At 36.5% G+C, this 57,671-nt stretch carries 50 protein-coding genes (1 of these 50 running past the window's edge); 27 read left to right on the top strand and 23 right to left on the bottom strand.

Annotated features, from left to right (window positions below):
- Positions 1 to 56: 56 nt before the first annotated feature.
- The 7 genes from clpB to AC3FI7_RS19280 all read left to right on the top strand — a co-directional run bounded on the left by clpB (position 57) and on the right by AC3FI7_RS19280 (position 9,661).
- On the top strand, positions 57 to 2,651 hold the full coding sequence (gene clpB / locus AC3FI7_RS19310) for an ATP-dependent chaperone ClpB (protein WP_142726134.1): 2,595 nt from the start codon (positions 57 to 59) through the stop codon (positions 2,649 to 2,651).
- 233 nt (positions 2,652 to 2,884) lie between these two features.
- On the top strand, positions 2,885 to 3,418 hold the full coding sequence (locus AC3FI7_RS19305; RefSeq protein ID WP_142726135.1) for a hypothetical protein: 534 nt from the start codon (positions 2,885 to 2,887) through the stop codon (positions 3,416 to 3,418).
- A gap of 710 nt (positions 3,419 to 4,128) precedes the next feature.
- A complete protein-coding gene (locus AC3FI7_RS19300) occupies positions 4,129 to 4,860 on the top strand; it encodes a sensor histidine kinase (protein WP_491462102.1) in 732 nt (243 codons plus the stop codon).
- Complete coding sequence (locus tag AC3FI7_RS19295) at positions 4,857 to 5,498, top strand: response regulator transcription factor (RefSeq protein WP_142726138.1); 642 nt, start codon at positions 4,857 to 4,859, stop codon at positions 5,496 to 5,498. Before AC3FI7_RS19300 ends, AC3FI7_RS19295 begins: the two co-directional genes overlap by 4 nt.
- 246 nt (positions 5,499 to 5,744) lie before the next feature.
- On the top strand, positions 5,745 to 6,749 hold the full coding sequence (locus AC3FI7_RS19290; RefSeq protein WP_291905235.1) for a zinc metalloprotease: 1,005 nt from the start codon (positions 5,745 to 5,747) through the stop codon (positions 6,747 to 6,749).
- Positions 6,750 to 7,126: 377 nt separating this feature from the next.
- The gene (locus tag AC3FI7_RS19285; RefSeq protein WP_142726140.1) at positions 7,127 to 8,140 is read left to right on the top strand and encodes a zinc metalloprotease; all 1,014 of its coding nucleotides are present in this window, start codon (positions 7,127 to 7,129) and stop codon (positions 8,138 to 8,140) included.
- Between the two features lie 108 nt (positions 8,141 to 8,248).
- The gene (locus tag AC3FI7_RS19280; RefSeq protein ID WP_491460714.1) at positions 8,249 to 9,661 is read left to right on the top strand and encodes a phosphatase PAP2 family protein; all 1,413 of its coding nucleotides are present in this window, start codon (positions 8,249 to 8,251) and stop codon (positions 9,659 to 9,661) included.
- A gap of 38 nt (positions 9,662 to 9,699) precedes the next feature.
- Here the strand turns inward: AC3FI7_RS19280 and AC3FI7_RS19275 are convergent, their stop codons facing one another.
- The 3 genes from AC3FI7_RS19275 to AC3FI7_RS19265 all read right to left on the bottom strand — a co-directional run bounded on the left by AC3FI7_RS19275 (position 9,700) and on the right by AC3FI7_RS19265 (position 15,049).
- The gene (locus tag AC3FI7_RS19275; RefSeq protein ID WP_142726142.1) at positions 9,700 to 11,565 is read right to left on the bottom strand and encodes a M1 family metallopeptidase; all 1,866 of its coding nucleotides are present in this window, start codon (positions 11,563 to 11,565) and stop codon (positions 9,700 to 9,702) included.
- 107 nt (positions 11,566 to 11,672) lie between these two features.
- Positions 11,673 to 14,042 (bottom strand): outer membrane beta-barrel protein, encoded by a 2,370-nt coding sequence (locus AC3FI7_RS19270; protein ID WP_491460713.1) that lies wholly within the window; start codon positions 14,040 to 14,042, stop codon positions 11,673 to 11,675.
- Positions 14,043 to 14,215: 173 nt separating this feature from the next.
- Entirely contained in the window at positions 14,216 to 15,049 is an 834-nt protein-coding gene (locus AC3FI7_RS19265; RefSeq protein WP_491460712.1) for a GLPGLI family protein, read from the bottom strand.
- A gap of 115 nt (positions 15,050 to 15,164) precedes the next feature.
- Between AC3FI7_RS19265 and AC3FI7_RS19260 the strand changes: the two genes are divergently transcribed.
- Complete coding sequence (locus AC3FI7_RS19260) at positions 15,165 to 16,478, top strand: sensor histidine kinase (protein WP_491460711.1); 1,314 nt, start codon at positions 15,165 to 15,167, stop codon at positions 16,476 to 16,478.
- Positions 16,468 to 17,154: a response regulator transcription factor gene (locus tag AC3FI7_RS19255; protein ID WP_142726145.1), complete on the top strand. Its 687-nt coding sequence runs from the start codon at positions 16,468 to 16,470 to the stop codon at positions 17,152 to 17,154. Before AC3FI7_RS19260 ends, AC3FI7_RS19255 begins: the two co-directional genes overlap by 11 nt.
- A 4-nt stretch (positions 17,155 to 17,158) precedes the next feature.
- Here the strand turns inward: AC3FI7_RS19255 and AC3FI7_RS19250 are convergent, their stop codons facing one another.
- From AC3FI7_RS19250 to AC3FI7_RS19210, 9 genes are all read right to left on the bottom strand, one after another.
- On the bottom strand, positions 17,159 to 17,986 hold the full coding sequence (locus tag AC3FI7_RS19250) for an endonuclease/exonuclease/phosphatase family protein (RefSeq protein WP_172617137.1): 828 nt from the start codon (positions 17,984 to 17,986) through the stop codon (positions 17,159 to 17,161).
- A 67-nt stretch (positions 17,987 to 18,053) separates the two neighbouring features.
- The gene (locus AC3FI7_RS19245; protein WP_142726146.1) at positions 18,054 to 18,257 is read right to left on the bottom strand and encodes a hypothetical protein; all 204 of its coding nucleotides are present in this window, start codon (positions 18,255 to 18,257) and stop codon (positions 18,054 to 18,056) included.
- On the bottom strand, positions 18,254 to 19,516 hold the full coding sequence (locus tag AC3FI7_RS19240; protein ID WP_491460710.1) for a S8 family peptidase: 1,263 nt from the start codon (positions 19,514 to 19,516) through the stop codon (positions 18,254 to 18,256). The genes AC3FI7_RS19245 and AC3FI7_RS19240 overlap by 4 nt, the downstream gene beginning before the upstream one ends.
- A gap of 10 nt (positions 19,517 to 19,526) precedes the next feature.
- On the bottom strand, positions 19,527 to 20,105 hold the full coding sequence (locus AC3FI7_RS19235; RefSeq protein WP_491460709.1) for a hypothetical protein: 579 nt from the start codon (positions 20,103 to 20,105) through the stop codon (positions 19,527 to 19,529).
- Positions 20,105 to 20,800 carry a hypothetical protein gene (locus AC3FI7_RS19230; protein ID WP_491460708.1) on the bottom strand — a complete coding sequence of 232 codons (696 nt, stop codon included), beginning with the start codon at positions 20,798 to 20,800 and terminating at the stop codon, positions 20,105 to 20,107. The genes AC3FI7_RS19235 and AC3FI7_RS19230 overlap by 1 nt, the downstream gene beginning before the upstream one ends.
- Before the next feature lie 15 nt (positions 20,801 to 20,815).
- Entirely contained in the window at positions 20,816 to 21,703 is an 888-nt protein-coding gene (locus tag AC3FI7_RS19225; RefSeq protein ID WP_228451324.1) for a DUF2589 domain-containing protein, read from the bottom strand.
- Positions 21,704 to 22,057: 354 nt separating this feature from the next.
- Positions 22,058 to 23,995, bottom strand: a complete 1,938-nt coding sequence (locus tag AC3FI7_RS19220) for a M1 family metallopeptidase (protein WP_491460707.1) — start codon at positions 23,993 to 23,995, stop codon at positions 22,058 to 22,060.
- 84 nt (positions 23,996 to 24,079) lie between these two features.
- The gene (locus tag AC3FI7_RS19215) at positions 24,080 to 24,961 is read right to left on the bottom strand and encodes an SDR family oxidoreductase (RefSeq protein WP_291905266.1); all 882 of its coding nucleotides are present in this window, start codon (positions 24,959 to 24,961) and stop codon (positions 24,080 to 24,082) included.
- Between the two features lie 176 nt (positions 24,962 to 25,137).
- Positions 25,138 to 25,551 carry a DUF1573 domain-containing protein gene (locus AC3FI7_RS19210; protein WP_491460706.1) on the bottom strand — a complete coding sequence of 138 codons (414 nt, stop codon included), beginning with the start codon at positions 25,549 to 25,551 and terminating at the stop codon, positions 25,138 to 25,140.
- A gap of 159 nt (positions 25,552 to 25,710) precedes the next feature.
- Here AC3FI7_RS19210 and AC3FI7_RS19205 point away from each other — a divergent pair, with 159 nt between their 5' ends.
- From AC3FI7_RS19205 to AC3FI7_RS19195, 3 genes are all read left to right on the top strand, one after another.
- Positions 25,711 to 26,964, top strand: coding sequence for a sensor histidine kinase (locus AC3FI7_RS19205; RefSeq protein ID WP_491460705.1), 1,254 nt, complete (start codon positions 25,711 to 25,713; stop codon positions 26,962 to 26,964).
- Positions 26,965 to 26,976: 12 nt separating this feature from the next.
- Positions 26,977 to 27,660, top strand: coding sequence for a response regulator transcription factor (locus AC3FI7_RS19200; RefSeq protein ID WP_491460704.1), 684 nt, complete (start codon positions 26,977 to 26,979; stop codon positions 27,658 to 27,660).
- A 76-nt stretch (positions 27,661 to 27,736) separates the two neighbouring features.
- Positions 27,737 to 30,034, top strand: a complete 2,298-nt coding sequence (locus AC3FI7_RS19195) for a GH92 family glycosyl hydrolase (RefSeq protein ID WP_491460703.1) — start codon at positions 27,737 to 27,739, stop codon at positions 30,032 to 30,034.
- A gap of 104 nt (positions 30,035 to 30,138) precedes the next feature.
- Here the strand turns inward: AC3FI7_RS19195 and AC3FI7_RS19190 are convergent, their stop codons facing one another.
- On the bottom strand, positions 30,139 to 31,476 hold the full coding sequence (locus AC3FI7_RS19190; RefSeq protein WP_142726156.1) for a dihydroorotase: 1,338 nt from the start codon (positions 31,474 to 31,476) through the stop codon (positions 30,139 to 30,141).
- A gap of 101 nt (positions 31,477 to 31,577) precedes the next feature.
- On the opposite strand from AC3FI7_RS19190, the gene AC3FI7_RS19185 reads away from it, so the two are divergent.
- The 8 genes from AC3FI7_RS19185 to ribA all read left to right on the top strand — a co-directional run bounded on the left by AC3FI7_RS19185 (position 31,578) and on the right by ribA (position 38,623).
- Positions 31,578 to 33,005, top strand: coding sequence for an oligosaccharide flippase family protein (locus tag AC3FI7_RS19185; RefSeq protein WP_142726157.1), 1,428 nt, complete (start codon positions 31,578 to 31,580; stop codon positions 33,003 to 33,005).
- 153 nt (positions 33,006 to 33,158) lie between these two features.
- Positions 33,159 to 34,175 carry a sugar phosphate nucleotidyltransferase gene (locus AC3FI7_RS19180; RefSeq protein ID WP_142726158.1) on the top strand — a complete coding sequence of 339 codons (1,017 nt, stop codon included), beginning with the start codon at positions 33,159 to 33,161 and terminating at the stop codon, positions 34,173 to 34,175.
- Between the two features lie 99 nt (positions 34,176 to 34,274).
- Positions 34,275 to 35,120 (top strand): lipoprotein insertase outer membrane protein LolB1, encoded by an 846-nt coding sequence (lolB1, locus tag AC3FI7_RS19175; RefSeq protein ID WP_142726159.1) that lies wholly within the window; start codon positions 34,275 to 34,277, stop codon positions 35,118 to 35,120.
- Positions 35,117 to 36,679 carry a M23 family metallopeptidase gene (locus tag AC3FI7_RS19170; RefSeq protein ID WP_142726160.1) on the top strand — a complete coding sequence of 521 codons (1,563 nt, stop codon included), beginning with the start codon at positions 35,117 to 35,119 and terminating at the stop codon, positions 36,677 to 36,679. The genes lolB1 and AC3FI7_RS19170 overlap by 4 nt, the downstream gene beginning before the upstream one ends.
- A 31-nt stretch (positions 36,680 to 36,710) precedes the next feature.
- The gene (locus AC3FI7_RS19165) at positions 36,711 to 36,923 is read left to right on the top strand and encodes a Sec-independent protein translocase subunit TatA/TatB (protein ID WP_002981818.1); all 213 of its coding nucleotides are present in this window, start codon (positions 36,711 to 36,713) and stop codon (positions 36,921 to 36,923) included.
- Positions 36,924 to 36,938: 15 nt separating this feature from the next.
- Complete coding sequence (locus AC3FI7_RS19160; protein WP_142726161.1) at positions 36,939 to 37,553, top strand: DUF4254 domain-containing protein; 615 nt, start codon at positions 36,939 to 36,941, stop codon at positions 37,551 to 37,553.
- On the top strand, positions 37,550 to 38,008 hold the full coding sequence (locus AC3FI7_RS19155) for a hypothetical protein (protein ID WP_142726162.1): 459 nt from the start codon (positions 37,550 to 37,552) through the stop codon (positions 38,006 to 38,008). The genes AC3FI7_RS19160 and AC3FI7_RS19155 overlap by 4 nt, the downstream gene beginning before the upstream one ends.
- 18 nt (positions 38,009 to 38,026) lie before the next feature.
- The gene (ribA, locus tag AC3FI7_RS19150; protein ID WP_491460702.1) at positions 38,027 to 38,623 is read left to right on the top strand and encodes a GTP cyclohydrolase II; all 597 of its coding nucleotides are present in this window, start codon (positions 38,027 to 38,029) and stop codon (positions 38,621 to 38,623) included.
- Positions 38,624 to 38,803: 180 nt separating this feature from the next.
- Here the strand turns inward: ribA and AC3FI7_RS19145 are convergent, their stop codons facing one another.
- On the bottom strand, positions 38,804 to 39,358 hold the full coding sequence (locus tag AC3FI7_RS19145; RefSeq protein WP_142726164.1) for a hypothetical protein: 555 nt from the start codon (positions 39,356 to 39,358) through the stop codon (positions 38,804 to 38,806).
- Positions 39,359 to 39,472: 114 nt separating this feature from the next.
- On the opposite strand from AC3FI7_RS19145, the gene AC3FI7_RS19140 reads away from it, so the two are divergent.
- From AC3FI7_RS19140 to AC3FI7_RS19120, 5 genes are all read left to right on the top strand, one after another.
- A complete protein-coding gene (locus AC3FI7_RS19140; protein WP_491460701.1) occupies positions 39,473 to 41,176 on the top strand; it encodes a glycoside hydrolase family 3 protein in 1,704 nt (567 codons plus the stop codon).
- Between the two features lie 25 nt (positions 41,177 to 41,201).
- Entirely contained in the window at positions 41,202 to 42,350 is a 1,149-nt protein-coding gene (bshA, locus tag AC3FI7_RS19135) for an N-acetyl-alpha-D-glucosaminyl L-malate synthase BshA (protein WP_142726166.1), read from the top strand.
- Positions 42,351 to 42,377: 27 nt separating this feature from the next.
- Positions 42,378 to 43,634, top strand: coding sequence for a DUF2851 family protein (locus AC3FI7_RS19130; protein WP_491460700.1), 1,257 nt, complete (start codon positions 42,378 to 42,380; stop codon positions 43,632 to 43,634).
- A 92-nt stretch (positions 43,635 to 43,726) separates the two neighbouring features.
- Positions 43,727 to 43,948: a PspC family transcriptional regulator gene (locus AC3FI7_RS19125; RefSeq protein WP_027373948.1), complete on the top strand. Its 222-nt coding sequence runs from the start codon at positions 43,727 to 43,729 to the stop codon at positions 43,946 to 43,948.
- A gap of 3 nt (positions 43,949 to 43,951) precedes the next feature.
- Positions 43,952 to 44,464: a GNAT family N-acetyltransferase gene (locus AC3FI7_RS19120; protein WP_491460699.1), complete on the top strand. Its 513-nt coding sequence runs from the start codon at positions 43,952 to 43,954 to the stop codon at positions 44,462 to 44,464.
- 45 nt (positions 44,465 to 44,509) lie between these two features.
- On the opposite strand, the gene AC3FI7_RS19115 is transcribed toward AC3FI7_RS19120, so the two are convergent.
- The 4 genes from AC3FI7_RS19115 to AC3FI7_RS19100 form a co-directional block, all read right to left on the bottom strand.
- Positions 44,510 to 45,244: an SIMPL domain-containing protein gene (locus tag AC3FI7_RS19115; RefSeq protein WP_291905302.1), complete on the bottom strand. Its 735-nt coding sequence runs from the start codon at positions 45,242 to 45,244 to the stop codon at positions 44,510 to 44,512.
- 80 nt (positions 45,245 to 45,324) lie between these two features.
- The gene (locus AC3FI7_RS19110) at positions 45,325 to 46,137 is read right to left on the bottom strand and encodes a carboxypeptidase regulatory-like domain-containing protein (protein WP_491460698.1); all 813 of its coding nucleotides are present in this window, start codon (positions 46,135 to 46,137) and stop codon (positions 45,325 to 45,327) included.
- 19 nt (positions 46,138 to 46,156) lie between these two features.
- On the bottom strand, positions 46,157 to 46,963 hold the full coding sequence (locus AC3FI7_RS19105; protein ID WP_491460697.1) for a hypothetical protein: 807 nt from the start codon (positions 46,961 to 46,963) through the stop codon (positions 46,157 to 46,159).
- Positions 46,964 to 47,710 carry a peptidase associated/transthyretin-like domain-containing protein gene (locus AC3FI7_RS19100; protein ID WP_142726171.1) on the bottom strand — a complete coding sequence of 249 codons (747 nt, stop codon included), beginning with the start codon at positions 47,708 to 47,710 and terminating at the stop codon, positions 46,964 to 46,966.
- Between the two features lie 182 nt (positions 47,711 to 47,892).
- Between AC3FI7_RS19100 and AC3FI7_RS19095 the strand changes: the two genes are divergently transcribed.
- Positions 47,893 to 51,033 carry a UvrD-helicase domain-containing protein gene (locus AC3FI7_RS19095; protein ID WP_491460696.1) on the top strand — a complete coding sequence of 1,047 codons (3,141 nt, stop codon included), beginning with the start codon at positions 47,893 to 47,895 and terminating at the stop codon, positions 51,031 to 51,033.
- 123 nt (positions 51,034 to 51,156) lie between these two features.
- Positions 51,157 to 51,381, top strand: coding sequence for a hypothetical protein (locus AC3FI7_RS19090; protein ID WP_142726173.1), 225 nt, complete (start codon positions 51,157 to 51,159; stop codon positions 51,379 to 51,381).
- Between the two features lie 109 nt (positions 51,382 to 51,490).
- Here AC3FI7_RS19090 and AC3FI7_RS19085 read toward each other — a convergent pair whose 3' ends face one another.
- The 5 genes from AC3FI7_RS19085 to AC3FI7_RS19065 all read right to left on the bottom strand — a co-directional run.
- Entirely contained in the window at positions 51,491 to 52,000 is a 510-nt protein-coding gene (locus AC3FI7_RS19085; RefSeq protein WP_002981834.1) for a ferritin, read from the bottom strand.
- A 127-nt stretch (positions 52,001 to 52,127) separates the two neighbouring features.
- Positions 52,128 to 52,577, bottom strand: a complete 450-nt coding sequence (locus AC3FI7_RS19080; RefSeq protein WP_491460695.1) for a DUF4890 domain-containing protein — start codon at positions 52,575 to 52,577, stop codon at positions 52,128 to 52,130.
- A gap of 177 nt (positions 52,578 to 52,754) precedes the next feature.
- Positions 52,755 to 53,768, bottom strand: coding sequence for a hypothetical protein (locus tag AC3FI7_RS19075; RefSeq protein ID WP_142726175.1), 1,014 nt, complete (start codon positions 53,766 to 53,768; stop codon positions 52,755 to 52,757).
- Positions 53,769 to 53,907: 139 nt separating this feature from the next.
- Complete coding sequence (locus AC3FI7_RS19070) at positions 53,908 to 56,559, bottom strand: 4-alpha-glucanotransferase (protein ID WP_491460694.1); 2,652 nt, start codon at positions 56,557 to 56,559, stop codon at positions 53,908 to 53,910.
- Positions 56,560 to 56,685: 126 nt separating this feature from the next.
- Positions 56,686 to 57,671: the 3' portion of a T9SS type A sorting domain-containing protein gene (locus tag AC3FI7_RS19065; protein ID WP_491460693.1), read on the bottom strand. The gene runs 181 nt beyond the window's last position; the window shows 986 of its 1,167 coding nt (coding positions 182-1,167); the start codon falls outside the window, past its right edge; the stop codon is at positions 56,686 to 56,688.

Below are 57,671 nucleotides of genomic sequence, written 5' to 3'. Positions count from 1 at the left end.
CTTGATGTTTTTAAAAACTGAACTTTGAACGAATCATTACCAAAAATATATAAAATATGAACTTAAACCAATATACTGTAAAATCACAGGAAGCCATCCAGGCAGCACAACAGGTTGCAATGGAATTTGGCAACCAAAGCATCGAGCCGCAGCATCTTCTTGAAGGAATTTTTCAGGTAGATGAAAATATTTCGCCTTTCTTATTAAAAAAATCTGAAGCAGATGCAACCTTAGTAAGAGAACGCAATCGTGAAAATTTAGAAAAACTTCCAAAAGTACAGGGAGGAAACATTTATCTTTCACAATCAGCCAACAAAGTATTGTTGGATGCCCCCAATATTGCCAAAAAGATGGGTGATGAGTATGTAACGATTGAACATTTATGGCTGGCACTTTTGGAAACCACTTCTGAAGTATCTAAAATGCTGAAGGATATGGGAGTAACCAAAAATCTGCTGGAAGGCGCTATCAAAGAATTAAGAAAAGGAAGCAAAGCGACTTCTGCAAGCTCAGAAGAAACCTATCAGTCCTTAAACAAATATGCTAAAAACTTTAATGAATTAGCCGCAGAGGGCAAACTGGATCCTGTAATCGGACGCGATGAAGAAATCAGAAGGGTTTTACAGATCCTTTCCAGAAGAACAAAAAACAACCCAATTCTTATCGGAGAACCCGGTGTTGGTAAAACAGCGATTGCTGAAGGAATTGCTCATAGAATTATCAGTGGTGACGTTCCTGAAAACCTGATGGACAAAACATTATATTCATTGGATATGGGAGCTTTGATCGCCGGAGCAAAATATAAGGGTGAATTTGAAGAACGTCTGAAATCGGTTGTGAACGAAGTCATCAAATCAGATGGTCAGATTATTCTTTTCATCGACGAGATTCACACCTTGGTTGGAGCCGGAGGCGGTGAAGGAGCAATGGATGCTGCCAATATCTTAAAACCTGCTTTGGCAAGAGGAGAATTGAGAGCCATCGGAGCAACAACTTTAAATGAATATCAAAAGTATTTTGAAAAAGACAAAGCGCTGGAAAGACGTTTTCAGAAAGTAATGGTGGAAGAACCGGATACAGAATCTGCTATTTCTATCCTTCGTGGTATCAAAGATAAATACGAGGCCCACCATAAAGTAAGAATTAAAGATGAGGCAATTATTGCTGCTGTGGAAATGTCTCAAAGATATATTTCAGACCGTTTCTTACCGGATAAAGCTATCGACCTTATTGATGAGGCTTCAGCAAAACTGAGAATGGAAATCAATTCCAAGCCTGAAGAACTGGACGTACTGGACAGAAAACTGATGCAGATGGAGATTGAATTGGCCGCTATTTCAAGAGAAGGCAACCAGACCAAGATTGATCACCTTAAAGAAGATATTGCCAAAATATCTGAACAGAGAAACGAGATCAACGCCAAATGGCTGAAAGAAAAACAGAAAAGTGAAGATCTTACCCAGATCAAAAAAGATATTGAGTCTCTGAAATTGGAAGCTGAAAGAGCTTCCAGAGCCGGAGATTATGCCAAAGTAGCGGAGATCCAGTACGGAAAACTTCGTGAAAAGGAAGAAGAGCTCAGCAAGGTGGAGCTGGAAATGCAGAATCATCAGAACGAACTGATCAAAGAAGAGGTAACTGCAGAAAATATCTCTGAGGTTATTGCAAAATGGACGGGTATTCCGGTAACTAAATTGCTACAGTCTGAAAGAGATAAACTATTACATCTGGAAACCGAGCTGCACCACAGAGTGGTAGGACAGGACGAAGCGATCCAGGCCGTTGCAGATGCAATCAGAAGAAACAGGGCCGGATTAAGTGATGATAAAAAACCAATCGGATCTTTCTTATTCCTGGGAACAACAGGGGTTGGTAAAACTGAGCTGGCAAAAGCATTGGCTGAATTCTTATTTGATGATGAAAACAATATGACCAGAATTGATATGAGTGAATATCAGGAACGTCACAGTGTTTCCAGATTGGTAGGAGCGCCTCCGGGATATGTAGGATATGATGAAGGCGGACAGTTGACCGAAGCAGTAAGAAGAAGACCTTATTCCGTTGTGCTTTTGGACGAGATCGAAAAAGCACACCCTGATGTTTTCAACACTCTGCTTCAGGTTTTGGATGACGGGCGTCTGACTGACAATAAAGGACGTGTGGTTAATTTCAAGAATTCAATTATTATAATGACCTCGAATTTAGGCTCGCACCTGATTCAGGAAAATTTTGAAAACCTTACGGAGGAAAATCAGGATGAAATTGTGGATAAAACAAAAGAAGAAGTCTTTGATCTTTTGAAACAGACCCTTCGTCCGGAATTTCTGAACAGGATTGATGAAATTGTACTGTTCCAGCCTTTAAGAAAAAAAGAAATCGGAAAAATCGTTCAGTACCAGCTGAGAGGATTTAATGAAATGCTGGCGAAACGTAACATCATTATGACCTTCACCCAGGATGCAGTAGATTACCTGATGGACAAAGGTTATGATCCTGCTTTCGGAGCAAGACCATTAAAAAGGGTAATCCAGCAGGAAGTATTAAATAAATTATCTAAAGAGATTCTTGCAGGAAAAGTAAATGACGGAGACAGAATCACCCTGGATTATTTTGTAGAAACAGGATTGGTTTTCAGACCTACTGAACAATAAAATAGTTTTTTTCATATACATTATTTTTGTGAATAAGTGCTGTAGAGTAATCTGCAGCACTTATTTTTTATATTGTCATTCATGCAAAATTTCTATAAGCTTTTGCTAATATATACAATCCGTAAAATCCCGGTAAAAATAACAGTATAATTCCCTGTTCACCAATACTTATTCTACCATATTTTTTCCGAGATTTGCATATTAATTGAGTTTTATCCGTAAACCACTAAGTTATGAATACAGAATCAAACAACCCATTACAACCTGGAATAATGTCAAACAGTCTTATCCAGACTCTGATCGACAATTACCGTCAAAATCATCTAACAGCTATTAATACTGCTTTAGGAATGCAAGATGCTCATTCTATCTGGTTTGACCTTCCAAAATTAAAAAATTTCATTGCAAAGATTGAAGAAGAAGCAGCCAAAGTAAATCCAGCAGCATCTGCAGAAGATTTAGGAATCAGATTTTATTATTCCGCCTATCCGAAGCAAGAAAACTGGTCTATCATGCAATCACATCCTGTCCCAACAGAATATGCTGAAAAACATACATTAGTACTAATCCCAACATTGAAAAGAGCCAATGAAACAGGAGAGCTTATTGATTATGATTTCAATCCTTTTCAAAATACCGAAGGAAAATCTTTAGCGTTAAATGCACGCAATGGAAAAGGATTGGGAGATGATGATGACGACACTGGTCTTGGAGAAAATTTGGGAACATTGATCCCACCTGGAAATTCTATTTCGGAAACTTACTAATCTTCATTTTAAAGCATTCATATTAAACCAATGACTGAATTCCAAAAGTTTTTTTTACAAATCATGTACACCGGTGAAGGAATTGCAGCCTTAACATCCATCATTTATTTTAACCGTGTAAAAAAACAATATTGGAAATATTTCGCATTATATCTTATCACTATTTTTCTATGCGAATCTGCTGTAAAATGGGGTGAGAAACCTCTTCACATTAATAGAGTACTGTTTTACAATTACTTTGTAATGCCCTTACAATTTATCTTCTTTTATTGGTTGTATGCAAAAAAATCATTAAAAAAAACAAAACTGTTTTATACATTTTCTGCCACACATCTTCTATCATATATCCCCAGCCTTTTATTCTTTCCGGATAATAAGATTGTTTTTTCTTTTAATTATACTTTCGGCTGTTTATTTTTAATGATTCTTGTTATCATGGAATATTATAAGCAGGTAAATTCATCGGAGATTTTAAAATTCAGCACCAATAAGATGTTTTATATTAATTTAGGTGTCACACTTTTTTATATAGGAACTCTTCCTTTCATGACTTTCATGTCTCTCCTATGGCAGTATAGAAATATTTGGGATTTATATTTTGCTTATTTTCAGGTTTCAGGAGCTGTGATGTATATTTTATTTGCAAGTTCATTCATATGGGGAAAACAGAGCTCTTAATAACTATTATTTCATTCAACATCTTTTTTTTGATGTTTGTAATCGCCGTAATTATTTATATACGGAATTACAGACAGCGCAAAAAAGAATACCTGAACGAGATCGAGATGAAAAATGAACTTCATCAGAGAGAGCTTCTGGCTACCCAATTGGAAATCCAGCAGGCCACTATGCAGCAGATCGGCCGGGAACTGCATGATAATATTGGCCAAAAACTTACTCTTGTGAGTCTGTATGTTCAGCAGATGCTTTATGAAAATAAAGTCCCGGAAGCGAGCGAAAGAATAGATCAGGTTTCCCAGATCATCAATCAGTCTCTGCAGGATCTCCGCAGCCTTTCAAAAACTCTGACAGATGACAATATCAACCAAAAGGAAATTGTAACTTTGATACAGGAAGAAGTAGACAATACCAATTCCTTTAAGAAGTGTACCGTCAGTTTTGAACACAACTTTAAGCAGCTGGATTTAGGATTTGTTCATAAAAATATGCTGCTCAGAATTACACAGGAGTTCATTCAGAACAGTATAAAACACGCCCGCTGTAAAAATATTTTTATCACCCTGAATACCTCTGAGGATATCCTTTGGGAACTCGATATCCGTGATGACGGAATCGGGTTTGATACTTCACAGATCAAATCCAACGGAATAGGTCTTACCAATATGAAAAACAGGGCTGAAATCATAGGAGCCAGTTTTTGTATGGAAAGCCATGAAAATAGAGGAACCCAACTTAATATTACCTTAAAAAAACAGTCATGAAAAAAACTATTGTAATCGTTGACGACCATATACTTATTGCAAAAGCCCTGGAAGGTATTATCGGTAATTTCAGTGAATTTGAAGTGATCTATGTCTGTGAAAACGGAAAAGATCTCATCGAAAAATTTGAAGGCGGCCACCCCATTCCGGATATCATTCTTTTGGACATCAGTATGCCGATTATGGACGGTTTTGAAACTGCAGCCTGGCTTACAAAAAATCATCCTGATATTAAAATTATGGCTCTCAGCATGCAGGGAGATGATAACAGCGTGATTAAGATGATTAAAAGCGGGGCAAAAGGCTATCTTTTAAAAAACACTCATCCAAGAGATCTGGAAACGGCTCTTACCCGACTGAATAGTGACGGTTTCTTTTATCCGGACTGGGCATCCAAAATTATTTTTACCAATCTTAATAAAGAAACAGAATCTGAAATCACAGTAAAAATTTCTGACAGAGAAAAAGAGTTCCTGAAATATACTGTGACCGAACTCAGTTATAAAGAAATTGCAGACAGAATGTGCTGCAGTCCGAGAACAGTGGAAAGCTACCGCGATCAGCTCTGTGAAAAACTGGATCTGAAAACCCGTGTTGGCCTGGCAGTTTTCGCTATTAAAAACGGATTTGCAAATTAAGTTTTATCATAAAAAAATTAATTGAAAAATAAATTTAAACGAAAAGTATTAATTTAAAATAATTAAAAAATGAATTGAAGAAATCATTTTGTTTAAATTAACTAAAATACAATATTTTTAAATTAATCTTAAATTATAATCATTTAAAACTATTAAAAGATATCAATTATTTAAATATTTTCAAAAATCATTTGCACATCATTTTTAAAAAGTATAATTTAACAGCCTCAACCAAAATTATACGATATGAAAAAACTACTATTCGGAGCTCTTATGCTCGGTGTAATGACTGCATGTAACAGTGACAACATTTCCAATCAAACAGAAAATCCCGCTGATGAGCCTGCAACTTCTGCCAATCTGATGCAAAGAGGCTGTGCATCTGAAGAAATCAGACAGGAAGCTTTGAAAAAAAATCCGGAACTTCAACAAAGATTTGCCGCATTAGAAATCAATACAGAGAAATTTGCCAATGATTTAAAAGTAGGTAAAGTTCTTGCTGATGGCAGTGTAGAAATTCCCGTTATTGTAAATGTTTTATACAGAACAACTGCTGAAAACGTTTCCGATGCAAGAATTGCTGAGCAAATTGCAGTATTGAATGCTGACTACTCAGGATCCAATAGTGATGCCACTAAAATCCCAACTGAATTCCAGACCGTAAAATCTGGTGATACGAAAGTAAAATTCAGATTGGTAAATACCGTTAGAAAATCCACCACAAAAACAAGCTGGGCAACCAATGATGATATGAAAAAAGCCTCCAAAGGAGGAATTGATGCAACAAACCCTACCAATTATTTAAACATCTGGGTAGTCGGTAAAATGACCAGCCAGGGGCAGACCATTCTTGGATATGCCACTTTCCCTGAATCGGCAGGATTGTGGAATGACGGGGTAGTAATCGGGGCTCCATATTTCGGAAAAACAGGAGCTTCATCACCTTTCAACCTGGGAAGAACCGCAACCCATGAAGTAGGCCACTATTTAAACTTAAGACATATCTGGGGAGATGCTAACTGCGGAAATGACCTGGTAAGTGATACTCCAACACAAACTAGTGCTAATTATGGAAAACCTTCTTATCCATTATACAATACGTGCAGCGGTGTACAAAGATCTGTCATGTTCATGAACTACATGGACTATGTAGATGACGCAGCCATGTTTATGTTCTCTGCAGGACAAAAAACAAGAATGCAGTCTGTTGTAGCATCATCTGGTGCAAGATCCGGATTGAGAGTGTATTAAAAATAATCTTTAAATATTTTAGATCTATCCCAGATTTGGGATAGATTTTTTTTATCCTATTTCTCCCTGCTAAGAACAGTAATGAAAATTATAATGTCTATCCCTTGTAAAGATCATATAGTATCAGATTATTATAAAAAATATTCTTTAAATTAAATAAAATAAAAAAATATTTACATTTAAAAACAGACTTAAGTTAGAAACATAAAAGAATTAATCAAAATTGATTAAAATTCAATAAAATATAATTTCAATTAAGATATACTTAAACAAATGAAACATATATCACACAATTGATAATTATTTCATAAAATAACTTGCATATCAATTATAAATAATATAATTTCACAGCCACAACCAAATTATATTATAACGATATGAAAAAATTCTTATTGGGAGCCCTGGTCCTGGGCTTCATGTCGGCTTGTAACTCTGACAGCTTAAACAATCAAAATGAGACTTCTCCGGATCAGGAACCTTCTGTTCCAAGTGCCCTGAAAAGGAGCTGCCCATCGGAAGAAATCAGACAGGCAATGTTTCTGAAAAACCCTGCACTCAAACAAAAAGTAGCTGACATCGAATTCGGAACCGAAAAATTTGCTGAAAATCTTAAACTGGGAAAAGTTCTGGCAGATGGAACGGTTGAGATCCCGGTAGTTTTTAATGTCATTTACAACACTTCTGCTCAAAACATCTCTGATACAAGAATTGCAGAACAGATTGCTGTACTCAATGCTGACTATGGTGGTACCAATTCCGATGTTACTAAAATTCCTTCTGCTTTTCAACCTTCAGCAGCAGGGGATGTAAAAATCCGCTTTAAACTGGTTGCTACCAACCGAAAACAAAGCTCAAAAACAGGCTGGAGATCTGATCTTGAGGAGATGAAAAAAGCAAGCACAGGGGGCATTGACGCAACTGATGTGACTAAAAATATGAACATATGGGTTGTCAATTCAATTCTTGACGAAAATGGGCAACCCGGAACTTTAGGCTATGCTTATTATCCTGAAAATGCAGGACAATGGTATGACGGACTTGTAATAGGCTATCAGTATATAGGAAAAACCGGTGCTTCAGCTCCGTTCAACTTAGGAAGAACTGTAACGCATGAAGTGGGACATTACCTCAATCTTCCACACCTTTGGGGATCTTCTGATGCAGGCTGCCAGACTGATTACTCTAATGATACTCCAGTTTCGCCAGGCCCTAATTACGGAACTCCTACTTATCCTCTGAACAGAGCCTGTGGAGGCGTGAGCCGCTCTCAGATGTTCATGAATTATATGGATTACGTGGATGACAAAGCCATGTTTATGTTCTCTGCCAATCAAAAAACGAGAATGCAGGCTGTAGTATCAGCGTCAGGACCTAGATCCGGATTAAGATAATCAACAGTCTCAGTCAGAATATTATAAAAATATTAAAATAGTCTATCTCAATTTTTGAGATAGATTTTTTTTATATTTTTACGCGATTTTAACTCACCACTTACTAAGATGAAAAAAATAGCATTAGCATCAGGAATACTATTGCACCTATCCTGTATTAAAGCTCAGGATAGCATCAAAATTAAAACACAGGATACTATCCAAGCCAGAAATCTCAAAGAAGATATTGCTCTTATCAATTCTTCCGGCTGCCTATTTCAGAGCAGAACTCCATTTTTCCAAAAGGAATGGGTAAAAAAATCAGTGGCTCCTGCTATTCTTTTTACTGCTGCAGCTGCAACATGGGGAGAAAAAGAGAATATCCGTGAAGTCAGGAACCGATATCTTCCCAATTTTAAGGTAAAATATGATGATTATCTTCAGTATGCTCCTGCTGTCACTGTTTATGGATTGAAGCTCGCCGGCGTAAAAGGGCGGAATAATATAGGAAGAGCTACCTTATCTTATGGTACAAGTTTGGTTATCATGGCCATTCTGGTCAATTCTATAAAATATACGGCGAAAGTTGAAAGACCAGATGGCTCCAAAAACAATTCCTTCCCCTCAGGCCATGCTGCTATGGCTTTCACCAATGCCAGTTTTCTGCATAAGGAATACGGGATGGTAAACCCAGCTTACAGTATTGCAGGATATGGTTCTGCCACCCTTACAGGACTCGGAAGGAACTTAAATAACAGACACTGGGTTCCTGATATTCTTGCGGGTGCCGGTATCGGAATTATATCAACAGAACTCGGCTATTTTTTTATTGACAGGATTTATAAAAACAAAGGGGATAATTTAAGTCTTTTATCCAGAATACAGGGAAATGATTATCCATCCTTTTTAGCATTAAAAATGGGTACAGCATTAGGAACCACTAACTTCCTGAAAGAATCTGAATTGGACGATAAAAAGCAGACCGGTTTTGAAGGTGGGTTGGAAGGTGCTTACTTCTTTTCAAAAAAATGGGGAGTGGGTGCAGATGTCAGTTTCAGCAGCTTCCCTATTAAGTCTCAGAGAATAACCTTTGATGACGGACAGGATTTTGGGGATCATGAAATTAAAACCCAATCTATGGGCTTCCTTTCTGCGGGTATTGGGCCTTATTTTTCTCATGAATTATCAGATAAATGGCAGCTCACGTTAAAATTAACAGGAGGTTATGCTGCCACTGCAAGTGGAAAAGTATTCGTAAAGGGAGAGAATGTAGATGCTCCCAATCATGAGCTTCAGATTGCCAAATACAAGCCTAAGCCTGCTTTCCGCTGGAATACGGGAGCTTCCATGACTTATAAGTTCAATCCGGGATTGGGTCTTACTTTCTATACAGACTATAATCAGATCAACTCTACCATACGTTATCATTTCAGCGATGAGATTAAAGAAAGTGCTGAGCTGGATCAGGAACTCAACCATCTGATCGCAAAAGAAAAAATCAGTTATATTACGTTGGGGTTAAGATTAACTGCTTATTTTTAAAATATAAAGCCTTCAGAAATGATCTGAAGGCTTTACTTTTATAAATTTTTACGGTTGTTTTCCGGTGTATAATCCATAAACAGATCTCCGTCCAGCTGTACCGTTTTTATTTTCTTCTTAATTGGAATCACCAGATCGGTCATCTTCTGATCTTTTTCCCAGACAGAAGGTGAAAAATGCAGTTTTTCTGTAGTTCCATCCTCATAAGATAATATAGCATCAAACGGAATGGCAAATCCACCCACATTCACAACATTTATCGTAAGCATATCATTCATCTGGGAAGCTCCTGCAACTTTTAAATCAATATAGTTATTGGTATAAAACCAGTTTTGGAAGAACCAATTCAGATTTTTACCTGATCCGGTATTCATCGAGTTGAAATAATCCCATGGAACCGGATGCTTCCCATTCCAGTTGTCCATATAATGATGTAATGCTTTTTTGAAAAGCTCATCTCCCAGATAATCTTTCAAAGCCAGGTAGGATAAAGATGCTTTCACATAGGAATTGTTTCCGTACCCGGCACCACTCACCTGAGTACTCATTGTAATCACCGGCTGATCCTGTTCGGCAGATGGATCATTAATCCATTTTTTAACACGGAAGTTTTTATAAAATTCTTTAGCAGCAGCTTCTCCGTTTTCATCAGTTCCTATAAGATATTCAAGCGTGGTCGCCCAGCCTTCATCCATAAATGCATATCTAGTTTCATTGATTCCCATATAGAAAGGGAAGTAGGTATGGGCAATTTCATGATCTGCAGTCAATCTTGCATCCTGAAGATCATCAGGAATACTGGTATCATTGATCATCATCGGATACTCCATATCTGCATATCCCTGAATAGCTGTCATGACGTTGTAAGGATATTCTACGCCAGGCCAGTTTTTAGAAAACCAATCTAAGTTATAACGCATCCAGTCTACATAATGTTCAAAATCTTTCGCACCGGACTTATACCCTGCCTGAACACTTGCTCTCTTTGTCTTCAGCTGAACACTTGCTGCATCCCACACATAATGATTACTCAGTGCAAAACAGAAATCTGTGATATGGCTGGCCTTAAATTTCCATACATTCCATTTATTGGGCCTGGTCACTTTTCCTGACTTCATTTCCTGTTCTGTAGCGATGTGCATCACTTTATCACTCTTTAATGAAGCTTTATATCTTTTTAAATATTCCGACTGAAGTACTGCTTCCGGATTGAGAAAATCTCCGGTTGCCCACACCACATAATTCTTTGGGGCTGTAATGGCAAAACTGTAATCATTGAAATCGTTATAGAACTCCTGCCTGTCTGAGTGCTGAATCATATCCCATCCGTTATAATCGTCATATACGGAAATTCTCGGAAAAGAATAGGCTACATAGAATGTTTCAGGATCAATCTGACCTTCTCTTCCACTCTGTACTGATAACGGATATTCCCATTCTATTTTAACCTCAGCTTTGGATTTGGATTTTAAAGCTGTTTTTAATTTTACTTTTTCAACCGTACTCCAATTATCACTGTTGATATCATATTTTGCTCCGTTTACGATGAAAGATTTAATCTTAAGTCCTGAAGACAGGAAATCTTTAGATACAAATCCGGACCTGGGCGATTGTGGTTTATGAAGGTTATTCACAAAACGTATGGCCAGCTCATTCAGGCTATCAGGACTGTTATTGGTATAGACAATTGTTTCTTTTCCGGAAACTATTTTTGTACTGGCATCTACTTTTACCTCTACATTATACACTCCTTTGTTCTGCCAGTAATTTTTACCCGGCGCACCGGAGATATCACGTGTTCCTCTTTCGTATGCTTTTTTGATATTCCTCGGCATATACAATTCCTGTGCTGATAATTGCAGTAAAGAAACTGCTACCAACATCATGGAAAAAATTTTCTTCATAACGATCTTTTTTAAAGATTGGCATCAAAAATAGCGAAAATCTGATATCAGTAGATCATTTCTTATATAATAATATTTTATTGTAGTGATTCTTATATTAAATTCAGCTACAATCTTTCCTGTTCTGCAGTTTTCTGTATTGTTTTTGCATTTTTCACAGACTGGTTTCCAAAATTAAATTTCAAAGAAACTGTAAAACTTTGGGTATCCCGATAATCTATAAAATAATTATCCTGATTGGCATATTTTGTACTTATTTTTTCCTGTGAGGTTTTAAAAATATCACTAAACAAAAGGCTCGCTTCCAATTTTCTGTTAAAAAATTTTTTATTGACCACCAGATATGTTGCAGAAGATTCTGAGATCCTGAAAGTTCCCTGTATCCCCGGAGAATAATAGCGGTGTCCGATTTCCATTTTCCAATCACTGTTTTTATCGAGTGTAAAACTCGTTGAGATATTGGATGCTAAGTTCCAGACTTTGTTTTTATAGATTACTCCATCGATTCCTTTGAAATAATTCTCATTATGCTCAAGATTTTCAGACACGATAATATTCCACCATGGTTTGACCTGAAAGTTTTTGTATAAACTTAATCCAAAAGCTTCTCCTTTCTCAATATTGGTAAAATAATAGATCAAACTGCTGGTATTGGGTTCCTGGTATGAAATTTCCATGGATGGATAGATTTCTTTCCGGTAATATAAATCCACATTCCACTCTTTCCAGGAATAGGTAAGGTTCAGATTGTGTGTAATGGTAGCTTTCAACTTTGGATCCCCCTGATAATATGAAAAAAGATTATAATAAGATTTTGCAGGGTTCAGCCATGAATAGGAAGGTCTGCTGATTCTTTTCCCATAAGAAAATCCGAATTCCTGCTTATTTTCTGTGGTATACTGTACATAAAAAGTAGGAAAGAACTTCCAGTAATTGTTTTCATTCAACTCATAGGGCTCAGAAACCACCCCTTCAAGATCTGTCATTTCTGCACGGAGGCCTCCTTTGAAATTCCACTTTCCAATATTGTAGGCTAATGAAGAGTACAGGGCAAAATTATGTTCTTTATAATCAAAAACACTGCTCTTTTCCGGTCTGTATTGCAATTCTCCATTCTCGTTATCTGAGAAATCAAGCTTACTGTTTGTCTTTACAAAACTGTACTTTGCTCCAGATTCCAGCTCCAGTTGATCTCCTTTCCACTGATAATCGAATTGAGTGGAATACAGTTGGACATCTGCTTTATTCTTTGTAATAAAATTATCTTCTTTTGGAACCTGTCCTGCGAAGTTCAGATAGGTTATCACATTCTGATATTTATCTGCATTGTTACCTGTAAAATAATTGATCCAGGCAAGGCTGCTTTTCTTATTCAACTTACGGTCTATCTGAAAACTTACGGCGTTATTGATGGAACGTGAACGGTGATCATTGATCGTGGTATAATTGGATTCTACGATATCCTGCTGATTATAGATTAACGTAGGCACATTGTAGACCCCGAAGGATTTTGGAGAAAAATACCCTGAGTAGTTGAGGCTAATATTGGTCAGGCTGTCCAATTCATATTCCGCATTAAAATTCAGGGTATTCTGGTTATTGTTTTTATCCTTCCTGTTCATCGTACTGATCCATCGGGTTTGACTTTCCGGGTAGTTCACATAATCTGTTCCTTCCCGGTAGTATGTCCCCAATCCTCTATAATAGCTTCCCATAAGAGAAAGTTTATTCTTTTTATAATATTGGGAAATCCCAAAGACACCTTTCGCATATTGTGTCTGTATATATTTGGAGGAGAGAATTCCGCGGTACCCTTCAATTTTATTTTTCTTCAGGACGATATTCAGTACAGCACTTCCTGACGCTTCATATTTTGCAGGCGGATTGGTAATCACTTCTATCGACTTCACCTCATCCCCTTGCGTATTTTCCAGAAGATTTCTGAGCTCATCCCCCGTCAGCATTACTTTTTTGTCATTAATTGTCACCAGAATTCCGGTACTTCCCTTTACACTCAATACACTGTTATTTATTGTGACACTTGGCGTATTTTTTAGAATTTCCCAGGCATTAAGTGATGAAATATTACTGTTTTCCACATTAAATTCCAAGCGGTCAACTTTTCTTTTCACCAGAGGTTTACGCTTGGTCATTACCACTCCTTCAATTTCCTGAGATTCCTTTTTAAGAATAATATTCAACGGTTCAGCCTCTTTGAGATTAATTTTTTTCTCAAATAAAGAATATCCCTGGTTTTTAATTATCAGCTTTACATCCTGATCTGTCATATCTTCCAGCACAAACTTCCCATTCCCGTCCGTTTTTAATTCTTTGATTAATGTATTCTGAATATCATACACTTCCAGCTTTATTGATGACAGCTTTTCATTTTCAGTGTTTACAACTGTTCCTCTAAGTATTGTTTTCTGGGCAAGAATCAAAACCGGAAAACAAAGAAAAAAAAGAATTTTATACATAGCTATTTTTTTATCCTATCAACAAAATCATTGTTTTGTTCTATGGGACAAAATTCTGTATTGAATGGGAGATTTTCGGTTAACGATGGGTTAATGATAGGTTAATCCCTTTTCTTCAAAATAATAAAACCTGAATTCGGAAATTCAGGTTTTAAAATCAATGGAATATGTTTTTATGGATAAGGGATTATTTTATCCAGTTCTATAGGATTATAATATCTTTTTATATTAATCTGCGTTTGTCTGGTCAAACCCGCAAACTCGTCTTTACTTTTGATCTGCTGCCCATTAATGCGTACATTCCAGTCTGGCTGAAATTCAGTTCTCATTCTGGCATAAGGATCATTATAAAACTCCAGATTCAGTTTCACCCATTTCTTAAAGTCAATGGCAATAGGAGACAATGAATAATGCTTTTCGAGAAAACCTGTTGTATCATATATTTTGGAGAGGTTCATATTTCTGGAGAAAGAATATATAAAGTCTTTCTTATCATCCTCTACATACAGTACCAATCCTGGCAATCCTCTAAATTTATAAGGCCCTTCAGGAATATTGATATCCGGAGTAAACCAGGCAGTCCAGTTTCTTCCTCCAAATACAGCAGTCGCTTTTTGCAAATTATAATTATTGATCTTTTTGGTATCAGCCGCTATTTTCCACGGAATATTATCTTCCGTTTCAAAAACATAATAATAGGGCATCATCATAATCTGAACAAAATTTTTATTTTTATTGGAACCCTTTTTCCGGATAATAGTCTGTCCGGACTGGCTGGTATGCTGAGAAGACATCCCTCCATAAAGGATATTCAGAGAATCGTTTACCAAAAATGCAAATTCATAAAATTTCACTTCCTCCGGATTGATATCCAGTACCATTTCTTCTTTTTCATAATTGGTATCTTTAGGATCGGGCCTGTATTGAAGTTCATATATAAAGCGATGGGTCTGGGCTTTGATCCCCATCCCAAGTAACAGAACAAGAAAAATGAATACCTTTTTCATTACATCATATTTATTTTTTTAAAATTACCAAAAAGCACACTAATCATCAGGTTAATAAAAGGTTAATGATAAAAATACTATTTCAATAAAATGTTAAAGCTTTATCTTTGTTTCGATGATCGCCAAGAGTAAAATTCTGATTCCGGTTTTTGCTGCTCTGTTCCTGCTTTTACTGGGAATACAGGTTTACTTTATGTATAAAACCTATCAGGTGAAAGAGAGAGAAATCTACAGGGCAATACAGTCTCCTCTCAGAGATTATACTGATGAACTGGAAGATAACGGCGGCGCAAAAAAAACTGACGATGATTCTTTACAATCCTTTTTCATCCGTTACAACAATAAGGAAATCAGTAAAAAAGATTTTCTGAATTTTTTCGAAGAAAACAGAAAACAAACGGTTGAAATATTCAGTAATCATGTTGACAGTATGTTTATAAAAGAAGGATATAGAATTGCCGTAAAAATAGAATACTTGTCTATTTCTTTCATGCCGGACAATGTCAATCTTCTGGACAAACCCATTATACTGTATGAAACGAAAAACAAAATAATAAATCCTGAAATTTTAAGCCGGGGAAAATGGGAAACAACTTCCACTTCAAAAGTCAATCGTGAGACCAGAAAAGATAATGTTTTCATGGTAAGAAGTAAAACCAGTATTGAAATATTAAATATTAAAAGTATTGTTTTCAAAGAGCAGGCATTGCTTTTCCTGTCTTGTATTGCAATTTTATCCTTTGTTCTGATCCTGTATATTTTTACAGTTAAAAATCTAGCTGCCCAGCAGAAACAGGTAGAAGTTCTCCACAACATTGTGGATAATATTTCACACGAGTTTAAAACCCCTATCGCTACTTTAAAAATAGCATCAAAAGCTCTAAAAAAAGAATGGAATCCGGAAACGCTTCCCCTTATTGACCGTCAGATTTCCCGTCTTGAAAGCCTGATGTTTCAGCTTCATAAGGACGAAATACCAGACGAAGCAGTCGAAATCCAACCTAAAGACTGGGATTTTTTCATTCAGGATCTTGCGGTTACCTATCCTGATATTGATTTTAAACCTGAAAACAAAATTTCACAAAAACTTCCTTTTGATAAAAACCTGATGGAAACGGTGATTAAAAACCTGTGTGAAAACAGTGTAAAATATGGTGCTTCTGTTGTTGTAATAAATCTTAAGTCAAATTTCCAACATCTGGAAATCGAGGTTTCTGACAATGGTCAGGGCATAGAAAAGAAAGAACTCAATAATATTTTTGAAAAATTCTACAGAATACAGCACAAAAACATTCACAACAGCAAGGGGCTTGGATTAGGGCTTTATTTCGTAAAAAAAATCATTGCTCATTACGGTGGAAAGATTAATGTTTCCAGCCAGCTTCATACAGGCAGTACTTTTAAAATATCAATTCCTTATGAAAACTAAAATCCTTTTGGCAGAGGATGATCCGGATTTTGGATTGATCCTTAGGCAGTATCTTGAACTGGAAGATTTTGAAGTCAGCTGGTTTCAGAATCCGGAAGATGTCATTCCATTACTTCACACTGATTTTCCTTTTCATATAGGAATTCTGGATGTGATGATGCCGAATATAGATGGTTTCTCACTGGCAAAGATGATTTTGAATAAAAAAAATAATTTCCCATTGTTGTTTTTAACAGCCAAAAACCAAAAAATAGACCGTCTGACCGGGTTGAAAATAGGCGCTGATGATTATATTGCCAAACCCTGCGATCCTGAAGAGCTCGTTTTACGGATCAAAAATATTCTGAAGAGAAGTCTTCCTGGTGTTGCAGAAACCCAAATAAAAATAGGAGAATTTTCTCTGGATACAACCAAACTTCTGTTATCACATCCTAACGGAAACAACCGCCTGACCATACGGGAACAGGAATTACTGCTGTATCTTCTAAAGCACAACCGATCTATTATTACAAGGGATGATATACTGGACAATCTTTGGGAAACCAATGATTATTTTACCGGAAGGAGTCTTGATGTATTCATCAGCAGGCTGCGTAAGTACTTCAACAGTGATCCCCAAATAAAAATCCAATCCCTTAGAGGAATTGGATTTGAAGTTGATTTTCCAATCAAGTGATTTTTTATAGCGACAGATGTACAATCACCGGGAAATGGTCTGACGGGTACAGAAGATTTTCTCTTCTGTCATTGATATGCCGGTGAGATCTTATTTTAAAGCCTTGGGTAAAAATATAATCGATCCTGTCTTTCGGAACTGTATTAACATCAAAAGCTGTAAAAGTTCCTACAGGGCCATAATGTTTGGTTTCAGAATGGTAGAAAGTATCTTTCATGTTCTGGGAAAGAATTTTAATCGGTTCTGAATCATCTGTCAGATTAAAATCTCCGCTCAGTGTCACCGGAAGGTTCTTTGGATTGAGCTCTCTGATCTTTTTCAGGATCAATTCAGAAGATTTCACTCTTGCCACATTTCCAATATGATCGAAATGAAGATTCATTGCAAGGAACTCTTTCTTCGATTTTTTATCTTTCAATACAGCATAGGTACAGATTCGGTTCAATGCGGCATCCCATCCTTTTGAAGGTTTCTCAGGTGTTTCAGACAACCAGAATGTTCCTGATTTTACAACATCCAGTCTGTTGGTATCATAAAAGATGGCTGAAAACTCCCCTTTTTCTTTACCGTCGTCTCTTCCTACTCCTATATAATCATAATTCTTTAATCCTGTTTTAATATCTTTCATCTGCTCAGGAAGTGCTTCCTGTACCCCGAAATAATCAGGATGATAATAGGTAAGTAAATCTGCAACGTCCTGCTTTCTCTTCGGCCAGGCATTGTCTTTATCTGACTCTACGTTCAGCCTGATGTTAAAACTCATTACGGTAAGGTCCTGTGAAAATCCCAATGCAAAAAGCATCAGAAACACCATTGAAAATCTGAAATTCATATGTTATGTTATCAATAAGAAAACAAAAATAAAACTTCTCTTTGACAGAGAAGCCTGATTTATATGATTATATTGTTAAATTATCTTTTTCTTCTTCTACAGATATAAAATATGCCTGAAATTCAGTTTCAGAAACCGGCAATGCACTTTCGAGTTTCACAACGCCAATGGTTTTATAATGGGCCGCAAGTTTGATCTCTTTACTTTTAAGAAGCGCTTCAAGCTTTTTTAAATTGATATCTTTTTTTAAAACTGCCAGATAAGTTTTCATAGGTATACCTGTATTAAACCGTTTCCTATATCTCTGTATTTTATACCTTCGATAGGCCTTGCTTTATGTTCAATAAGCTCCCAGATTTCTTTGGCTGATTTTTCAGGAAACTGCTCCATATATAAGGCTGCAAGACCTGAAACATGTGGTGCAGCCATACTGGTACCGCTCATGGTATAATAAAAATTGTTTTTGTTCTTTGCATTTTTAGGATAGGCGCTTACAATATCCACTCCGGGAGCACAGACATTGATACTTCCTCCGGTAGACGGGTTAAGCCCTGCATTTGAAAATTTTGCGATCTTCATCTGGCTGTCAATAGCTCCTACAGCCATAATCGATTTTGAATTGGCAGGCATTGAAACTGGCTGGGGAATCTGTGGTCTGTTGCTGTCGTTTCCCGCTGCTGCTATAATAAGACAGTTATTTTCCAATGCTCTTTCTCCAATGGTTTCAAAAAGAACGGAAGGCTTGTCATCAAGCTTCACCGGACAAGCCAGTGACAGAGACAATATTCTGAATTTTTTCGTAATTGCCCAGTCTATCGCATCAATTACACTGCTGGTCGTGCCTCTTCCGTTATCTGCCAATACTTTAGCGATCTTCAGATTACAGTCCTTAGCGATTCCATAGCGTTTGCCGGTGTCACTTCTTAAGTTTCCGGTGGCAACTCCCGCACAGTGGGTACCATGTCCGTTGGGATCCCTGTTCCAGTCTTCACCATCTATGAAAGATTTACCTTCAACTGCTTCAGAAACAAAATCCGGATGGGATGTGTCAAGCCCTGTATCAAGAATGCAGACATCAATTCCTTTTCCTGTGTAATGCGTATTTTCCAAACCAATAGCCTGTAATCCCCATTCCATCTCAACGAACGATTTTTGAGGGAGAGGCTTGCTGGTAATGTATTTTTCAAGCTCTGAAATTTTCTCAGCAAGTCCGGCAGATTGTTTTTTAAGTTCGTTGATTAACTGCAGCTCATCAGCAGGAAAAAACTCCCGTTCTTTTTCATAATAAACAATAGAATTGGATTCATCTTTAACAGCGCTTTTCAGTTGTTCTTCATCCATATGATCCACTACAAGAACTCCAAGATTTTTGTAAAGCACGCCGTTATCCTGATCAATGACTTCATAGGAACGGTTTTCTTTGGAAAGAAATTCTGAAGAAGTAATGCTTACTTCAAGTTCCTTCTCTATTTTTTTGAGCGATGCCTTCTGCTGATCTTTCAGAAGGACAATATATCTTCCGGTTTCCATAATGTTATTTTTAAATTAACTTCAGAAATATTTTTTCCAGGATAAGGAAAATATCTTCAGGAATAATGGTCAGTCTGAGTTTCTTATTAATTCCGGATATCGCTGTATTCTGTTCAGCCAGTGAAGTCCAGAAACGTTCAATTTTAGGAACAGAATTCATTTCTTTCAGTTTTTCATCATCAAGAATTCCGTTCTGATAGAGGGATACAATGATTCCCGAAATAAGTTCTTCCGCCTCTTCAAGCTTCTTATTTTCCCTGGTGTATATTTCCGTCAGAATTGCATAAATGCTTTCCATTCCGTTGAATGAAAATCCTCCGAGAATTTCTCTCCTCCCAGTCAGTATTTTCTCCATTTTAATGGGATTAAATCCTCTTTTGACGGTAGCAATCATATTCATAATCTTCAAAACTTCAGATTCGTGGCTCGTGTTTCCTTTGGTCCGAAAATACTCCAGCATTTCGTTAAGAAATACATCAAAACGGGCATCAAAGTCAAAGGATTTCGACAGGTACAACGCCTGAACTTCGTTGAAATGCTGCAGAAGTTCTTTAATTTTCTGTACCGTAAAGTGAATAAGTTCCTGCATTACTCAAATGTTATCTGTTCTATTTCATTGCCGTCTTTATCTTTGTAGGAGACAATCCTGATTCCCTCTTCTTCCATTTCCACATGAAGATTGATAAACAGTTTATCTTTATCTTCCGCAGCGCTTGTATTGGGATCTATGTAAATATTGTTCAGCTTTGCGTTCACCAATGTATATTTATTCAGCAACACTTTTGAAAAAATTTCTTTCAGTTCATCAGTTTCTTCTGCTGTTCCTTCCTGAGGTCTGAAGATTCCGGAATTAAGAAGCTGAACTTTTTTTCTGAGATCCAGTTTGAGGACTTCATTAGAAGGAATTTTACCGAATTTCTGATCATTTTTTTCCAGTTTGCTGAAAAGCGCTTTGAATTCTTCGGTTTGAAGCTGCCTTTTGCTGATTTCAGAAATATTCAGGCTTTTTTCTTTATTTACCAGACGGATTCTCTCATTTATTTCGGCAACAAATTGATCCTGATTCAGTTTAAAATTATATTTGGGGTCAGAATCTATGTCTGTGATCTTAATCGGAATATCCATCTTTACACTGGGCAGAGCATAGCGTGGAACCTTGAAATACTTAAGGTACTCATGACGGGCATATTCTTTGGCAATAAGAACAGCATTCTCGTCAGCTTTTTTACGAGCCTGAATTATCTCATTGTTGAGATAATCCAGGTAATCTGATAATTTTATCATTTTTCGTAAAATGTTTTATTGTGAAAGAAGTCCAAGTACTTTTTCAAGTCCTGCAGGCATTTCATCATTGGTTGCACGCACTTTTACCCCAAGGGAATACTCTTTTTCCACTTTGATTCCTGTACTGGAAGTTCTTTTATAGGAAACATCCACTTTGAATTTTACAGGACCCCAGCCACCGGATACTCCTGCATTGATACCGAATTCGTCACTTACATCTTTGGTATATGTAGAATTAAGTTTCACATTAAAGTCTACTTCACAGGTTTCAATTCTGAAGCTCGGAACATTCAGCAGCGCAATAAAAGGCACTGAAATTTCCACATCATTAGGAATCGTTTTAGGGTTGGTATCACTTACTGGCTCATCTTCTTTAAAATCCGGATTCGGGACATTTTTTTTGTATTTGAATTCTGCCATTCTCAGTTTTTTAGCACTGGCTGCATTGGCAGGATCTGTAAGCTCAAAACCGACCTCATTAATGAAATTAACGGTGGCTATAGAAGCATTGGACTGTGCTTTTACACAGGCATCCAAAGGTCCGCCAATAATGGTGGCGAAGTCAATACTTCCCAGTTCTGCCGCAAAATCTGCACTGGCAGCATCTGAAGTTCTGAAGATCTCTTCATCGGCAGCCATTTTACCGGCAATAAGCTTCATAATTTCTGAAGAAGCACCGGAGAAAGATTTTTCCCACTTTTCATCATAATTCTTTTTGAATTCGTCTACAATGGCTAACAATTCTTTATTGGTCAATGAACTCAATTCCGAAGTTTCGATTCCTGATACTTTTTCATACACTGCAGGGGTAAGAACTTTTTCTACTCCCGATAAGAGATCAATTAACTCATTTTTTGTTTTTTTGGCGTGGCTTGCTTCAAGCACTGATTTTAATGTTTCCATGTTTTTGTTTTTGATTAATATTGTGGGACAAAATTAGATCACCAACCTTCAAAACACTTCAGGAGAACACCTCTACTTATTCAGGAAAAACACCCTTAAAAAAATAAAAGCCTGAACTTACGGTGGTAAGTTCAGACTTTTATAACAGATGTCTTTTGCTGCTACTTATCGTTCATAAATGCAAAGATGATCTGAATTCTTCTTATTTTAAAGTAAACTAAGAAAGCAACAAAGTTGCTGATGAAGCGGCTTACGCTTAGAAAGAATCAATGAAGTTGATTCCATCTTTGTTCCCTTAAAACTTCAGTATTAACTATTAAATCTTTGCGTTAAATTAAAATAGATCCAACATTTCTATGCAGGCTTTTTACTGTTGTTTTCCAGATTGACATCAGGAACTACAGAATCCGGATCAAGCTTTACCTCATCTATTTCTTTTTTAGAATCCACTTTGAATGTCCATTCCGTATTTCTTTTCCAAACCTCAACAGGAATTTTCAAAGTCTGGGCTGTTCCGTCTTTGAATCTGATCTGTACTGTTGTAGGCATTGGCAGCTGCCCAATATTTTCAACCGTAATCTGAACTCCGTTCTTAAAGTCCCCGTTGATATACTGCACATTTTTAACAGCCTGATCAATTTTCCATTTATTAAAAAACCATCCTCTCCAGAACCAGTTCAGCTCCTCCCCGGAAACGTTTTCCATCGTATGGAAGAAATCCCATGGAGTTGGATGTTTAAAGGCCCAGCGGTCTATATATGTTCTGAATGCTTTATCAAATTTTTCAGGACCGAGAATGGCTTCTCTTAAAACATCCAATCCTGTTCCCGGTTTATAATAAGCCAATGCTCCAATACTTCTTTCTCTCATGTTATCCGGTCCTACCATTACAGGTTCCAGATTGTCATTCAGAAGGTAAACTCCTGATCGTGCCAGATTCGGTTTACGATAATATTCTCCTTTATTGAAAGCTTCGGTTGAAAGTCCGTTAATGAAGGTATTAAATCCTTCGTCCATCCAGGCAAACAATCTCTCATTGGATCCTACGATCATAGGAAACCAGTTGTGCCCAAACTCGTGATCCGTAACTCCCCAAAGATCTTCTCCTTTGGAATCCATATGACAGAAAACAATTCCCGGATATTCCATTCCGCCCTCGTTTCCTGCTACATTACTGGCTGCCGGATAAGTATATTCATACCATTTTTTTGAATAGTGCTCTATAGCAGCTTTAGTATATTCTGTAGCTCTTCCCCAGGCTTTTTCCCCGGCACTTTCTACAGGATAGGCCGAAATAGCCAAAGATTTCTTTCCGCTAGGTAAATTGATTTTTGCGGCATCTAAAATAAATGCTGCTGAAGAAGCCCAGGCAAAATCTCTCGCCTGTGTAATTTTAAATTTCCAGGTCTTTGTACCGGATATTTTATTTTTACCTATCTCAGACTCAGAGTGGATCGTTACCGTTTTATCACTGTTTCTTGCCTGATTCCATCTGCTGATTTCTTCCTTACTGTAAACATCTTTCTCATTCAAAAGCTCTCCTGATGCCACTACATAATGATTGGCAGGAACAGTAATATTGGCTGTGATATTTCCATATTCCAGATAAAACTCCGAAGCTCCAAGGTAAGGAAGCGTGTTCCATCCCATAACATCATCATATACGCACATTCTCGGATACCATTGCGCCATGGTAAAAATTTTACCATTTTTGGTTTCCTGAACTCCCATCCTGTCTGAACCATAATCCGGAGAAACAAAAGAATACTCTATTTCTATCTTGGCTACCCCTCCATTGGCTTTCAGTTCTTTTGGAAGATCTATCTGCATTCTTGTATCGGTAATGGTATATTTAACTTCTTTACCATCAAGCCTGACTGATTTAATCGTATATCCCCCGTTAAATTCTTCGCCATGGGCTCCATTTCTGCTTCCCGAAAGCGGAACAACTCCATTTCCTCTGGAATCTTTTGCAAACAGATTCTGATCCAGCTGCAGCCAAAGAAAACCTAATTTATCCGGGCTGTTGTTGGTATAGGTAATCTGTGCTGTACCGGTAATCTCTTTTTTATCTTCATTCAGGCTGACATTCAAATGATAATCTGCTGAATTCTGCCAATAAGCATGTCCGGGCTGCCCACTCGCAGAACGGGTTGCTGTACCTGTCTGCGGATAAAAGAACGGCTTAAATGCTTCTACATAATCATATTTCGGGGTCTGCTGGGCATAGGCAGATCCTGTGAACAGTACCACTGCAAGCGTCGAAACAAGGGTTGGAAGTTTAAAATTCATTTGAAAAAGTATTATTTTCTGTATAGGTAAAAAAAACTCCCGGAATTGTTACACATCCGGGAGTTTTTTTAATATAAGTTTAATTTAATTAGATTTTTTTGCTTTAATCATGGCTTCTAAAGCATCCCACATTTCACTTGGGATTGCTTCAAGCATATTGAATTCTCCTGCACCCTGAAGCCATTCTCCACCGTCGATGGTTACAACTTCTCCATTCATATAAGCTGAATAATCAGAAACCAGATAAGCGGCAAGGTTAGCAAGCTCCTGATGTTCCCCTACCCTTCTCAACGGAACTTTTTTCTTCATATCAAATTTTTCCTGAAGATCTCCCGGAAGAAGTCTGTCCCAGGCTCCTTTTGTAGGGAAAGGCCCCGGAGCAATGGCATTGAAACGGATTCCGTATTTTGCCCATTCTACGGCCAATGATCTGGTCATTGCCAGAACTCCTGCTTTTGCACAGGCTGATGGTACTACATAAGCAGAACCTGTCCATGCATATGTTGTTACAATATTCAGTACAGTTCCGGGTGTTTTAGAATCTATCCAGTGTTTCCCTACCGAAAGCGTACAGTTTTTTGTTCCTTTTAAAACAATATCCAGAATAGCATCAAAAGCAGAATGAGTCAGTTTTTCTGTGGGTGAAATAAAGTTACCTGCTGCATTATTCAACAAAATATCAATCTTTCCGAATTCTTTTAGTGCAGCCTCTTTCATGGCTTCTACCTCATCCCAGTTTCTTACATCACATGCTACACAAAGCACCTTACCTCCTGTTTCGTTTTCCAGTTCCTTAGCTGTAGTCTGTAGTTTCTCAAGATTTCTGGAAGTAATCACCACTTTGGCACCCAGCTCAAGAAAGTATTTGGTCATCGCTTTTCCCAAACCGCTTCCGCCTCCTGTTACAATTGCTACTTTATCTTTTAGTGCACCTTCGCGCAGCATAGGTTGTGTATATAGACTCATAAAATATTTTTTCTTAAAAATAATAAATAATGAAATGCAATCCCTTAAAACAGGTTGATAAATAATGCTACAAATAATTATTCTTTACATTATTTATGAAATGCATCAGTTTGTATAAAAGAAAAGTAGCCTGATCATTACGGTCAGGCTACTTGTATATTTTAAAATATTACAGATTAAGAAGCAACTACCACTCCTTTGAATGAAAGTGTTTTAGGGGTTTTGCTTTCACTTGTTGTAACATTTACAGTCTTCATAAACGGACCTGCCGCTGCTGCGTTGTAGCTAGCTTCTACAAATCCTTTTTTCCCCGGCTGGATAGGAGTTTTTGTATAATCTGCTGTAGTACACCCACATGAAGGAGCTACATTCTGAATGATGATTGGTTTTGAACTTGTGTTCGTAAATTCAAATCTGATCAATTTTGGTTTTCCCTGAGGAATATTTCCTACATCAATAGATTCTGATTTCCATTTAAGGGCATCTGCAACCATTTTTACAATGGAAGGAGCATTTGGAGTAAGTACATTTGCATAAAACGGAGAGAATGCCAATACGGCTAAAAGAGCTGTAATTTTTAATTTTTTCATGAGTATAAATTTTAATGTTTGAAACTGATTATTTTCTTTCGGTATAACAAATGTAAAGCAGGCTGTGATTACAACTTGTTAACCGTTGCCAAACATTTGTTAACAAGTTGTTAATGATAAAAGATAAATAGATATTTTTGGATAATATTGTTTCAGGAAATGAAAATAAAGAGACTCAATATTATCATAACGCTGGGATTTGTTGCTATTATCGGAATTTTAATAGCACAGCTGATGTGGACGATACAGGCTTATAATCTCGAAGATAAAAAATTTAATCAGAAGGTCAATATTGCTTTAATGGAGGTCGCAGAAAAACTCTCCGGAGGAAAGACATCCTACACCGAAAACCCTGTACAGAATATTGCCAATGACTATTATGTAGTCAATATCAACAATGAATTTCATCCGGTCGTTCTGGAATATTACCTGAAAACAGAGTTTACCCGTTTTCAGATCAATACAGATTATGTATATGCACTATACAATTGTCATAGTGATAAAATGGTGTACGGAAAATATATGACCTCACATCAGGAAAGCCCCAGCAACAAAGTGATCAATTTCCCAAAGCATAAAAACCTTATTTATTACTTTTCTATACGTTTTCCTGATAAAACCACTTATCTTATCAGTTCATTAAGATTCTGGTATCTCCTTACTTTTGCCCTTATCATCATTCTTCTGGTGTATGTATATTCTATCTATACCATTATTCAGCAAAAGAAATTTTCAGAATTGCAGCGGGATTTTATCAACAATATGACCCATGAGTTTAAAACCCCTTTATCCTCCATACTGTTAGCATCAGAAGCGCTTAATAAACAGGATCTGGTACAGGATAATTCCAAACTTCAGACCTATACATCTATTATTATCAATCAAAGCCATAAGCTCAATAATCATATTGAAAAGATACTGAATATTGCAAAAAATGATGTTTCCGGTTTATCATTAAAACCTCAAAAAATACTGCTGCTTCCTTTTATTCAGGAGATTGCAGACAGTATACAACACAAGAATAAAGACCTCAGCATTGAGATTGACATTGAATACAGTACTTCAATAATGGCTGATGAGTTTCACTTTACCAATATCATTTATAACCTTATCGATAACTCCATCAAATATTGTGAAACGAAACCATTGATTAAAATTTCAGCCCATAAAGATTCAAAAGGACTATATTTAAAGTTTAAAGACAACGGAATGGGAATTCCTGTTAAAAATATTCCTCATATTTTTGAAAAATTTTATCGGGTACATACCAAAAGAAGTGAAGAAGTGAATGGTTTTGGATTAGGATTGTTTTATGTAAAAAAAGTAGCTCACCAGCATCACTGGAAAATTTCTGTGGAGAATAATGAAGACCAGGGAATAACCACCACCATCTTTTGCCCGTTTTCAAGTTAATCATGTGTAATTATGGAGAAATCTAAAATTTTATATGCCGAAGATGACCAAACCATAGCTTTTCTGGTGGAGGACAGCCTGGAAAGTTATTATGATATCAGCTGTTATGCAGATGGCAAATCTGCATTGGAAGCATTTAACAGTCAGAGTTTTGATATTTGCCTGCTGGATATCATGATGCCGGGCATAAACGGTTTTGAATTGGCACAGCAGATACGCAGTAGGAATTCTGAAATACCTATTATTTTCATTTCTGCAAAAGCTTTAAAAGAAGACAGAATCAAAGGACTGAAAATAGGCGCTGATGATTATCTGGTTAAGCCCTTCAGCATTGAAGAACTAATGTTAAAAATTGAAGTTTTTCTGAAACGTACCAAGAAAACAGATACCGCTCCTCTACAATATAAAGTTGGTAAATATAGTTTTGATCCTAAAAACTATACGCTGCAAGGTATAGACCACAATATTACCCTTACCCAGAGAGAGTCTGACCTTCTTTTATATTTTATCCGACATAAAAATCTGGTGGTCAAAAGGCAGGACATCCTGAAGGCAATCTGGGGTGATGATGATTATTTTATGGGCAGGAGCCTTGATGTGTTTATTTCCCGATTGAGAAAGGTATTGGCCGAAGAACAGAATATTTTAATAGAAAACCTTCACGGAATAGGCTTCCGTTTTTCTGAGAAAGAATAAATAGTATTTAAGCTTATCTAAAACACAACAGAAATGATGATTTTAATTAATTTTAAACTTTGAAAATTGATCATTAATGAAACATCACAGCCCTACTGTTTTTCTATTTCTTTTATTTTTAAGTGCACAGTTTAAAGCTCAAAAGTTTGAGAAACTAACACAATATGTCAACCCACTGATCGGAACTGAAAAGATGGGGCATACTTATCCCGGGGCCACTGTTCCTTTTGGAGCTGTACAGCTAAGCCCTGAAACAGACACCATTTCTTATGAACTTAAAGGAAAGTACAATGGTGAGGTTTACAAATACTGTGCTGGGTACCGTTATGAGGATAAGACCATCGTAGGTTTCAGCTCTACCCACTTCAGCGGAACAGGGCATTCTGATCTCGGAGATTTTCTGATCATGCCTACCGTAGGGAAACTCCAGCTGAATCCCGGGACAGCTTCTAACCCTGAAAGTGGCTACAGAAGCAGATTTTCACATCAGAACGAAACAGCTGAAGCCGGATATTATAAAGTAAAACTGGATGATCATAATATCCTTGCTGAGTTAACAGCAACACCAAGAGTGGGAGTTCACCGATATACTTTTCCAAAATCTGACCAGTCCCACATTATTCTGGATCTGATGGCCGGTATTTACAATTATGACGGAAAAAATGTATGGACCTACGTTCGTGTGGAAAATGGAAATACCATCACAGGTTACCGTCAGACCAATGGCTGGGCAAGAACCAGAACGGTATATTTCGCCATGAAATTTTCAAAACCCTTTAAATCGTATGGTCAGAAAAACTATGATGAAAAACAGGTTTACAAAGGATTTTGGAGAAAATTCGACCAAAATCAGAATTTCCCGGAGATTGCAGGAAAGAACCTGAAAATGTATTTTGATTTTGACACCAATGAAAATGAAACCATTGAGGTAAAACTTGCCATTTCTCCCGTAAGCCAGGCCAACGCTTTAGAAAACCTGGAAAAAGAAGCCGGGAATATGACTTTTGATCAGATTAAAGCTATAGCCCAGGACAACTGGAATAAAGAATTAAATAAAATTGTTATCAAAGGTTCTGATACAGAAAAGACAAATTTTTATACAGCCATGTACCATACCTTTATTAATCCTACGACTTATATGGATGTCAATGGAGAATATAAAGGGCTGGATCAGAATATTCATAAAGCAGACGGCTTTACCAATTATACAACTTTCTCTTTATGGGACACTTACCGTACCCTACATCCATTTTTTAATATTATCCAGCCTAAGCGGAACAGTGACATGGTAAAATCCATGATGGCTCATTATCATCAGTTTTCTATGAAAATGCTGCCGATCTGGTCACATTATGCGAATGACAACTGGTGTATGAGTGGCTACCACAGTGTAAGTGTAGTAGCCGATGCTATCATTAAAGGTAATTATGAAGGGGATCCTGAAGAAGCCCTAAAAGCCTGTATAGAAACGGCTAACAAAAGAAATTACGAAGGCATAGGCCAATATATTGACCTTGGATACATTCCGGCAGAAAAAAATGGCACTTCCGTTTCCAATACATTAGAGTATGCCTATGATGACTGGGCCATTGCCCAATTGGCAAAACATTTGAACAAAACAGAAATCTACAATCAGTTTATCAAGCGATCTGAAAACTGGAAAAATAATTTTGACAAAACCATCGGGTTTATGCGTCCTCGCCTGGCGGACGGAAGTTTCAAAAAAGATTTTGATGTGTTAAGCACCCATGGACAAGGCTTCATTGAAGGAAACTCATGGAACTATAGTTTCTTTGTTCCACAAAATCCAGATGAACTGATTACGATGATGGGAGGAAAGAAGAAATTTGCATCCAAACTGGACGAACTGTTCACCATGCATCTCCCTGATGAATTTTTTGCTGACACTGAAGATATTACAAGGGAAGGGATTATCGGTGGGTATGTTCACGGAAACGAACCGGCTCATCATGTAGCTTATCTGTATAACTGGGCAGGTCAGCCATGGAAAGCTCAGGCACAGATCCGACGTATTCTGGAAATGCAGTACAAAGCTACACCAGACGGACTGGGCGGAAATGATGATGCCGGGCAAATGAGTGCATGGTATATTTTAAGTTCATTAGGATTTTATCCTGTAGCTCCGGGATCAGAGAACTATTCTATCGGAAGCCCTGCGATTGATCATGCTGTACTGAATCTGGAAAACGGGAAAACTTTTGAAATTGAAACCATCAATCAGAGTCCGGAAAATGTGTATGTCCAGAAAATTCTTCTGAATGGAAAAGAGATTAAAAACTTTATATTGAAGCATTCTGAAATTATGAATGGAGGAACGCTAACGTTTTATATGGGAAGTAAAACGAAGAAGTAAGAAGATGAATGGATAAAATAAGTTTTGGCTAAAGCCAATAGAGGAATACTAATAAAGAGAGCGGGCTAAAGCCCGCTCCTATTGAATTTTGAAATATTATCTTATTAATCTCTAGGTTCAAAAAGCAATCTCTCTCCGAATTTCCCTTCTGCAATTTTACCATTATCATACACCAGGTGTCCATTGACAAAAGTATGGGTAACTTTCGAGTGGAAATTCGTTCCTTCTAATGGGCTCCAGCCACATTTATACAGTAAGTTATCTTTGGAAACTGTCCAATCCTGATTTAAATCTACCAAAACAAGATCTGCTTTATATCCTTCTCTCACAAAACCTCTTTTTTCAACTTTAAAAAGAATAGCAGGATTATGAGCCATCTTTTCAACGATCTTCTCAAGGGATATTTTACCGTTTTTATAGTTTTCAAGCATCACCACCAATGAATGCTGTACCAAAGGTGCCCCTGATGGACATTTGGTATACACATTATTTTTTTCCTCTGCCGTATGTGGAGCGTGGTCCGTAGCGATAACATCAATTCTGTCATCCAGTAATGCTTCCCAAAGGGCATCTTTATCTTTTTGAGTTTTTACAGCCGGATTCCATTTGATAAGTCCTCCTTTTGTTTCGTAATCCTCGTTGGTAAACGTCAGGTGGTGCACACATACCTCAGCAGTGATCTTTTTATCTTTCAAAGGAATATCATTTCGGAAAAGTTCCATTTCTTTTGCTGTCGAAAGATGAAAAACGTGAAGTCTCGCCCCTGTTTTTTTCGCAAGTTCAATAGCTTTGGATGAAGATTTATAGCATGCTTCTTCACTTCTGATCAAATGATGGAATTTAACAGGAATATCTTCACCATATTCCTCCATGTATTTCTGAGTATTGGCCCTGATGGTAGCCTCATCTTCACAGTGAACCGCAATCAGCATTTTGGTATTGCTGAAAATATTTTCCAGTGTCTCAGGATTATCTACCAGCATATTTCCTGTAGATGATCCTAAAAATAACTTGATCCCGGGAACATTTCTTGGATTTGTTTTCAAAACTTCCTCAAGATTATCATTCGTTCCTCCCATCATAAAACCGTAATTGGCATACGCTTTTTGGGAAGCAGTCTCGTACTTATCTGCTAATAATTCCTGAGTAACAGCATTCGGAACAGTATTCGGCTGATCAATAAAACTTGTTACTCCTCCCGCAATCGCCGACCTTGATTCACTTTCAATATCTCCCTTATGGGTAAGCCCAGGCTCACGGAAATGAACCTGATCATCTATTACACCTGGAAGAAGATACTTACCAGAACCGTCAATCATCTGATCTGCCTCTTCAGAAATTCCCACAGCTATCTTAGAGATTAAATCATTTTCTATTAAGACATCGCTTTCAAAAATTTTCCCTTCGTTAACAATACTTACATTTTTTATAAGAACTTTCATTTCAATTTATTTCCCCGTAAAATTAAGATTTTAAGTTTTAATTCACCTCAAAATCACCAACCGAATGCTTAAAGTTTTACATTTGCAAAAAAATTTCGACTTTGTATAAGAAACTATTAGGACAGACAATCATCTACGGAGTGGGAGCAATAGCACCAAGAATTATTCTATTCATCCTTAATCCACTTTTGATCTATAAGATTCCCAATGAAGGTTTTGCAATTTTCACGCAGCTTTATGCGTGGATTTCTTTTGTTAATATTATCCTTTCTTTTGGTTTTGAAACAGCTTATTTCAGATTCTCAGCTGAAGAGGATAACGAGAAAAAGACGTTCAACACTTCGTTCTGGTTTTTATTTTCTACCTCCACTATTTTCCTTGCACTGTGTTATTTATTCAACCAGCCCATTGCAGATTATGCCGGGTATCATGACAATCCTGAATACATCAGATGGTTCGCACTGATTGCCTTTTTTGATAATTTACTGGTCATCCCTTTTGCATGGCTGCGCTTTCATAATAAACCGATCAAATATTCTGCAGTAAGAATTGTTCAGTCTATATTTCAGGCTGTTTTTACAGCCGCTTTATTCTTCTGGATTCCGGAAAATGTATCAAGAAGTATTGGTCTGGACCAAAATGTAGACTATCCGTTTTTCAGTAATCTGGCAGGAAGTGCATTAGGTTTTTTATTGCTGTTTCCTATTATATTAAAGGTAAGGTTTCAGTTTGTAACTTCTTTATTCGGGCGTATGATCAAATACTCCTTCCCACTGATGCTGGCAGGACTTGCCTTCATGGTAAATGAAAACTTTGATAAATCCATTCAGAGAAATCATATCACTGATGAAGAGGCAGGAGCCTACGGTGGATGCTATAAGCTGGCAGTACTGATGACCCTTTTTGTAACAGCCTACCGAATGGGTATTGAGCCCTTCTTTTTTAAACAGATGGATAAAGGGGATGCTAAAAAAACTTATGCCAATGTAGCTGAGTATTTTGCCTTTTTTGCAAGCGCTGTTGCTCTAGGAATTATTGCTAATATATCCTGGCTGAAAGCCGTCTTTATTCCTAATAAGTCCTATTGGATCGCCATAGATATCATCCCGATTATTGTCATTGCCAATCTTTGCTTCGGAATATATTATAACTTTTCAACATGGTATAAGGTAACAGACAGAACCAGTATGGGAACTGTTATTTCATGGCTTGGTGCAGGAATTAATATCGCTCTTAACCTTTTAGCTTTGAATTACTATCACAGTATGATCGGTTCTGCTTGGGCCACTTTTGGGGCTTATGTTATTATGATGATTGTCTCCTATCTGCTAGGACAAAAATACTACCCTATTCCTTACAGAATGAAGAAAATGTCTTTCTTCCTGATACTGCTTGGAATTTTCAGTTTTATCATTGTAAAATACCTCAACTATAATATTCTGACAAGTAACCTTCTATTTTTGATCTTTACCGGAATTTTGATTTATTCTGAAAAAAACCTGATTTTATCAAGAATCAGAAAGAATTAAACTTTGGTCTTTATTTTGCTTGTAAACAAACCTATTGTTAATTTAAACAAATATTTAAAAAGATAGAAATCGTACCTCATCAAAGGTTTTAATTATTATCTTTAACCTTAATATTTAAAACAACTAATAAAACATCTTTTATACATATAATTTATGAAAATTATTGTTCCTATGGCTGGACGTGGTTCCAGATTACGTCCACATACACTGACCGTTCCAAAACCTCTTATTCCTATTGCAGGAAAACCTATCGTACAGAGACTGGTGGAAGATATTGCTAAAGTTGCAGGAGAAAATATTGAAGAGGTAGCGTTTATCATCGGAGATTTTGGCCCTGAGATCGAAAGATCCCTGATTCAGATTGCTGAAAAGCTGGGAGCAAAAGGTAGTATATATTATCAGAACGATCCTCTTGGAACCGCTCATGCCATCAAATGTGCCGAGCAGTCCATGCAGGGAGATATCGTTATTGCTTTTGCAGATACTCTTTTCCGTGCAGATTTCCAGCTGGACAAAAATTCTGATGGTGTAATCTGGGTGAAGAGCGTTGAGGATCCATCTGCCTTCGGAGTAGTAAAATTGGATAACTACGGTTTTATTACCGACTTTGTAGAAAAACCGCAGACCTATGTTTCAGATCTTGCCATTATTGGGATCTACTATTTCAACAGTGCTGAAAAGCTGATGGATGAGATCAATTATATTATGGACAATGATATTAAAAACGGAGGTGAATATCAATTGACAACAGCACTTGAAAATCTAAGAGCAAAAGGTGCTAAGTTTACCCTGGGTAAAGTGAATGACTGGATGGACTGCGGGAATAAAAATGCTACAGTAGAGACCAACAGCAAAATTCTTGAATATGAAAGAGAGGAAATGACTCATTACCCTGCTTCCGCTGTGATTGAAAATTCCCTGATTATTCAGCCTTGCTTTATTGGTGAAAATGTAAAGATCTCCAATTCAAAAGTAGGCCCTGGCGTTTCTTTAGGGAACAACACAACTGTTGTAAACTCTAATATTGAAAACTCCCTGATTCAGGAAAACACCAGAATCAATCATGGAAACCTTTCCAATTCTATGATTGGTAATTCAGCACAGTATTTCGGAGTTGCCAGAGAAATTTCTTTAGGAGATTATTCTGTTTTAGATTTTCTGTCTAAATAGAAATTATTTAACTTAAACAAGATAACATCAGGCCACACAAAAGATTTTGTGTGGTTTGGCGTTAATATTGCACCGTATTTTTTAATTAAAGATAAATACATGAAAAATTGGATTCCACTTCTTTTATTGCTTCTTGCCCTATCATCCTGTAAGACCCGTACAACTGCTCAAAATGATACAGACCATGCACGGGACAGCATTAATGCTGTAAAGGACAATGGAAATCCAAAAGATGCCAATGAACCTGTGAGAGACAAGCTCACTTTCTATGAACATGTATTAATTCCACCTAAGTTTGACCAGATTAAAATCGACAGTAAAGTAAAGGTAGAAACAGGTAGTTTTGTACCTACACTTGATGCCACTATCTATATTGAAAATGATAAAAAGGTATGGATGAATCTCAGAGCCCTTTTTATAAATGCAGCCAGAGGTATTGCCACTCCTGAAGGAATCAAAGGGCAGGATAAAATCAATAAAACCTACATAGACTCTGATTTCGACTACCTCAATAACTTACTGAATGTCAATTTTATTGATTATAAATCATTGGAGAAAATCCTTTTGGGAAGAACCTTTGTAAAGATCAACGACAGACAGTTTGATCTGACCCGGAATGCGCAGGGATTTAAGATGGTTTCCAATGTCAATCAGAAAATTGTAACAGATGAAAAAAACAGGGAGTATAAAATTGCCCTGCAATATGATACCAACTATGATTTGCTGAATGTCAACTTAAAAGATATCCTGTCTTCAGATGAGCTGGATGTTTCTTATAGTGACTGGAATGAATACGAAGGAATCCGCCTTCCCAAAAATGTTAAAATAATTATAAAAGGCTCAAAATCTAGTCAGATTTTATTGGAAAATACGAAATTTGACTTTTCGAGGATGGAAACACCTTATTCTGTACCATCCAGTTATAAGAAAATTGAGATTAAATGATTAGAAAATTTAGCTTTTTAATAGGTGTTTTGATGTTTGGACTGCACCAGGGACAGCAGAACAAAGAACAACTGCAGAAGCAGAATGCCGAACTTAAAAAACAAATTGCACAAATAAATTCCGATTTAGCCAAAACCAGAAGTGAATCTAAACTTTCTATTGCTTATCTTTCCAATGTCAACCAAAAATTGGTATTGAGGGAAAAAGTCTATAACAACACTCAGAAAGAAAAAAGGTTCATTGAAGATGATATTTATTTACGTCAGCTGGAAATTAACCGTCAGAACAGAGAGCTGGCCGTTCTAAGAAAAAACTATGCTGAGGTTTTGGTGAATGCTTATAAAAATAAAGGTGTACAGAACAAAGTGACTTTTATTCTTTCCGCTAAAAATTTAGGGGAAGCTATACGAAGGGTACAGTATCTGAAACAATATTCTGATTACCAAGATAAAAAAGCTGCAGAAATCACTGATGCAGCCAATCTGATCAAGAAAACCATCGCACAAAAACAAAATTCTGTAAAAGAGAAAGAAAACCTTTTGGTTAATCAGCAGAAGGATCTGGCGACAATTAATGCAGAAAGAGCCCAGAAAGAACAGCTTGTAGCCGAATTTAAGAAAAATGAATCCAAACTGACTGCAGAACTTAAGCAGAAACAAGTTCAGTCCAAAGCTTTGGAAGGGCAGATCAGAGCCATCATTGCAGAAGAAATAAGAATCGCTAAAGCTGAAGAAGAAGCTAGAAAAAAAGCTGAAGCTGAAAAAATACGTTTGGCAAAGCTGGCTGCTGAAAGAGAAAAAGCAAGAATTGAAGCGGAAGCTAAAGCAAGAGCAGAAGCCCTTGAAAGAGAAAGAAGACTTGCAGAGGCAGAAGCTAAAAAAGCCGCTGAACTGGCAGCAAAAAGAGCAGAAGAAGAGAGAAAACGCAGCGAAGAAGCTGCCAAGGCAGAAGCCAACGCAAGAGATGAAGCCAGAAGAGTCGCTGCTAAAAAGGCCTCAGACGAAGCCAATGCAAGAGCTAAAGAAGCTGCAGATAAATTAACCGCAGCAAGAGCTGCAGAAGCAGCCCTTGCTAAAAGAAAAGAAGACGAGAAAAAGGCAGCTGAAACAAAGGCCATGACAAGCTACGGAGTCACCACTGCTGCGGGAAGCAGTTTTGCTGACAACAGAGGAAGACTTGGCTATCCTGCTGACAGAGCCGGACAGATCACCCACCGTTTCGGAAGACAGCCACACCCGGTTTTCAAAAATATTACCGAAGAGAATAATGGTATTAAAATCTCTGTTCCTTCCGGTACACGGGCTAAATCCGTATTCCCGGGATCGGTATCCTCAGTACTGGCTAACAATGACGGGACCAAAACCGTGATCATCAAACACGGAAGCTACTTTACCATTTATTCCAACTTAGCAAATGTAAGCGTTTCCAAGGGACAACAGGTTTCTTCAGGAACTCCTGTAGGCACCATAGCTCAGGATTTTGACGGCGCCTATACACTTGATTTCCAAGTATGGAATGGAAGTACACCAGTTGATCCGTTAGGTTGGATTTCATATTAAAAAAAGTGTACCTTTGTAGAAATTTTAAGAGATGAATACATTAACAATACTTGCCTTATCTTGGCAGCACATCCTTATCGTGGCAATCATTTTAGTATTGCTTTTTGGAGGGAAGAAAATTCCGGAATTAATGAGAGGAGTAGGTTCAGGAATCAAGGAATTTAAAGATGCAGTAAAAGAAGAAGATAAACCGGGTTCTGAAAATAAATCGGCTTCCAATAACAATAATTCTTCAAGCAACTAAAATTCCTTAGAATTAATGAAATTTACTGAGACTGCATGGAAAATCTTCAATCAAGCTATTGAAGACTATCACGTGTCTGATGACGTTAACACTCTAATTAATAACCCGTTTGAAAAAGATAGTTTGGAACGGATTTTGTATGCAAAGAACTGGATTGATACCGTTCAATGGCATCTGGAAGATATAATTAGAGATGAAAATATTGACCCGGCTGAAGCTCTTCAACTCAAGAGAACAATAGATGCTTCCAATCAGAAAAGAACTGATCTGGTAGAATATATTGATAGCTGGTTCCTTAATAAGTTTGAAAATATAACTCCTAAATCTGAAGCAAAAATAAATACCGAAACTCCCGCTTGGGCAGTAGACAGATTATCAATTCTTGCATTAAAGGTTTATCATATGTCGTTAGAAGCCAATAGAGAATCCGCTTCTGAAGAACACAGAAACAACTGCCAGGCTAAACTGGATGTTCTGCTTACTCAGAAAGAAGACCTATCAACTTCTATAGATCAGTTGCTTACTGATATTGAAAACGGTAACGTTAAGATGAAAGTTTACAAACAAATGAAAATGTACAACGATGAAAGTCTTAACCCAATCCTTTATCAAAAAGGGCAACAGAAATGAAACGACTATTTTTTTTTGGAGTACTTATCATATTAACATCTTCCTGCGCAACAGAAAAGCTAAATCTTTCTCCGTTGTCAAATAATTTTTATAGTGATACTAAAGGTTCTGATTCCGACAGAAGCTCAAAGAAGAATTTTAATATCAATATTAAAGAGAATGTAAATGCTTCTGAAATTTCAAATATGATCTCTACTTTTCCAAAGTTTAAAAACAACGGAATAAATGATGAGATTACAAATTTGAAATACAGTCTTCAGAATTATTTATATGCTATTGATGCCAGTAATTCTACAGGAAAAAGCAGAGCCCTTAAAAGCTTCGAAAAATCATACAAAAAAATTCAAAAGCTAAGGCAGAATCTTGACAGAGACGACGATGAGGTTCTCAACAGGTATTTGGTTCGTTTAAAAACCAATATTTCTGTTATTGAAGATACTTTGCCAGGAAGTTAAAAACCAATTGAACAATCAATGATTAAAATTCAGGCGGAAGCCAATGTTCCTACAGAATACGGTACTTTCCGAATGATAGCTTTCTCCGAAAACGCAAATGACTGGATGCCTCATATGGCCATCGTTGCTGAAAACACAGATTTTTCAAAACCAGTCAATGTTCGTTTCCACTCAGAATGTATTACCGGAGAAGTTTTCCATTCAAAAAAATGTGAATGCGGCCAACAATTAGATGCTGCAATGAAATATATTCACGAAAATGGTGGTATCATTATTTACCTTCGCCAGGAAGGAAGAAATATCGGAATCATCAATAAGCTTAAAGCATACTCACTACAGGAAAAAGGACTGGATACTGTACAGGCAAACCTTGAACTGGGACTTCCTGCAGACGACAGAAATTTTGGAGTAGCCATTGAAATTCTTAATCTGCTGAATGTGAAAGATATCAATCTTTTGACCAATAATCCTGAAAAAGTAAAGTATGTGGTCAACAGCAATATTCACCTTAATTCACGAGTACCACTACAGATTCCAGCCAATGAAATAAGCAAGGGCTATCTGCAGACAAAAAAAGATTTCTTTGGACATCTCCTGGATGACAATGATAACTAAATAAAACAAAAAGCTTCAGTATATTTCTGAAGCTTTTCTTTTATCATTTATTCAGTTTTTCTTTTCACATAGTTTGCATAAATACTGATCGAAATATTTATTTTTACGGCATATAAATCAAAAGCCCCGGAAGTGAACTCCCGGAGCTTTTTTAATTATAAAAAACTGAAAAGATATTTCTTAATTTTTAACTACGATCTTAGACTCATCAATATTGTAATATTTAATTACACTGTTGTAGTCTGAATAATCAACCGTAGATGTTGCTGTTGCACTCTTAGATGTACCGGTTTTCGCAGGAACAATTACAACCCTGAATTTTTTGTTTGTATAGTATCCCGGATTATTATCTAAATTAACTCCATTTGTAGATCTTACATCGATTCCGATATCAAACTTACTGAAGTCATATGAATACTCAACTTTATCCGCCCCATTATTAGGATACTCAGTATAGGTAAGTAATTTCCAAATTGGAGAATTATTATTAGTAAGCCCTGTCTGTAAATAGATAAGAACTACATCAGATTCAAGTAACGGGCTTTTGAAAGCATCATCAAAATGATATGTATAGCTATCCTGTTTTACAAATTTTGGAATAATGTCATACGCTGTAGAGTATGTATCATTATCTGTACCCGGATTTACAACAACAGGATCATTGTTGCTGTTATCACAGCTATATGCTAAGAAACCTAACCCGGCAAGTAATATAAGTGGAAGAATTTTTTTCATTTCTCTTAAAGTTTAGTTATTATTTATATTGCGTATTCAAATCATATACCAAAAATTTCAAAAACTTTGTTTTCATCATTTTTTTAATTGTATTTTTGTTCTTATTCAAAAGTCATGAAGAAATTAATATATACTTCACTCTTTATTGTTGCATTAATAAACCCTAAGGCCAAGGCCCAGTATCAGCCAAAAAATGCATCCAAGGAAGATTTGAAAAAGGCTCAGCAATGGGTTGATAAAACGTACAAAAATCTTTCTCAGGATGAAAAACTTGGACAGCTTTTTATTGTTGCACTGTATACCAATAAAGGAGAGGATTATATCAGTCAGGTAAGAAATATTGTTACTAACGATAAAATAGGAGGTTTGATCTTAATGCAGGATGATGCCGCAAGGGAAATCAGTCTGGTGAATGAATTTCAACAAAAATCGAAAGTTCCTCTGATGATCGGTATGGATGCGGAATGGGGTCTGTATCAGAGAATTGCCACCGCTCACAAATTTCCATGGGCCATGACATTAGGTGCTATCCAGGATAAAAATCTTGTCTATCAGATGTCTGCAAAAATTGCCGAAGACTGCCACAGAATGGGGATCAACTGGGATTTTGCCCCGGTAGTGGATGTGAACACCAATCCCGATAACCCAATCATTGGCAACAGAAGTTTTGGTTCTGAAGTGAATAATGTGATCAGTTCTGCCCTATCCTACTCTAATGGTCTTCAGGATAACAATATACTGGCAGCTATTAAGCATTTCCCAGGCCACGGAGATACGAGCACAGATTCTCATCTTGACCTTCCTGTAGTTTCTCATAACATTGACAGGCTTAATGCAGTAGAGCTGGCACCATTCAAAGCTTTAATGAACAAAGGAATAGGCGGTGTAATGGTTGCCCACTTATATGTTCCAAACTTAGAATCCGGAAAAGGAATTCCGGCTTCTGTTTCTAAAAATATTATTACCGGATTACTTAAAGATAAATTAGGCTTTAAAGGTTTAATCATTACTGATGCTCTCAACATGGGCGCTGTAGCCAATAAATACAAACCTGGTGAACTGGACGCGATGGCTTTTAAAGCGGGAAATGACATTATGCTTTTCTCACAGGGTGTTTCTGAAGGCAAAAAACTGATTCAGAAAGCCATTGATAAAGGAGAAATCCCACAATCCAGAGTAGAGGAAAGTGTGAAAAAGATCTTATTGACCAAGTATTTTCTCGGTCTTACCCAATACACTCCAAAGAATCCGGAAAACATCAATGCTGACCTGAATAACAATTCCCATACCCAGCTGGTACAAAATCTTTATTCTAATGCATTGACTTTATTAAAAGATGAAAAGAAATTACTTCCTCTTTCAGGTAAACCAGTTTATTATGTTCCTCTGGAAGAAGCTCCTTACCAGACTTTTGCCAACAGATTGGGGAATAATATTATCATCAAAAAAGCTGGGGAAATAAACACGATACCAGCAGGTTCTAAAGTAATCGTAGGTCTTCATAAAGATAATTCAACCGCTTATAAGCCTTATAAGATTTCAGCTGAATCTAAAAAAACACTTTCTGATCTTACCAAAAATCAAAATGTCATTCTGAATGTATTCGGAAGTGCTTATGCATTAAAAGATATCGACATTTCAAGAGTATCAACAGTTCTTGTTTCTTATGAAAACAATGATGATTCTATGAACGCAACTGCTGATGCTCTCAACGGAAAAACAAAAATATGGGGAAAACTTCCGGTACTGGTCAATGATCAGCTGAAGCCGGGAATGGGTATAGAACTTCATGCCATTACCCCAGCAAATACCAAATAATACAACATCAAACAACAATAATCTAATGAAAATAGGCATACTTTGCTATCCTACCTATGGAGGAAGCGGAATTGTAGCAACAGAATTAGGAATGTCTCTCGCCAATAAAGGATATGAAGTACATTTCATCAGTTCTGCACTTCCTGCAAGATTAGACATTACCAACCCGAATATTTTCTTTCACAGGGTCAATGTTCAAACCTATCCGCTTTTCCAGTATCAGCCTTATGATATTGCTTTAAGTTCCATGATCTACAGGGTTGTCAATCTTTATAAACTGGACCTTCTTCATGCACATTATGCCATTCCTTATGCGTATGCAGCTTTTACAGCGAAACAAATGCTGAAGGAAGATAATAATGATATTCCTTTGGTCACTACCCTGCACGGTACAGACATTACTCTTGTAGGCCAGCACCCGAGTTATAAACATGCTGTAGAATTTTCAATCAATCAGTCTGATGCTATTACATCAGTTTCTGAAAGTCTGAAAAAAGATACGCTTCAGTTTTTCAATATCAAAAAAGAAATTCAGGTAATTACCAATTTTATTGACAATTCCGAATTTGATGACTGCTCTGAATGCCAGAGAACACAGTTCGCCAATCCCGATGAAAAAATCCTGATCCATGTATCCAACCTCCGCCCTGTAAAACGTGTGGATGAAGTATTACAGATCTTTAAAAATGTTGAAAAAAAGGTAAAATCCAAACTTATCATTATCGGAGAAGGACCTGATATGGAAAAAGTAAATCAGTTTCTGGAAGAGAATCCGGATCTTATTTCCAAAATCCGTCTTTTAGGAAAGGTGAATGATCTTTATAAAATCTTACAGCTTTCTGACGTATTTCTTCTTCCTTCAGAACAGGAGAGTTTCGGACTGGCAGCTCTGGAAGCGATGGCAGCTTATACTCCGGTAATCAGTTCCAATGCAGGAGGAATTCCTGAAGTAAACATTCAGGGAGAGACCGGATATCTTGCTGAAATCGGAAATGTAGAAGCCATGAGCAACTACACCATCAAATTGCTGAGTAATGATGAGCTTTTAACCAAAATGAAGCAAAATGCGAAAGATCAGGCAATAAAATTCGATTTGAAAAACATTCTTCCTATTTATGAGAAAATGTATAGAACAACCATAGAAAATTTTAATAAGGAGCTGACGAAAGTATAATATTTCTATTATATTTACGTCACACTTATGACGGAAAAACTACTTCAATATCTTTGGAACTATAAAGCTTTCAGACATTTTAACTTCAAGGATATTGAAGGAAACCCCGTTGAGATCATTCACTTCGGAAAATGGAATAAAAATGCCGGCCCCGATTTTCTTGATGCTAAAATCAAGATCAGCGGATTATTGCTGGCAGGTAATATAGAACTGCATACCCGTTCTTCTGAATGGATTTTTCACCACCATTCCCAGGATCCCAATTATCAGAATATCATTCTTCATGTTGTTTTTCAGCACGACATTGAAATCTATGAGCTTAGCGAAAAGAATGTGCCTACTCTGGAGCTGAAGACCTATATTGATGAAAGCATCATTGCAAAATATGAGAATATCATTAATGGAGATAAATTCATTGCCTGTGAAAATATTTTTGATCCTAGAAAGATACCGATCAATTTCCACGAAGAAAATATTCTGAAAAAACTGGATGAGAAAGCTTCAGAGCTTGAAGAAAGTCTACACCGATATAAAAATAATTTTGAGGCTGTTTTATTTCACAGCTTTGCTTATTCATTCGGATTAAAAGTAAATGCCCATATTTTCAGACAGCTTGCAGAAAGTATAGATTACAGTATCATTAATAAAATAAGGCAGAATCCTGTTCAGCTTGAAGCCTTACTGTTTGGAATTGCCGGATGGCTGGATAATCCACAGGACAGCCAGATGAAAATATGGAAAAGAGAATTTGATTTCATTACAGCTAAATTTTCTATTTCAGACCTGAAATTCCGTCCTAAATTTCTAAGGTTAAGACCTCCCAATTTTCCTACAATACGATTTTCTCAGCTTGCAGATCTTTATAAAAATCAGAATTTATTTTCTAAAATTATGGAGGCTGACAACTCAGATCAGATATATAACCTATTTAAACCTGTGAAAGCTTCAGCGTATTGGGATTTTCATTTTAATTTTGGCAGCATTTCCAAACTACAGCCTAAAACATTGAGTAAAGATTTTGTTGATCTTCTTATTCTGAACACAGTTCTTCCTTTAAAATATGCTTATCACAGATATCATAAAGAAGAGATTGCAGATGAAATTATTGACTTGTACAGAACCATTTCCGCCGAAAAAAATACCATCACTACAAACTGGAAAAAACTTGGACTGAACATTGAGAATGCTTTGGAAAGCCAAAGCCTGATCTATCATCATAAAAACATGTGCGAAAACAAAAACTGTTTAGACTGTGGTATCGGATTTAAGCTTTTAAAAGAATAACTGTATCTGAAGGTTATATTATTCAAAATCTTTGTCAAAAAATTTTCTTACCTTGCAGTATTGGATTTGAACTTTTAAATAACAATCTGGAAATGCTGAGTAATATCCGTCATAAAATGGAAAGAGAATGGTTTGGCGTACTGACAAGAATGGGGGCCAAGTTGGGAATTCCTGTTTCCAAATTGAGAATTTTCTTCATCTACTCTACTTTTGCAACCGCCGGTTTTTTCTTTCTGATCTATCTGGGATTGGCATTTACCCTTTGGATTAAAGATATTTTCATCACCAGAAGACCAAGCGTCTTTGATTTATAATTTATGGAATTTTTACCAATTACTTCTGCTGAAGACCCCAGAGTTCAGGAAATCTATACATCTTACACCACAACTTTTCCTGCAGATGAACAACGAGACCAGAAACATTTTTTAGGGTTATTTACCAATCCTCATGTAAAATTCATGTCCGTCATTTATGAATCTGAAAAGGTAGGATATCTCATCCTGTGGGAATTGAGCTCTTTTGTTTTTGTAGAACATTTTGAAGTTTTTGAGAGGTTTAGAAGTAAAAAACTGGGATCTACGATTATGAATCATTTATCAGAAAGTTATCCAAAGATTATTCTGGAAATTGAACCGGCTGATTCAGGTGAGGATGCGTCAAGACGCTATTCTTTTTATCAGAGAAATAATTTTAGTCTGATTGATACCACTCATGTACAGCCAAGTTATGGTGAAGGGAAAAAATCTCTGAATCTGTGGTTGCTTGCCAATTATACTCCTGAAAATTTGGAGGAAGCTAAAAGAGAAATTCTTGATATCATTTATCATTAAAATATAAAAGCCAGAATAGTATCTTTTTCTGGCTTTTTCTTATTATTAGTTTACTTCGTACTCCAGTTTGATTGTAATACTGGCCTCTTTTTCTTTGGATGAAGTATTGAAAGTCCCACCATAAGAATAGTCTTCATTCGAGTTAGGTGCTGTAATCTGAATCACTCCCATTGTTGCTTTCTTCAGATTTCCCAGGCTGCTTCCTGAATTTTCTGCAATTTTTTCAGCGCGCTCTTTTGCATCTTTTGTTGCACTGGCAATCATCTCCTGTTTCACTGTCGCCAGCTTGGTATAGAAATAGGCAGGTGACGAAGAGGTGAATTCTATGCCGCGGTTGATAATTTCAGTAATATTTCTGGAAAGATTTTCTATTTTGCCCACTTCTTTACTTTCAATAGAAACCTTTTGAGTAAGATTATAGCCGGAAAATTCTCCCTGTACATAATTTCCGTTTGAATCATTATAGCTTCTGAACTGTTTTTGAATATCTACAGAAGAAAAAACAATCTCCTTCTGTTGTATCCCTTTTGAAAGCAGATAGTCATTGATTACTTTTCTATCTGTCGCCAGCTCATCATAAGCAGATTTCAGATCCATATTATTTTTAGAAAAACTTCCGGACCAGGTGATCAGATCTGAAGTGAATTGTTTTGTTCCCAATCCTGTTACAGAAATGGTATTTTCAGATTTGTTCCTGTTCTTAATGGCATTCCCTAAAAACCCAAGACCAATAACGAAACCTAATGCTGCAACAGCTACTGCAAAAATGCTTTTATTCATAAAATATGTGAATTTGGATTGTTATCCTAAAATTGTATCAATTTCTATTCCAATATTTTAAGATTTCATTAACATTTAAATTACTTTTCATGCTGTTCCAGCCTTTCCATAAAAAGAGGCACTGTTTCTTCCAATCTCAACATTACGCCGGAAAGGTTTCTGGCCTTCACATAGGTTCTTACCTGAGGTTTTGCTAAAAATGAAAACTCAATAAATTCTGAAATTCTGTCGGCTGGGATTCCCGCTTTGACAAAATATTCATCATCTATCCTGTTGCGAATCCAGGCAATATGCTCCTGGAGATCATCATACTTATATTGTCTTTTCTGTCTTCTGGCTTTACCACTTATCAGATCATACACCCCCTGAACATTCAGGTTTCCTAAAAGTATCGGTAAAAGGACACTTTTCACTTCTGCCGGTTTCTCTCTCATCTTTCCAACTGGCTGCGGAAGACCTACAGCATCTCTTACCTGTTCTCCTTTATCTACTTTGGCTACAATCCGGGAATCCGCTTCCAGATCTCCAGTCAGTTTTTTAACAATCTTTACTTCTCCTACGTCCTTCGGAATCTGATAAAGGACAATATACAACGGCAAATTGATATCACTGGTAAGAATCCTTCTGGAAGTTCGGTTAAAATCTTCCTTTACGAATCTTAATTCATCATTAAGATTGGCATCAATAGAAAATATTCCTTCTGCATCAGAATGTACCTTTTTGTCGGTAGACATGTTGATCACAATTACTTTACTCAAGTTTTCTCCATTGTCATCCACTATGCGTCCTGTCACAGTCTGCTGGGAAAAAATGAAAGTGCAGCAAAGAAGCATCAGGAAAAGAAAAATTTTTCTTATTCCAAATGAATTGTTATTTTCTATGATATAACCCAATTTTTAATTTTTGTAAATACTATTCTTTAATTCCTTCTGGTTTATTCGTTTTACTGTACTCGCCAAAGGCGATTTTAAGTTCATACTCAATGGTCGTGATACTAAAATCTTTACGGTATCTTTTTGCCAATGAACGGGTTTTATCAGCATAAAGAAGAAATGCATCAATCTGTTCCTCATCCATTCCGTATTTTCTCAGGAAATCCAGATTGACTTCATTTCTTACCCTTTTAAGGAAATCCTGTGTCTCATTATAATTAGCTTTAGTGACTTTAGGCTTTGTCAATTTCTTTACAGCATTAAATACACCAAACAGATTGACCTGCCCCGCATTGAAATCATGACCGGTAAAAGTCCTGGAAACAGCATTACTAGGTAAAGGCTGATTCAGCGGACTCTTCATATACTCCTCCATATCTGACTTTAATGCATGTAGCTTTCTGGATTCATTCAAATGCTGATTATCTTTAGCGAGATTTCCAGTAGGTCTATATTTAACCCTCACTTCCGGAATCTGGATTTCTATTTTTTTCAGAATAATATTCAATGGAGTACTGAAATCCTCTCTGGCTATTTTTTTGTCAACCCGATAATAACCTTCCTTTACAAATCTGATCTCATCATTTTCCTGGGCTTCCATCGTAAAGTTTCCGGACATATCACTCAATATGCTCTTATTCCCCGAAATGTTAACAATAAGTACAGGAGTTAAATCCTGCTCATCGCCTGTGATGATCTTTCCTGATATTCTTTGCTGTCCCCACAATTCTGAAGCGATACAAAAAAGCACAAGAAACAATAGCCTGTTGATACGTTTCATTTCCATTTACCTTTGAGTTTGTGGAGCACGATACGATGAAATTCTTGTCAGGACAAAACGTTGAAACCTATTCAGATCCGCATCACTGCAAAATCCATATTTCAGTATTTTTTTCCTTTCAAAACCTCCTGCAAAAACATAATAAATAAAGTGGTCAATCAGAGGTTTCTCTATTTTGAGATTGGTAAAGTAATCATCACCCAAACTTGCTCTGATGTACTTCATTAAATCTACATCATCCCATTTATCTTTAACTTTCCCTATGGAAAATCCCTGTCCTTTCGGCTGCACAAATTCCCCTGGTTTCGCAGCCAATATTCTGGGATCTGATTTCTGGGAAATATACCGGTCAATTTCTTTGGTCAGTTTGTCAACCTTTTGGGGTTTATTATAGAGTTTTGAATCTATTTTCAGGTTTCCGGTAAGACCTTGTTTTACTTCAACTTCCGGGATCTGAATAGTTTGCCGTACAAGGCTGATGTTCATTGGAGACTGGGTATTTTCCTGAGAAACTTTTTTTGTGAGGCGCTCATAACCGGCTTTTATAAAACGTAATTCATCTCCCTTTCTTCCGGAAATCATAAAATGGCCGTCTTTGTTTGAAACTACAATCTCATCAGTTCTGATATTAATAACGTTCACATCCTGCATTTCAGCACCATCTTCAGAAGTAATTTTCCCGAATATATAACTTTGGGCATGAATATGAATAGAAAGAACAAAGGATAAGAAAAAGAATAGTTTGAGTTTCACGGGCCGTTTTTTATAAAGCAAAGCTAAAATTATTTTTAATTTATACCATAAGTTTAACCACAGTTAACGTGTTTTAATATTTCTTTTTGATTTTTGCCTTATGAACTGTTAAATAGCTAAATCAAATTGTTAAAGTTTCTTTTAAATTTTAGCTAACTTGCAGTCTCAATTCTCTTTCAACAATGCAAAATTCTTATACAGTCATCAATGCATCTGCCGGATCCGGGAAAACGTATGCCCTGGTACAAAGGCTTTTGATGATCTGCCTCCGATATCCTAATCAGCAGCAATCGATCAGGAATATCCTTGCACTGACCTTTACTAATAAGGCAGCCAACGAAATGAAGGAGAGAATTTTATCCTGGCTGGGAAATTTTTCAGCTAAAAATTATGCTGAAAATCCGGATCTGAAAAATATCCAGAAGGCGTTTGAAGAACAGGGCTTAAAAATTACAATTGACGATCTTCACCTACGTTCTAAAAAATTACTGGATTACGTTCTCCACAATTATTCCACACTGAATATAGGGACAATTGACCGCTTTAATTCAAGACTGGTAAGAAGTTTTTCTTACGAGCTGGGGCTGGCCAAAAATTTTAATCTCGAAATTGAAGCTGAACCTTTTTTGATAGAAGCTGTGGATAAAATGCTGGATCAGATTGGTGAAAATGAAAAGATTTCCCATTCTTTCATGGATTATGTAGATTACAGTCTTGAAAATAATGAAAGAATCAATCTTAACAAAAACCTTTATGATTCAGCAAAAGAATTTGTGAAGGATATTCATTATGAACATTTGAAAAGTAATAAAAGCTTTGATGACACCAATTACGAAAATATAAAAAATGCACTCCGTAAAGAGATTGTGCTGAACAAAAAACAGTCTGCAGAACTTGCTCTAAGCTCTATAGAGTTATTCACATCAAGAAATATAGAGATTGAAGATTTTGCCCAGGGTAAAAACGGAATCGGAGGTTTCTTTACCAAAGTCATTGATTTTTATCAGCAGAAACGAACCGCCTTCCCTTTTCCTACTACTTTGGAAGAATCTGTGATCAACAATTACAGAAAAGGAGCTTCATCAAAATCAAAGCATAAGGAATCTGAGATTTTTGAAATTCTTGATCAGCTGCTGGAAAACAGAATGAAACTTATCCTGCTGTATATTGAAACTCAAAAGAAAGAGAAAATTTTGTCTGCACTTCTTCCCTTAAAGGTAAACAAGGATATTCAGGACGAGCTTCAAAAAATTGAAGAGGAAAATGACCTGGTTCTTCTTTCCAAGTTTAATATTCTGATTAATGAAAATCTTAAAAATGAACCATCTGCGTTTATTTATGAAAAAGTAGGTTCACAGTTTCAGCATTATTTTTTTGATGAATTTCAGGATACTTCAGAGCTTCAGTGGCAGAATTTTGTCCCGCTGAGAGATCACAGTGTTTCCACAGAACATACCTCTTTTACATTGGTGGGTGATCCCAAGCAGAGTATTTACCGCTTCCGTGGTGGTGAAAGCAAGCTTATGCTTGACATTATCAACAAAAAAGAGTTTTCACCTAAAGAAGCAGATCTTCTTGTACTGAAAGATAACTGGAGAAGCGCCAGGAATATTGTACAGTTCAATAATGAGCTCTACCGTTTTCATTCTGAAGGGCTGCTGGAAGAACATAAGAATATCTTCGGGGCAGATGCTGAACAAAGCCCCAAGTCAAAGATTGATGGACGCGTAAAGGTAAATCTGATCGAAAATCTTACAAATGAAGAGTTTTATACTGACACTTCTGAAAGCATGCAGAAAGATATTCAGGAATGCCTGGATAACGGTTTCAAATTCTCTGATATTACGATTCTTTGCCGCGGAAATTTTGATATTTTCAGCTACTCCCAGAAACTCGGAGGTTTAAAAGTTAACTATAAAGGAGAAGAAACTAATATCAAAACAATCTCGGATAAAGGCCTTACCCTGGAACTTTCCAATACTTTAAAAGCTGTCATTGAATTTTTGCGATGGGAAATCAATCCTAAAAATAAGCCTTGCCTGATCATGATGATGTATCATCTGAATACACTGGGAAAAATCCATATGCCGGATTTTACTTTGGAAATGAAAGAAATTCTGGACATTGAAAGCCATGAAGAAATACTTGAGTTCATTCAGCAGAAGTATTCGCTCCAGCTTAAACAGGACAATTTTCCGAGATTTAACCTGTATAATTTCATTGAATACTACATCAATGAATTTTCTGTTGAAAACAAAGAGACTGATTTCTTATTGAACTTCCTGGAAATGCTTTTCAATTTTACACAGAATGCCGGTGCCAGTACCAAAGAGTTTTTGAAATACTGGGATGAAGAGGCATCTTCATACACCATTCAGGCTTCGGAAAATATTGATGCTATCCAGATCATGACGATTCACAAATCTAAAGGACTGGAGTTTCCTATTGTTTTTATTCCAATGATGAACAAAAACCGGGACAGCGAATTTACCAACTGGTTTGACACGAATGAAAATGATGCCCTGAAATCAGTAAACATTAACCAGTTCAGTAAAAATCTTGAAGCTTACGATGATGAGATTCTTTTTTTTAACAGTAAAAATGCTTATAAAAATCTGATTGACAGATTATGTCTGCAGTACGTTGCGACGACAAGACCTGTTGAGCAGTTATTTTTCTATCTTCAGAAACCAAATAAGACATCAAATAACCTCGAGCTTCTGGATTTCCTCCAGACAAAAAACCAGGAGCAGGCAGATGAGTTTGATCTGTATCCTGTACATCCGGAAATGCTGAAGAAACATTCCAAGGATAAAAGCTCCTCTTTTAAAACTCAGAATATTCAGAACCTGAAGAATGTTAATGAAAAAAGCACATCCATCAGAATTGCTACACCATCCAAGAATTATCAGGTACGCAATGAGAAGGTAAGAATCGGGCTTTTTGTCCATGAGCTTTTATCAAAGATCAATACTGAAAAGGATATAACCAAGGTATTGGAAGGATATGCTTTGGAAGGACAGATTACGCTGGAGGAAAAAAAAGAAATACAGTACACATTGCAGGAAATCGTCAATACGTACGCAGAATATTTTGATGAAAAATGGGAAGTAATCAACGAAAAAGATATTATGATCTCTGAAAATGGAGAAAGTCATATATTCAGGCCAGACCGTATTTTAAAGGGAAATGAAGGATATATTATTGTTGATTTTAAAACCGGAGAACCAAAGGCAAAGGATGAAGCACAGGTGGAAGGTTACAAGAATATACTTGAGCGACTGGGTAAAAAGGTTATAAAGACACAGATTATTTATCTATAAATGCTTAGCCAAAAAGGTTATGATAATTCTTGTAAAAAATACGCCAAAATAAAAAAGGTTTTATTATTTTTATTAAGCATGAATTAAATATAGTTTTTGATTATATTTTGAACACAACTGACCATGAAAATATATCTAATTTCCTTCGCAATAAGTTTGATCGTAATGTCTATTTCTACGGTGATCACTTTTAATATTATGGATTGCTTAGATCCTCCGGTTACAGAAGATGGACATCCATATATGCCTACAGAAAACCTTGTAAAATCTTTATTTTTAAGTTTTGTATTAGGAGCATTTGTTTTTATTACTGCCATTAAAATCCAGAGACAGAATCTCCAAAAATAATTCTTACTGATAGTTTACCAATTCAGGCTTCTGATGATTACTGATTATGATAAAATAAAAACCGCTACTCTTTTTGGATAGCGGCTTTATATTTGAAAAGCTTTTCATCTTAAGCAGTTGTATCAGGAGTGAATACTCTCTGAGACAATTCCTGATCAAAAAGGTACAATGCTGATGGATTATCGCAGACCATTTTAATTTTTGTAACATACTGAGAAGCACTGGCCTCTTCCTCTACCTGTTCGTTGATAAACCACTGCAGGAAGGATGTAGTTGCAAAATCTCCTTCTTCGTTAGCATTCTTTACAATATTGAAAATACTTTTAGTTACAATTTTCTCATGTGCCAATGCTTTTTCAAAAATATCAGTTGCATTTTCGAACTCATGTGGAGGTTTTGGAATTTCTCCAATGATAATTTCCCCGCCTACATCATTCAAATAATCAAACATCTTGTCTGCATGCATCAATTCTTCTTTGCTCTGTACTCTGAAATAATTGGCAATTCCATCAAGATCTTTTCCTGAAAACCAAGCAGACATTGAAAGATAATATTGAGCGGCATATTGTTCGTGGGCTATTTGTTCGTTAATTAATTTTGCAATTTTTTCGCTAACCATAAGTATTAAATTTACAGTCAAAAATAGGGAATAAAAGCCCGAAATCAAAAGTTTTAAATAAAATTAATGCAAAAAGGATGGAAAAACATCCATCCTTAACACATTAAAAAACTAAAATTACAAACTGTTATTTTACTTCAGCAGTTCCTGTATTCATAGGCTTTTTCATCATTCTTCTTTCTTTCATTGCCATTTTCATTTTCTCTGCTTTTGCTTTTCTGTCAGCCTGCCATTTATCATATTGATCAGGAGTAAGGATTTTTTTCATATCAGCATCCATTTGTGTTCTTTTGGCCTGCATCTCCTGCATCTTAGCCTGTCTGTCCATTTTATTTTTTTCAAACTCTGCCTTCATTTCCGCTTTTCTTTTATCCTGAAGCACCTTTATCTGAGCTACCTGAGAAGCATTAAGATTAAGGTCCTTTTGCATCTGATCTAAATGCTCCTGTTGTTTTTGCTCCATTCTCTGCTTCATTTCAGCTGCTCTTGCCTGCCTGTCCTGTGGAGTTGTAGTTTGTTGTGCCATGGCAAAACTTCCCATTCCGATAAATGCTATTGCTAAAACTAATTTTTTCATCTTTTTAAAATTTAATTAATTGTTATATATCTTTTTGATTACGAATTAAAACACAAGTTAAATTAACAAATTCATAAATAATGTTAAATTTTAACAAAAATAAAACAACGGAACAACAAAAAAAGGACAGATTATAAAAACCTGCCCTTCACACCACTTAAATATAATATATGAAAATTAATTCCTTACTAAACTGCCTCTAAAGCCACCACCGCCACCACGGTTTTCTTGTCTTGGGGCAGAGTTTTCAGATCTTTGTCTGAAGCCTCCTCCATTATTTCCTCTGAAGCCGCCATTATCTTCTCTTTTAGGAGCTTCTCTCCTTACTTCACTGTTTCCTCTGAAACCACCTCCATTGCTGTTTCTGAAGCCACCGTTATCAGAATTTCCTCTGAAGCCTCCTCCATTACTGTTTCTGAAACCGCCATTATTCTCAGCATTGTTTCTATTTCCTCCATTATCAGAATTTCCTCTGAAGCCTCCTCCATTGCTATTTCTGAAGCCGCTGTTATTGTTGTCACGGAAGCTGCCGGAATTTCCATTGGTTCTGGTATTCCTGAAACCGTTATCTGCTCTGTTGTCTCTTCTGATAATATCAAAGGTAGGATTATCCATTCTGCGGAATCTTGATCTGTCTACCCTGTAAATATTGATATTGACATTTCTATATCTTGGCATTACAGCATATCTTGGTACGTAATACGTTCTTCTATAGTTCTGGAAATATACAATCGGACTGTAGCCTCTGTAATAGTTATTCTGGAAAACAACAAATACTCTTGGCCCTAATATCCTTTCTAATGCATAAAACCTGTCATAATACCATCTGTCCGGATTGTATCGGTAGAAATTATTCCAAACACTAAAACTTGCGTATAGATTATTAAGTCTTATGATCTGGTCTACCTGCCAGCGGTTTAGTCTGTTCTGTACAAAAAATCCGTTCCAGTCAATATTAATGATACTATTTCTATAATCGTTATAATAACTTTGATAATAATCACTTGGATAATAATCCTGAGGATAATTGTAGTAATAATCGTCAGGGAAATAATTCCTGTCATCTTCATCGCTGTAATAGCCTCCATCATTCTGATAATAACCATCATCTCCCCAACCATTGTTCGGATATTGCTGAGCTGACGTCAAAACGCCCAGCCCAAAAGCTAATCCCAAAAATATTTTTTTCATCTCTATAGTCGTTAATTGGTTAATATATAGCAGAATATCTTAATTCTATTTCTTTGATACAAATAAAAAAAAGAAGTTAAATCCTAAGATCAAACTTCTTTTAAAATATTATTAACTAACTGATAATCAATTGTTAAATTTACATTCTTCCGCTATCTTTTACCCAATGAGCAATTTTTTTATTGAAAGATTTCCTTTCTTTCAGATCTTCCAGTTTTAAATGCATTCTGTAACGCCAGTAATGGGGGAAAACCGCAGGGTTATTAATTCTTTCATTATCAATTTTAGGATTTGTAAGTTCTGCATCTGTAGCCAGGAACTCCTGGATCGGGAAAATGGCAAGCATCGCCTCATTATACAGATGCTGCTTCATCATAATTTCTGCAAGATAAGGAGTCAGGTCTTCGGGAGCTTTTCCATACTGTATCAGCTGTTCATTATAATATCTTTGTGTAAGTATCCGATCTTCTTTCCACCATTGTCTTAAGGTTGAGCTGTCATGGGAAGAAGCTGTCACCACGTTCATATAATTGGCGTACTTAGGATTATAGAAAGGGATATTTTCGGCAGGCATTCTTTGTACTTTAAGAGCTATAATGGCCAATTCATCCATTACAACAGGTACACAGGCAGGAACCATTCCCAGGTCTTCACCACAGATCAGCATTTTAGTAGCATTCAGAATAACCGGCAGTTTTTCCATGGCTTTTTCATACCACAAATGATCTTGTCTTCTGAAGAAGTAATCATGGTACAAATCATAAATGCTTTTCTGTTCAGATTCCGGAAGATATTTATAAGATTCCGTGTTATATACATTGAACCTTGGATGATAAACCGTTTTTCCATTTCTTTCCTCTGGTAAGAACAAAACATTGGCACATAGAGAAATCAGTTTTTCTTCCAGTGGTCCATATGATTTTTTCTTAAAGAAATTCACCAGCTTTCTCTGGGTATCAAATTCTTCTTTAAAAGTATAAGTGCCATCTTCATTACGGATCATCAACTCAAGGGCTTTTTCACTTTCTTCCCCAAAATAATCCCACAGGATCTGATTATTGATGAAAGGCTTGCAATACCTGTCAAAACTGAATGGAATCTGCCAGGCCTTAAATTCATCTGCAACGATAGGAACAGCTGGATAAAAATATCCCAAAATCCCTTGTACAGCAGAAATCGGCATTCTCCATATTCTGAAGAAACCTAAAATATGATCGATTCTCATGGCATCAAAATATTGCTCCAATGCTTTGAACCTGTTTTTCCACCATCTGTAGTCGTCCGCTTTCATAGCTTCCCAATTGTAAGTCGGGAATTCCCAGTTTTGCCCCAGTTCTGTAAACTGATCCGGTGGTGCTCCCGCCTGAAAATCCATCCCGAATAATTCCGGTTCTGCCCATGCTTCTACGGAATATCTGTAGATACCAATAGGAAGATCTCCTTTCAACGAAACTCCCAGGTTATGGGTATAATCAACAGCATCTTTCAGCTGTACATCCAACTGATATTGCACCCATGCATGAAGCATTGAGCTATCATAATCTTTACTTTTTGTTGTAAAAAACTGAGATATCTTTCCGGCAATATATTTTTTGTGGGTTTTCCACTCGTTGAAATTGGGTGTCTTATATTTATCCCTTAAGACACAGAATGCCGAATAGGGGACCAGCCAGTATTCATTATCCTTAATGAATTTTTTGAAGTTTCTTTCCTTATAAATTTTATCTTTTTCAGCATTGAAAACAGCCGTAATATATTTCCATTTGCCTTCGATTACCTTTTCATAATCGATCAGATCCAAAGCATTTAACCGTTCTTTTTCAGACAGATACTCATCAACTAATTCTTTCGGTAAAGAATAATCAAGTTTTTCTAATGAGATATATTGTGGATGTAAAGCATAAACAGACACTGCCGCGTATGGGTAGGAATCAGTCCAGGAATAGTTGGCTGTTGTATCATTGATCGGAAGAATCTGAATAATACCAAGATTGGTTTCTTTCGTCCAATCTGCCAGTTTTTTCAAGTCTGCAAATTCCCCGACTCCGAATCCATCTTCACTTCTCAAAGAGAATACCGGAACCGCAACCCCGGCATCATGATACATCTGATATCCTTTAAACCTGAAATAATGATTGGAAACAATCTGCAGCACGTCATTCAAAGGATTCGCCACCGTAAATCTATTTTCGCCGGTTTCTACATCTATAACCTTATTTTCTTTTGTATCGTAAATACAGTATTTAAATTGGATATATTCATTTTCAGGAATTTCAACAGACGCTTCCCACATTCCAAAATCTGTCTGCTGCAGGTGAATAACCTTGTCATAGCTCCAGTTTCCCAGAGATGCGGTATTTCCAAAAAGAACAATCCTCCAGTCCGGATTATAAATAGGGGCTTCTATTCTGAATAAGTGAGTATGTTTTTTTAAAACCGTTATTTTTTCAGGAACGAAATCATGCAGCTTGTTATAAAGAATTTTATTATTTAAATAATTTTCAGGAAAATTTTTATTATTCCATTCGTCAAAAATGATAAACTCCTTATAATTATGTGGAAAACTTAAATGATGCGGAACAAATTCTTCCCTTAAAACATTTCCTTTTTCATTTACCACCCGGTATTGATAAGAAATGGATTTTGAGAAATAGTCCACTTCGCATTTCCATAGCCCATTTTCTGCATAAAACATAGTGTGGATATGTAAGGCATTCTCATCTTCACCAAATACCAGCTGCAGGCTTTCTCCGGCCTTTACAATATATCCAACATTAAAGTATAGTTTCATCTATATTTTTTTATAAAAGTACATTTTAATATCGAAAAATAAAACTTATTAAATATCAAATAATCATTAAAAGACCTTCTCAAAATAAACTGAAAAGGTCTTTATATACTGATTTATAATATCCTGTTATTTGGTTACAAGAATCTTTTTATTAAATACTGATTTTCCTGAACTATTAGTAATATTAACAATATAAGCACCTGTCAGCAGTCCTTTAAGATATACTTTTTCGTCTAATGAACCCTCGTTGACAGACAAATTCTGAGTCATTACATTTTTACCTGACATATCAAATATGTTCAGTGTAACAGTACCTTTTATTTTGTTATTACCATGAACATTAATATAGTGTTCATCAACTCTTGTTGGGTAAATATCAAGATCAGCTGTAAAATTGTTTACTGTTGATGATTTATCATTCACAAAATATTTACTGGCCAAATCATAAATATGCAATTCTTTTTCTCCCGGTAGCTCCTTAGCCTCCAGGTTCGTAAGGTCGACCTCGTACAGCGCACCTCCTTTTGCACTTGCTATTACTACTTTACCGTGGGCATTTACCGCAGAGCCGTTCACAGAATAGTTATCCGGAATTCCCGCTATCTTTCCAATAAATTTAGCTTTTAAATCTTTTGTCAGAATTTTGAAAACATTTCCTGAAGCTGCAAAAACATAGAAGTTGTTATCTGCATCAGCAATCATATCTCCTCCAAAACCAGTTTCCATAGCTGTAAATGAATTTCGTCCATTAGAAGCATCATCTTTAATGATTCCCAGATCACTCGCTACATATTGCCCATCTTTTTTGCTGATTTCCAAAAACTGGGTTCCTGCATTATTCACAGCATAGACATTACCGTTATATCCTGTTGCCATTCTCGTGATATGAGAATTAATATCACATGAAGTTACTCTTGCAACACTATTTTCTACTAAAGTGATTTCTTTTGTTTTTGGATTCAAAACATAGATATTCGAAGAAAACATAGGCATATACAGCAGATTGTTATTCGAAGAATCATATGCAAGAGCGGCTAAAGTCACTGCCTGAGAGTTACTGTAAGAATTTTTGTCTTCTGCTACAACGCCTTTTCTGGCCTGTGAAAATACTT

This window comes from Chryseobacterium sp. TQ-BC-N36 (assembly GCF_058382295.1).
The sequence above is the reverse complement of the archived record's forward strand: the minus strand, read 5'-3'. Positions and strand labels throughout refer to the sequence as shown.

Excerpts from the sequence above, each read along its gene's own strand:
- AC3FI7_RS19145 (WP_142726164.1), bottom strand. The coding sequence starts at position 39,358 with ATGAAAAAAATTCTTCCACTTATATTACTTGCCGGGTTAGGTTTCTTA.
- AC3FI7_RS19170 (WP_142726160.1), top strand. The coding sequence starts at position 35,117 with ATGATTAGAAAATTTAGCTTTTTAATAGGTGTTTTGATGTTTGGACTG.
- AC3FI7_RS19260 (WP_491460711.1), top strand. The coding sequence starts at position 15,165 with ATGATCGCCAAGAGTAAAATTCTGATTCCGGTTTTTGCTGCTCTGTTC.
- AC3FI7_RS19225 (WP_228451324.1), bottom strand. The coding sequence starts at position 21,703 with ATGGAAACATTAAAATCAGTGCTTGAAGCAAGCCACGCCAAAAAAACA.
- clpB (WP_142726134.1), top strand. The coding sequence starts at position 57 with ATGAACTTAAACCAATATACTGTAAAATCACAGGAAGCCATCCAGGCA.
- AC3FI7_RS19220 (WP_491460707.1), bottom strand. The coding sequence starts at position 23,995 with ATGAATTTTAAACTTCCAACCCTTGTTTCGACGCTTGCAGTGGTACTG.
- AC3FI7_RS19115 (WP_291905302.1), bottom strand. The coding sequence starts at position 45,244 with ATGAATAAAAGCATTTTTGCAGTAGCTGTTGCAGCATTAGGTTTCGTT.
- AC3FI7_RS19095 (WP_491460696.1), top strand. The coding sequence starts at position 47,893 with ATGCAAAATTCTTATACAGTCATCAATGCATCTGCCGGATCCGGGAAA.
- AC3FI7_RS19270 (WP_491460713.1), bottom strand. The coding sequence starts at position 14,042 with ATGTATAAAATTCTTTTTTTTCTTTGTTTTCCGGTTTTGATTCTTGCC.
- AC3FI7_RS19215 (WP_291905266.1), bottom strand. The coding sequence starts at position 24,961 with ATGAGTCTATATACACAACCTATGCTGCGCGAAGGTGCACTAAAAGAT.
- AC3FI7_RS19245 (WP_142726146.1), bottom strand. The coding sequence starts at position 18,257 with ATGAAAACTTATCTGGCAGTTTTAAAAAAAGATATCAATTTAAAAAAG.
- AC3FI7_RS19070 (WP_491460694.1), bottom strand. The coding sequence starts at position 56,559 with ATGAAACTATACTTTAATGTTGGATATATTGTAAAGGCCGGAGAAAGC.
- ribA (WP_491460702.1), top strand. The coding sequence starts at position 38,027 with ATGATTAAAATTCAGGCGGAAGCCAATGTTCCTACAGAATACGGTACT.
- AC3FI7_RS19290 (WP_291905235.1), top strand. The coding sequence starts at position 5,745 with ATGAAAAAACTACTATTCGGAGCTCTTATGCTCGGTGTAATGACTGCA.
- AC3FI7_RS19195 (WP_491460703.1), top strand. The coding sequence starts at position 27,737 with ATGAAACATCACAGCCCTACTGTTTTTCTATTTCTTTTATTTTTAAGT.
- AC3FI7_RS19120 (WP_491460699.1), top strand. The coding sequence starts at position 43,952 with ATGGAATTTTTACCAATTACTTCTGCTGAAGACCCCAGAGTTCAGGAA.
- AC3FI7_RS19075 (WP_142726175.1), bottom strand. The coding sequence starts at position 53,768 with ATGAAAAAAATATTTTTGGGATTAGCTTTTGGGCTGGGCGTTTTGACG.
- AC3FI7_RS19205 (WP_491460705.1), top strand. The coding sequence starts at position 25,711 with ATGAAAATAAAGAGACTCAATATTATCATAACGCTGGGATTTGTTGCT.
- AC3FI7_RS19080 (WP_491460695.1), bottom strand. The coding sequence starts at position 52,577 with ATGAAAAAATTAGTTTTAGCAATAGCATTTATCGGAATGGGAAGTTTT.
- AC3FI7_RS19165 (WP_002981818.1), top strand. The coding sequence starts at position 36,711 with ATGAATACATTAACAATACTTGCCTTATCTTGGCAGCACATCCTTATC.
- AC3FI7_RS19300 (WP_491462102.1), top strand. The coding sequence starts at position 4,129 with ATGTTTGTAATCGCCGTAATTATTTATATACGGAATTACAGACAGCGC.
- AC3FI7_RS19235 (WP_491460709.1), bottom strand. The coding sequence starts at position 20,105 with ATGCAGGAACTTATTCACTTTACGGTACAGAAAATTAAAGAACTTCTG.
- AC3FI7_RS19200 (WP_491460704.1), top strand. The coding sequence starts at position 26,977 with ATGGAGAAATCTAAAATTTTATATGCCGAAGATGACCAAACCATAGCT.
- AC3FI7_RS19155 (WP_142726162.1), top strand. The coding sequence starts at position 37,550 with ATGAAACGACTATTTTTTTTTGGAGTACTTATCATATTAACATCTTCC.
- AC3FI7_RS19090 (WP_142726173.1), top strand. The coding sequence starts at position 51,157 with ATGAAAATATATCTAATTTCCTTCGCAATAAGTTTGATCGTAATGTCT.
- lolB1 (WP_142726159.1), top strand. The coding sequence starts at position 34,275 with ATGAAAAATTGGATTCCACTTCTTTTATTGCTTCTTGCCCTATCATCC.
- AC3FI7_RS19125 (WP_027373948.1), top strand. The coding sequence starts at position 43,727 with ATGCTGAGTAATATCCGTCATAAAATGGAAAGAGAATGGTTTGGCGTA.
- AC3FI7_RS19210 (WP_491460706.1), bottom strand. The coding sequence starts at position 25,551 with ATGAAAAAATTAAAAATTACAGCTCTTTTAGCCGTATTGGCATTCTCT.
- AC3FI7_RS19190 (WP_142726156.1), bottom strand. The coding sequence starts at position 31,476 with ATGAAAGTTCTTATAAAAAATGTAAGTATTGTTAACGAAGGGAAAATT.
- AC3FI7_RS19250 (WP_172617137.1), bottom strand. The coding sequence starts at position 17,986 with ATGAATTTCAGATTTTCAATGGTGTTTCTGATGCTTTTTGCATTGGGA.
- AC3FI7_RS19295 (WP_142726138.1), top strand. The coding sequence starts at position 4,857 with ATGAAAAAAACTATTGTAATCGTTGACGACCATATACTTATTGCAAAA.
- AC3FI7_RS19280 (WP_491460714.1), top strand. The coding sequence starts at position 8,249 with ATGAAAAAAATAGCATTAGCATCAGGAATACTATTGCACCTATCCTGT.
- AC3FI7_RS19160 (WP_142726161.1), top strand. The coding sequence starts at position 36,939 with ATGAAATTTACTGAGACTGCATGGAAAATCTTCAATCAAGCTATTGAA.
- AC3FI7_RS19255 (WP_142726145.1), top strand. The coding sequence starts at position 16,468 with ATGAAAACTAAAATCCTTTTGGCAGAGGATGATCCGGATTTTGGATTG.
- AC3FI7_RS19265 (WP_491460712.1), bottom strand. The coding sequence starts at position 15,049 with ATGAAAAAGGTATTCATTTTTCTTGTTCTGTTACTTGGGATGGGGATC.
- bshA (WP_142726166.1), top strand. The coding sequence starts at position 41,202 with ATGAAAATAGGCATACTTTGCTATCCTACCTATGGAGGAAGCGGAATT.
- AC3FI7_RS19275 (WP_142726142.1), bottom strand. The coding sequence starts at position 11,565 with ATGAAGAAAATTTTTTCCATGATGTTGGTAGCAGTTTCTTTACTGCAA.
- AC3FI7_RS19085 (WP_002981834.1), bottom strand. The coding sequence starts at position 52,000 with ATGGTTAGCGAAAAAATTGCAAAATTAATTAACGAACAAATAGCCCAC.
- AC3FI7_RS19180 (WP_142726158.1), top strand. The coding sequence starts at position 33,159 with ATGAAAATTATTGTTCCTATGGCTGGACGTGGTTCCAGATTACGTCCA.
- AC3FI7_RS19305 (WP_142726135.1), top strand. The coding sequence starts at position 2,885 with ATGAATACAGAATCAAACAACCCATTACAACCTGGAATAATGTCAAAC.
- AC3FI7_RS19140 (WP_491460701.1), top strand. The coding sequence starts at position 39,473 with ATGAAGAAATTAATATATACTTCACTCTTTATTGTTGCATTAATAAAC.
- AC3FI7_RS19105 (WP_491460697.1), bottom strand. The coding sequence starts at position 46,963 with ATGGAAATGAAACGTATCAACAGGCTATTGTTTCTTGTGCTTTTTTGT.
- AC3FI7_RS19240 (WP_491460710.1), bottom strand. The coding sequence starts at position 19,516 with ATGGAAACCGGAAGATATATTGTCCTTCTGAAAGATCAGCAGAAGGCA.
- AC3FI7_RS19130 (WP_491460700.1), top strand. The coding sequence starts at position 42,378 with ATGACGGAAAAACTACTTCAATATCTTTGGAACTATAAAGCTTTCAGA.
- AC3FI7_RS19230 (WP_491460708.1), bottom strand. The coding sequence starts at position 20,800 with ATGATAAAATTATCAGATTACCTGGATTATCTCAACAATGAGATAATT.
- AC3FI7_RS19285 (WP_142726140.1), top strand. The coding sequence starts at position 7,127 with ATGAAAAAATTCTTATTGGGAGCCCTGGTCCTGGGCTTCATGTCGGCT.